35 protein-coding genes are annotated in these 40423 nt (G+C 65.8%); 21 read left to right on the top strand and 14 right to left on the bottom strand.

The window, feature by feature from the left end; translation table 11 throughout:
- Window positions 1-171: 171 nt before the first annotated feature.
- Complete coding sequence (locus AC0L3X_RS13485) at window positions 172-771, top strand: TetR/AcrR family transcriptional regulator (protein WP_063985470.1); 600 nt, start codon at window positions 172-174, stop codon at window positions 769-771.
- Window positions 772-913: 142 nt separating this feature from the next.
- On the opposite strand, the gene AC0L3X_RS13490 is transcribed toward AC0L3X_RS13485, so the two are convergent.
- Together AC0L3X_RS13490 and AC0L3X_RS13495 are read right to left on the bottom strand one after the other, a co-directional pair.
- Window positions 914-1387 carry a hypothetical protein gene (locus AC0L3X_RS13490; RefSeq protein WP_063985469.1) on the bottom strand — a complete coding sequence of 158 codons (474 nt, stop codon included), beginning with the start codon at window positions 1385-1387 and terminating at the stop codon, window positions 914-916.
- Between the two features lie 11 nt (window positions 1388-1398).
- Entirely contained in the window at window positions 1399-1899 is a 501-nt protein-coding gene (locus AC0L3X_RS13495; RefSeq protein WP_063985468.1) for a hypothetical protein, read from the bottom strand.
- Between the two features lie 294 nt (window positions 1900-2193).
- Between AC0L3X_RS13495 and AC0L3X_RS13500 the strand changes: the two genes are divergently transcribed.
- The 3 genes from AC0L3X_RS13500 to AC0L3X_RS13510 all read left to right on the top strand — a co-directional run bounded on the left by AC0L3X_RS13500 (window position 2194) and on the right by AC0L3X_RS13510 (window position 9322).
- Window positions 2194-3876, top strand: coding sequence for a methyl-accepting chemotaxis protein (locus AC0L3X_RS13500; protein ID WP_063985467.1), 1683 nt, complete (start codon window positions 2194-2196; stop codon window positions 3874-3876).
- Between the two features lie 194 nt (window positions 3877-4070).
- A complete protein-coding gene (locus AC0L3X_RS13505; RefSeq protein WP_473316452.1) occupies window positions 4071-7373 on the top strand; it encodes an acetyl-CoA carboxylase family protein in 3303 nt (1100 codons plus the stop codon).
- Between the two features lie 95 nt (window positions 7374-7468).
- On the top strand, window positions 7469-9322 hold the full coding sequence (locus tag AC0L3X_RS13510) for a sigma-54-dependent Fis family transcriptional regulator (protein ID WP_063985465.1): 1854 nt from the start codon (window positions 7469-7471) through the stop codon (window positions 9320-9322).
- Between the two features lie 206 nt (window positions 9323-9528).
- Here the strand turns inward: AC0L3X_RS13510 and AC0L3X_RS13515 are convergent, their stop codons facing one another.
- Window positions 9529-10083, bottom strand: a complete 555-nt coding sequence (locus AC0L3X_RS13515) for a flavin reductase family protein (protein WP_187387815.1) — start codon at window positions 10081-10083, stop codon at window positions 9529-9531.
- Window positions 10084-10140: 57 nt separating this feature from the next.
- On the bottom strand, window positions 10141-11238 hold the full coding sequence (locus AC0L3X_RS13520) for an LLM class flavin-dependent oxidoreductase (RefSeq protein WP_063985464.1): 1098 nt from the start codon (window positions 11236-11238) through the stop codon (window positions 10141-10143).
- 240 nt (window positions 11239-11478) lie between these two features.
- Here AC0L3X_RS13520 and AC0L3X_RS13525 point away from each other — a divergent pair, with 240 nt between their 5' ends.
- The 3 genes from AC0L3X_RS13525 (at window position 11479) to poxB (ending at window position 14856) form a co-directional block, all read left to right on the top strand.
- Window positions 11479-12393 (top strand): 2-dehydro-3-deoxygalactonokinase, encoded by a 915-nt coding sequence (locus AC0L3X_RS13525; RefSeq protein WP_063985463.1) that lies wholly within the window; start codon window positions 11479-11481, stop codon window positions 12391-12393.
- Between the two features lie 13 nt (window positions 12394-12406).
- Window positions 12407-13039 (top strand): 2-dehydro-3-deoxy-6-phosphogalactonate aldolase, encoded by a 633-nt coding sequence (locus tag AC0L3X_RS13530; protein WP_063985462.1) that lies wholly within the window; start codon window positions 12407-12409, stop codon window positions 13037-13039.
- 80 nt (window positions 13040-13119) lie between these two features.
- The gene (gene poxB / locus AC0L3X_RS13535; protein ID WP_063986686.1) at window positions 13120-14856 is read left to right on the top strand and encodes a ubiquinone-dependent pyruvate dehydrogenase; all 1737 of its coding nucleotides are present in this window, start codon (window positions 13120-13122) and stop codon (window positions 14854-14856) included.
- Here the strand turns inward: poxB and AC0L3X_RS13540 are convergent.
- Together AC0L3X_RS13540 and AC0L3X_RS13545 are read right to left on the bottom strand one after the other, a co-directional pair.
- A complete protein-coding gene (locus AC0L3X_RS13540; RefSeq protein ID WP_038942774.1) occupies window positions 14853-15218 on the bottom strand; it encodes a hypothetical protein in 366 nt (121 codons plus the stop codon). The genes poxB and AC0L3X_RS13540 overlap by 4 nt on opposite strands.
- A 68-nt stretch (window positions 15219-15286) precedes the next feature.
- Complete coding sequence (locus AC0L3X_RS13545; protein ID WP_063985461.1) at window positions 15287-16195, bottom strand: PaaI family thioesterase; 909 nt, start codon at window positions 16193-16195, stop codon at window positions 15287-15289.
- Between the two features lie 161 nt (window positions 16196-16356).
- Between AC0L3X_RS13545 and AC0L3X_RS13550 the strand changes: the two genes are divergently transcribed.
- Window positions 16357-16674: a hypothetical protein gene (locus AC0L3X_RS13550; RefSeq protein ID WP_028151536.1), complete on the top strand. Its 318-nt coding sequence runs from the start codon at window positions 16357-16359 to the stop codon at window positions 16672-16674.
- Between the two features lie 38 nt (window positions 16675-16712).
- Here AC0L3X_RS13550 and AC0L3X_RS13555 read toward each other — a convergent pair whose 3' ends face one another.
- Both AC0L3X_RS13555 and atzD read right to left on the bottom strand, forming a co-directional pair.
- A complete protein-coding gene (locus tag AC0L3X_RS13555; protein ID WP_473316453.1) occupies window positions 16713-18182 on the bottom strand; it encodes an amidase in 1470 nt (489 codons plus the stop codon).
- A gap of 112 nt (window positions 18183-18294) precedes the next feature.
- The gene (atzD, locus tag AC0L3X_RS13560) at window positions 18295-19401 is read right to left on the bottom strand and encodes a cyanuric acid amidohydrolase (RefSeq protein WP_166081270.1); all 1107 of its coding nucleotides are present in this window, start codon (window positions 19399-19401) and stop codon (window positions 18295-18297) included.
- Between the two features lie 246 nt (window positions 19402-19647).
- Here atzD and AC0L3X_RS13565 point away from each other — a divergent pair, with 246 nt between their 5' ends.
- From AC0L3X_RS13565 to AC0L3X_RS13580, 4 genes are all read left to right on the top strand, one after another.
- Complete coding sequence (locus tag AC0L3X_RS13565) at window positions 19648-21984, top strand: Tex family protein (protein ID WP_231143621.1); 2337 nt, start codon at window positions 19648-19650, stop codon at window positions 21982-21984.
- A gap of 340 nt (window positions 21985-22324) precedes the next feature.
- Complete coding sequence (locus AC0L3X_RS13570) at window positions 22325-22900, top strand: hypothetical protein (RefSeq protein WP_063985458.1); 576 nt, start codon at window positions 22325-22327, stop codon at window positions 22898-22900.
- A gap of 100 nt (window positions 22901-23000) precedes the next feature.
- A complete protein-coding gene (locus tag AC0L3X_RS13575) occupies window positions 23001-23693 on the top strand; it encodes a response regulator transcription factor (RefSeq protein ID WP_063985457.1) in 693 nt (230 codons plus the stop codon).
- Window positions 23680-24756, top strand: coding sequence for a sensor histidine kinase (locus AC0L3X_RS13580; protein WP_063985456.1), 1077 nt, complete (start codon window positions 23680-23682; stop codon window positions 24754-24756). Before AC0L3X_RS13575 ends, AC0L3X_RS13580 begins: the two co-directional genes overlap by 14 nt.
- Window positions 24757-24768: 12 nt before the next feature.
- Here the strand turns inward: AC0L3X_RS13580 and AC0L3X_RS13585 are convergent, their stop codons facing one another.
- A complete protein-coding gene (locus AC0L3X_RS13585) occupies window positions 24769-25140 on the bottom strand; it encodes a response regulator transcription factor (RefSeq protein WP_063985455.1) in 372 nt (123 codons plus the stop codon).
- The gene (locus tag AC0L3X_RS13590) at window positions 25137-26003 is read right to left on the bottom strand and encodes a S1C family serine protease (protein WP_063985454.1); all 867 of its coding nucleotides are present in this window, start codon (window positions 26001-26003) and stop codon (window positions 25137-25139) included. Before AC0L3X_RS13590 ends, AC0L3X_RS13585 begins: the two co-directional genes overlap by 4 nt.
- A gap of 200 nt (window positions 26004-26203) precedes the next feature.
- On the opposite strand from AC0L3X_RS13590, the gene AC0L3X_RS13595 reads away from it, so the two are divergent.
- The 3 genes from AC0L3X_RS13595 (at window position 26204) to AC0L3X_RS13605 (ending at window position 30664) form a co-directional block, all read left to right on the top strand.
- A complete protein-coding gene (locus AC0L3X_RS13595; RefSeq protein ID WP_063985453.1) occupies window positions 26204-27169 on the top strand; it encodes a VOC family protein in 966 nt (321 codons plus the stop codon).
- A gap of 64 nt (window positions 27170-27233) precedes the next feature.
- Window positions 27234-28112, top strand: coding sequence for a dihydrodipicolinate synthase family protein (locus tag AC0L3X_RS13600; RefSeq protein WP_063985452.1), 879 nt, complete (start codon window positions 27234-27236; stop codon window positions 28110-28112).
- 227 nt (window positions 28113-28339) lie between these two features.
- The gene (locus AC0L3X_RS13605; protein ID WP_063985451.1) at window positions 28340-30664 is read left to right on the top strand and encodes a xanthine dehydrogenase family protein molybdopterin-binding subunit; all 2325 of its coding nucleotides are present in this window, start codon (window positions 28340-28342) and stop codon (window positions 30662-30664) included.
- Between the two features lie 237 nt (window positions 30665-30901).
- Here the strand turns inward: AC0L3X_RS13605 and AC0L3X_RS13610 are convergent, their stop codons facing one another.
- The 3 genes from AC0L3X_RS13610 to AC0L3X_RS13620 are packed head-to-tail and all read right to left on the bottom strand — an operon-like array spanning window position 30902 to window position 34112.
- Window positions 30902-32098, bottom strand: coding sequence for an acyl-CoA dehydrogenase family protein (locus tag AC0L3X_RS13610; protein ID WP_063985450.1), 1197 nt, complete (start codon window positions 32096-32098; stop codon window positions 30902-30904).
- A gap of 15 nt (window positions 32099-32113) precedes the next feature.
- Window positions 32114-33253: an acyl-CoA dehydrogenase family protein gene (locus AC0L3X_RS13615; protein WP_063985449.1), complete on the bottom strand. Its 1140-nt coding sequence runs from the start codon at window positions 33251-33253 to the stop codon at window positions 32114-32116.
- Between the two features lie 4 nt (window positions 33254-33257).
- Window positions 33258-34112 (bottom strand): enoyl-CoA hydratase, encoded by an 855-nt coding sequence (locus AC0L3X_RS13620; protein ID WP_063985448.1) that lies wholly within the window; start codon window positions 34110-34112, stop codon window positions 33258-33260.
- Between the two features lie 171 nt (window positions 34113-34283).
- Here AC0L3X_RS13620 and AC0L3X_RS13625 point away from each other — a divergent pair, with 171 nt between their 5' ends.
- From AC0L3X_RS13625 to AC0L3X_RS13650, 6 genes are all read left to right on the top strand, one after another.
- Complete coding sequence (locus AC0L3X_RS13625) at window positions 34284-34892, top strand: LemA family protein (RefSeq protein WP_063985447.1); 609 nt, start codon at window positions 34284-34286, stop codon at window positions 34890-34892.
- 138 nt (window positions 34893-35030) lie between these two features.
- Complete coding sequence (locus AC0L3X_RS13630) at window positions 35031-35927, top strand: TPM domain-containing protein (RefSeq protein WP_063985446.1); 897 nt, start codon at window positions 35031-35033, stop codon at window positions 35925-35927.
- Between the two features lie 5 nt (window positions 35928-35932).
- Window positions 35933-36430: a TPM domain-containing protein gene (locus AC0L3X_RS13635; RefSeq protein WP_063985445.1), complete on the top strand. Its 498-nt coding sequence runs from the start codon at window positions 35933-35935 to the stop codon at window positions 36428-36430.
- 334 nt (window positions 36431-36764) lie between these two features.
- Window positions 36765-37736, top strand: coding sequence for a hypothetical protein (locus AC0L3X_RS13640; RefSeq protein WP_063985444.1), 972 nt, complete (start codon window positions 36765-36767; stop codon window positions 37734-37736).
- 93 nt (window positions 37737-37829) lie between these two features.
- Entirely contained in the window at window positions 37830-39380 is a 1551-nt protein-coding gene (locus tag AC0L3X_RS13645; protein ID WP_231143620.1) for a hypothetical protein, read from the top strand.
- 80 nt (window positions 39381-39460) lie between these two features.
- Entirely contained in the window at window positions 39461-39628 is a 168-nt protein-coding gene (locus AC0L3X_RS13650; RefSeq protein ID WP_014492272.1) for a hypothetical protein, read from the top strand.
- 11 nt (window positions 39629-39639) lie between these two features.
- Here AC0L3X_RS13650 and AC0L3X_RS13655 read toward each other — a convergent pair whose 3' ends face one another.
- Window positions 39640-40287 (bottom strand): glutathione S-transferase family protein, encoded by a 648-nt coding sequence (locus tag AC0L3X_RS13655; protein WP_063985442.1) that lies wholly within the window; start codon window positions 40285-40287, stop codon window positions 39640-39642.
- Window positions 40288-40423 lie beyond the last annotated feature (136 nt).

Consider the following 40423-nt stretch of genomic DNA (forward strand, 5'->3'; position numbering starts at 1 on the left):
GGGCGGGTCCCTTTTGGCATGCGGGCCCGATCGGCCAGGGCGCACGCAAGCGCCGGCCGTTGGGCCCATTGACGGAACGGGCTATCAATCCCAATTAGTTTTTGACACGATGTCGAGAAAACACGTTATTGACGTCGTGTCAAATACTTTTGCCGGGCAGAGGAGCAGGATTTGAGGCCGCGCGAGTTCGACCACGACGACGTCCTGCGTATCGCGTTCGACCAGTTCTGGCGCAAGGGCGTGCGCGGCACGTCGCTGTCGGACATCGCGCGCGATGCCGGTGTTCAGCGCGGCAGCCTCTACAATGCCTTCGGCAGCAAGGAGGCGCTGTTCCTCCAGGCCTATGAGCGTTATGCGGGCGATTATCTCCTCGCCCTGCAAAAGGCGCTCGGCGCGGGCTCATTGCGAAAACGCCTCACCGCGTTTTTCGACCTGACCATCACCAACTTCCGCTCGGGCTCGCCACCGCGGGGATGTCCGACCACGCGCGGATTGATGGAGCTCGGCGCGGCCGAAGGGGAGGGCTTGGATGAAGACGCGCGTCAGGCCTTTGCGGGCCTCATCTCGCGCATCACCATGCTGGTTCAAGAGACGTTGGCGGCAGGCGCAGAGCGCGGCGAGTTCAATGGCAATCCCGCGGCCGCAGCGCTGCACATCATCACGGTGACGCGCGGCCTTGGCGTGCTCGAACGTGCCTTCGGCGACGAGCCGCAGCTGCGCAAGATCGCGGCTCACACCATCGATCTCGTGCTCGGCAAGAAGGGCGGTTAGGTCAGGCCGCAAAACGACGACCCCAGCGGTGGTGATCCCTGGGGCCGTCTGGAGGTTTTATGGAGGGCATCGAGCACTGCGTCTCCATGAGGACGTTGATAGCGCAAGGTCGCTTGAGATGCGACTAGAACCCATCAAAGCGTCAGCACAAGGCAAGCGCGTTGACGGCCCGCGTTGTCGCGATCTCGTTCTCGTTCCCGACGAACTGGCAAACGATGGATTCGAGTTCGCCCGGCTGGTTGCGGCGCGCGACCGCCAGCAGTCGCATCAATTCCGCCTCGTCCTGCGAGAGGCGCCGGCACGAGGGCGGCATGAAGCACAGTTCGCACGGCCGGCCGCTGCGCAGGATCCTGACGAGCGCAGCAGCACGCGCCACCAGCAGCGGACTGTCGGCGATGCCCGACGCCTCGTCGGCGAAGCGATAGGCCGCTTCCCAGCAATCGGAGGCGCCGGTCGTATAGGCCGCTCCGATGAATCGGAACAGCGACAGCGCAACGCGGGAAAATTCATCGTAGCTCTCGACGCAGGGACGCGCCGCAAGCGCGGCCTGGAGCGGACAGAGCCGCGGCTGGCCGGCTGTTTCGACTGGCGCAGAACCACACGTATCGTGGAGCATGAACGATCCCGTCAGTGCAGCGTGGGACTTCCGACCAGCCAGCTCTTCATCGCCATCGTCCGGTCATGGTCGAAAGACTGAACGTGTCGGTCGGGCAGAATGAGGCCGGCCATGCGGAAGATCGTTGCAAGCCCCTGCACGGGCGCGAGAGCCCAATCGGCACCGACCGGCGGCAGCCAGCTCTCGAACTGCTCGCGCGCGACGTCGATGCGTTCCTGCTGTGCCGCGGCGATCGCCCGCAAGATTCCATGCTCGCTGTCGGACATCTTCGGACAGGTCGGGCAATGAACTTCGATGGCCGTATGCGCCGTGCAAGCGAAGATCTCGATGATGGATTCCAGCGACGGCACGGCGTCGCCGACGCGAAAGTGGTCGTACACTTGCTGGATATCGGCCGCGGTCGGAACGGCGCTTCCGCTGCGTGCCTTGGCCCGAAATCCCCAGATGAAGAGCCGCTCCGCCGCGCACAGCGCGGGAAGGTCGAGGGACTTGCCATATGTCGATTGATGCATTGAGCCTCTGGCCTTTGCAGCTCACGCCACAGCTGGCGCTGATGATCTGCGCCGATCGTTCCGCCAGAGCCGACCGCAAGTCAACGCTTGGAGCGGCGATATCGAGGTCTTCTAGATCTAAAGAGCCGGGATCCCGGATGCAGCCAAGCCTCGCCGGCCTGCCAAGCCGCACGCAGTACGCCGGCGGCCACCGACGCAATTTTGCGGCGATTTGGGGAACCCGAATGCTTAAAGCTTCGCTAAAGGGTGCGGGATAAACTGGCATATCAGACCTTCCAATTCTTGCGAGCACCGATGTTTTTCTCCCGCATCAGTTTCAAGCTGGTCCTGATTGTCGGCATCAGCCTCCTCGGCATGATCGCTCTTGCGCCGATCGCGCTCTCGACCCTGCGCGCGCAGATGATCGCCGACCGCCAGGCCAAGACGCAGCACATGGTCGATGTCGGCTACGGCATCCTGGCGCACTATCAGACGCTCGAGAGCGAGGGGAAGCTGCCGCGCGAGCAGGCGCAGGCCGCCGCGATCGCAACGATCAAGAGCCTGCGTTATGACAAGGTCGAGTATTTCTGGATCAACGACATGGCCCCCAAGATGGTCATGCACCCGATCAAGCCCGAGCTCGACGGCAAGGATCTCTCTGGCATGAAGGACCCTGCCGGCAACGCGCTGTTCATGGGTTTCGTTGACGTCGTCAACAAGCAGGGCGCCGGCTTCTACAGCTATCTCTGGCCGAAGCCGGGCTTCGAGCAGCCGGTCGGAAAAATCTCCTATGTGAAGGGCTTTGCGCCCTGGGGATGGATCATCGGTACCGGCATTTATCTCGACGACGTCGATGCCGTTTTTCGCCAGAATGCGACGACATTCGCCTACATTTGTCTGGCCGTCCTGGTCCTGGTGCTGGCCTGCTCCTTCGTGATCGGCCGCAGCGTGACCCGGCCGCTCGCGAACATCACCGCGCTGACCGAGCGGCTCGCCGCCGGCGACAGCGCGTTCGAGGTGCCCTACACCGGCCGCAGCGACGAGGTCGGCGGGCTCGCCAAGGCGCTTGCCGTGTTCAAGGACAATGCGTCGGCGGTGAGCCGCATGCATGCCGAGCAGCAGGAGACCAAGCAGAGGGCCGACGACGAGAAACGCAAGACGATGGCCGATCTCGCCGGCAAGTTCGAGGCGAGCGTTCAGGCCGTCGTCCGCGACGTCTTCACCGAGGCGCGCGCGATGCAGCAGGCCGCGCAAGGCATGTCGGAGACCGCGAACAAGGCGACAGACCGCGCAAGCTTCGTCGCGACCGCCTGCCAGCAGGCGTCGAGCAATGTGCAGACAGTGGCGTCCGCCGCCGGCCAGCTGTCGTCCTCGATCACCGAGATCAGCCAGCGTGTCGCGCAGGCTGCAAACGTGGCCGACAAGGCGGCCGCGGACGGTCAGCGCACCAACGACACCGTGCAGGGGCTGGCCGTCGCCGCGCACAAGATCGGCGAGGTCATCGACCTCATCAACCAGATCGCCTCGCAGACCAACCTGCTCGCGCTCAACGCCACCATCGAAGCGGCGCGCGCCGGCGAGGCCGGCAGGGGATTTGCCGTGGTCGCGAGCGAGGTGAAATCGCTGGCGAGCCAGACCGCGAAGGCGACCGACGAGATCGGCGCGCAGATCACCGCGATCCAGGCCGAGACCAACCAGGTTGTCGGCAACATCGAGAGCATCCGCAAGACCATCATGGAGGTCAACGAGATCTCCTCGTCGATCGCCGCCGCTGTCGAGGAGCAGGGCGCCGCGACGCAGGCGATCGCCCACAGCGTGCAGGAGGCGGCGTCCGGCACCGACCAGGTCTCGCAGAACATCTCCGGTGTCACCGACGCCACGGCGGAAACGGGCCAGGCCGCGGGCCTCGTGCTGCAATCGAGCGGCCGGCTGTCGCAGAAGCTGCAATCACTGGAGAACGAGGTCAGCACCTTCGTTGCGGGCGTGCGGGCGGCCTGACATCGCGTTCATACTATCTGCCGTGACGCGGACTATCCGCCTCGTCACGGCGCGCGCGGGCAATTGATATTCCGGCCCGCGGGACCGGTCACCGCGACCGGCTTTCCCGCCCTTGACGGCTGCGGTTAAAGTGAAGAAGCAGGATCATCGAACCTGCCGACCCGCGCCTCGGCCCGCGGGCATGGAGACGCCGCATGTCGTTCAAGAAACTCCTGATCGCCAACCGTGGCGAGATCGCCATCCGCATCGCGCGCGCGGCGGCCGATGCCGGCATCGCGACGGTCGCGATCCATCCGGCCGATGACGCGCTGTCGCTGCACGCGCGTGTTGCCGACGAGGCGGTCGAAATCCCCGGCCGCGGCGCACGGGCCTATCTCGATATCGAAGCGGTGGTGAAGGCGGCGAAGAGCGCCGGCTGCGACGCGGTGCATCCCGGTTATGGCTTCCTCAGCGAGAACGCCGCGTTCGCCAAGGCTTGCGCGGATGCGGGCATCGCCTTCGTCGGGCCGAAGCCGGCCGCGCTTGAACTGTTCGGCGACAAGGTCGCGGCGCGGCAACTGGCGAAGCGTTGCGGCGTGCCGATCATCGCCGGCACCAGCGGGCCTCCGTCGCTGGAGGAGATCACGGCATTCTTCGAATCCCTCGGCAAGGGCGCGGCGATCGTGATCAAGGCGATGGCCGGTGGCGGCGGCCGCGGCATGCGTGTCGTGGAGAATGCCGCCGATCTCGCGGCAGCTTATGCGCGCTGCCAATCCGAGGCCAAGGCGGCGTTCGGCTTCGACGGCGTCTATGCCGAGCGCCTGATCCGCCAGGCCCGCCACATCGAGGTGCAGATCATCGGCGATCGCCATGGCGCGATCTCCCATCTCTGGGAGCGCGAATGCACCATCCAGCGCAGGCACCAGAAGCTGATCGAGGTGGCGCCGAGCCCGTCGCTCAGCGACGCCTTGCGCGGCCGCATCATCGAGGCTGCGAGGCAGCTCGCGACCGCGGCGGCTTACGACAATCTCGGCACCTTCGAGTTCCTGGTCGACGGCACGGCCGAGGACAGCTTTGCGTTCATCGAGGCCAATCCGCGGCTTCAGGTCGAGCACACCGTGACGGAGGAAGTGCTCGGTCTCGACCTCGTCCGGGCCCAGCTTGCGGTCGCCGCCGGCGCAACATTGGCCTCCCTTGGTTTGGCACAGGGCTCCATCCCAAAGCCGCGCGGCTACGCCATGCAGCTCCGCGTCAACATGGAGACGCTGGACGAGCTGGGGGCGACGCATCCGACCGGCGGCGTGCTCGCCGTGTTCGAGCCGCCGTCGGGGCCCGGCGTCCGCGTCGATAGTTTTGGTTATGCCAGCTATAAAACCAGCGCGGCGTTCGACTCCCTGCTGGCCAAGGTCATCGTGCACACGCCGGGCGAAGCCTGGCACGACGTCGTGGCAAAAGCCTCGCGCGCCTTGCGCGAGTTCAGGATCGACGGTGTCGTCACTAACATCGCCTTCCTCCAGGCCGTGCTCGCACATCCCGATTTCAGGACCAACCGCATTGCGACCGATTTCATCGATCGCAACATCGCAAAGCTGGTCGAGGCGGCCGATGGCGCGGCAAAGCCGCTCTATTTTGCCGCGACCGAGCGAAGCGGCCATGGCGCCGAGACGCACGTCGTGCAGATCGTGCCCGAAGGCGCGGTGATGGTCGCAGCGCCCTTGCAGGGAACCATCGTCACCATCCAGGTGAAGGAAGGCGAGATCGTGCGCCCGGGCCAGCAGCTCGCCGTGATCGAATCCATGAAGATGGAGCATCTGGTCATGGCCGAGCAGGGCGGCCGCGTCATGAAGCTCGTGGCCGCCGATGGCGTTACCCTGATGCATGGCGAACCGATCATGTATCTGGAGCCGCTCGACGTCGCGGCCGATGCGTCGGCAGCGGAAGCCGATGTCGATCTCGACCACATCCGCCCTGATCTTGCCGAGATGATCGCGCGCCAGGCCAATACGCTCGATGCCAACCGACCGGCCTCGGTCGAGCGCCGCCGCAACACCAACCAGCGCACCGCGCGCGAGAACGTCGCGCAGCTCGTCGACGACGGCTCGTTCATGGAATATGGCAGCCTTGCGATTGCAGCGCAGCGGCGCCGCCGTAAGCTCGACGATCTCATCAAGAGCACACCGGCCGACGGCCTCGTGATGGGTGTTGCGACGGTGAATGCCGACAAGTTCGGCGCCGAGGGCGGCCGCTGCATCGTCGTGGCCTATGACTACACCGTGCTCGCGGGCACACAGGGCCACATGAACCACAAGAAGATCGACCGCATGCTGACGCTTGCGGAAGACTGGCGCGTGCCGCTGGTGTTCTATGCCGAAGGCGGCGGCGGCCGGCCCGGCGACACCGACCGGCTCGGTATGACCGGCCTCGACGGCCCGTCCTTCGTCCAGTTCGCAAGGCTCTCCGGCCTCGTGCCGGTTATCGGCGTGGTCTCCGGCTATTGCTTCGCCGGCAACGCCGCGATGCTCGGCTGCTGCGACGTCATCATTGCCACCAGGAACGCCTCGATCGGCATGGGCGGTCCGGCGATGATCGAAGGCGGCGGTCTCGGCGTCTATCACCCGGCCGAGGTCGGCCCGGTCTCCTTCCAGTCACCGAACGGCGTGATCGACATCCTCGTCGAGGACGAGGAGGAGGCGACGCGGGTGGCGCAAAAATACCTGTCCTATTTCCAGGGCGCGGTGACGGAGTGGCAAGCGGCCGACCAGCGCCTGCTTCGTCGTGCGATCCCGGAGAACCGCCTGCGCGTCTATGACATCCGCAGCGTGATCGATCTCGTCGCCGACAAGGATTCCGTGTTGGAGCTGCGCCGCGACTACGGCGTCGGCATGATCACCGCGCTGATCCGCATCGAGGGCAAGCCGTTCGGTCTGATCGCCAACAATCCACGCCATCTCGGCGGCGCGATCGATGCCGACGCCGGCGACAAGGCCGCGCGCTTCCTCCAGCTCTGCGATGCCTTCGATCTGCCGATCGTCTCGCTCTGCGATACGCCCGGCTTCATGGTCGGCCCGGAGGCCGAGAAGACCGCGATCGTGCGCCACGTCTCGCGCATGTTCGTGACAGGTGCGAGCCTTACCGTACCGCTGTTCGGCATCGTGCTGCGCAAGGGCTATGGTCTCGGCGCGCAGTCGATGATCGGCGGCGGCTTCCACGCCTCCTTCTTCACCGCGGCCTGGCCGACCGGCGAATTCGGCGGCATGGGCCTGGAGGGGTATGTCCGCCTCGGCTTCCGCAAGGAGATGGAGGCGATCGCCGACCCCGAGGAGCGCGAGACCTATTATCGGAACAAGGTCGCCGAGCTCTATGCCAACGGCAAGGCGGTCTCGATCGCCTCGGTGTTCGAGATCGACAACGTCATCGACCCCGCCGAGACGCGGCGCTGGATCATGGCGGGCGTGCGCTCGGTGCCGAGGCCGCCCGCGAGGACGAAGAAGAAGCGACCCTGCATCGATACGTGGTGAGCGCAGTGCAGCAATAGCTGCGTCCCGGTTCCCGATTGACATCCCCGCCTGTGCTGCCAGACTTTGCACAATAATGCAGGGTGGAGACGTCCGCGATGGCCAGCCTTTCGGCCTCGAACCATGTCGCCCGTGTCTTGTCCGTCGCCAACCACGTGGCCGACGTCGATGCCTCGTCGCGGATCGCCAATTCCTGGCGGCGCTGCGTAATCAGCCACAAGCTCGATCCCGCGCGCCAGGGCCCGCCGCAGACGCTGACCGAGGCCGAGATCCGGCACGTCGCCGAACCGATGGAGGAGACGATCCGGCTCGCGATGCCCGAGCTCGACGATCTCGCCCGGGTGCTGCGCGAGGCCGGCTACTGCGTCAATCTGGCTGATACGAACGCGACCATGCTGTTCAGCCGCCTGCCGGGGGAAGCCGACGCAAAGATGTTCTTGGACTGGAAGATCTACACCGGCTCGAATTTCGCCGAGACCTTCGAGGGCACCAACGGGCTCGGCACCGCGCTTGCCGAAGAGAAGCCCATCCTGGTGCATCGCGACGAGCATTTCCGCGCGCAGTGGCACATGTTCTCCTGCGCCGTGGCGCCGTTGTTCGATCAGGCCGGCCGGCTCGCCGGTGCCGTGAACATCACCTCGTGCCGCGAGGATCTCGAACGCGCCGCGCATCAGCTCGCGCTCGCGGTGACGATGGAGGCGACGCGGCGGATGGAGGGCGCGATCTTCCGCGGCTATTTCCGCAACGCCTGGATCGCCACCGTGCCGGGCGACGGCGGCAGCGGCCTGCTCGCCTATGACGACGATCGCCGCATCGTCGGCGCCTGCCGTTCGGCGCGCGCGCTGCTGGGCCTCACAGACGGCTTGATCGCATCGGGCATCGATCTGTCGCGCTATATCAAGTTCGATCATCATGCTGCGCGTGGTGCGGACGAGGTCGTCGAGCTGCGCCGCGCCGACGGCAGCGCGCTCGGGCAGGGACATGTCGCGCCGCCGCTGCGGGCGAGGCCGTCCACTCTGCGTCGTGACGTTCCGGTCGATCGTTTCGATTCGCTGCATCGGCTCGCAGGTCGCGATCCTGGCCTGATCAAGAGCGTCAAACGGCTGCGGAGCATCGGCGACCACAATCTGCCGGTGCTGCTGCATGGCGAGACCGGCGTCGGCAAGGACGTGTTCGCGCGCGCGATTCATGCGGCGAGCAACCGCGCCCGCAACCGTTATGTCGCGCTGAACTGTGCGGCGATGCCGGAGAGCCTGATCGACGCCGAGCTGTTCGGCTATGAGGCCGGCGCCTTCACCGGCGCGCGCCGCGACGGCTCTAAGGGTCTGATCGTGCAGGCCGACGGCGGCACGCTGTTCCTCGACGAGATCGGCGACATGCCGATCGCGCTGCAGACGCGCCTGTTGCGCGTGCTCGAAAACCGCGAGGTCTGGCCGCTCGGCGCGCTCAAGCCGGTGCCGGTCGACATCCGCCTGATCAGCGCGACCCATCGCGATCTCAGCCGCATGGCGGAGGAGGGCGCCTTCCGCGCCGATCTCTACTTCCGCCTGCGCGGCATGGAGGTGCGACTGCCGGCGTTGCGCGAGCGCGCCGACAGAGACGATATCATCCGCCAGATCGCGCGCGAGGAGGCGCCGGATTGCCGCCTGTCGGAGGAGGCCTGGGCGTTGCTCTCGGCCTATCCCTATCCCGGCAACATGCGCCAGCTCCGCCACGTGCTGCGGCTTGCCGGCTGCACGGCCGAGGACGGCGTCATCATGGACGCCGATCTCGATCTGCCTCCGTTCGGTGGGAGGACGGAGCCGGATCTGGTGGCGGCAGAACGGGCGACGATTGTCGAGGCGCTACGCAAGCATGGTGGCCGCGTCACAGAGGCGGCGCGGGCGCTGAAGCTCAGTCGTGCCACGCTGTATCGCAAGATCAAGCAGCTGAAGATCGAGACGGCGCAGTAGCGTTCAGTCGCATGCGGCGTTCTTTCTTCCCCCCTCCCCTTGTGGGAGAGGGTGGATCGCCGCGTAGCGGCGAGACGGGTGAGGGGTCTGCCTCCGCGGATTCACCTCGCCATTTGCGTGCGCGGAAAGATACCCCTCATCCGGCGCGTCGCGCCACCTTCTCCCGCAAGGGGAGAAGGAAGGGGCACCGAGACTAGGGCGCGCTCTTACGAAAAATCGCTCCAGCTCAGATGCCGGGAATCGAGGTCGCCGACTGAAACGGTGCCGCGGATCTCGTGAGGAACGTGGAAGCTGCTACGCAGATACACCAGCGGCGCGGCCTCGTCGGAATGCGAGACGCCGCGCACCTCGCCGACGAAGATCGAATGCGTCTTGGTCTCGAACTCCTGCGCCAGCACGCAGTCGAATGCGGCGACCGCATCCGTCAGCACCGGCGCGCCGGTTGTGCCGCGCGTCCACTGCCCGAAGGCAAATCGGTCGTCGCCGTTGACGCCCTTCTGGCCGCTGAAGGTGAGCGCGAGCAGGGCATGGTCCTCGTGCAAGAAGTTGATCGCGAAGGCGCCTTCCTCGCGGATTCGCGCATGTGCGCTGGCGTTGCGGTTGACGCAGACGATCAGGGACGGCGGATTGTCCGATAGCGAGCAGGCTGATGTCACCGTCAGCCCGGTGCGCTTGCCGTGCTCGGCGCCAACCGTGACCAGCGCAACCGCGCCGGCGCATTGGCGCATTGCAAGTTTGAAATCCTTTGCGTCGACGCTCACGCCGAAATCTCCGAAACGGGGGCGGGTGCGACACGATTGCGCCGCACCCGCCGCGCGTCAAGCGGCCTTCTTCGCGGAGCCGAGATGCTTCAGGCGCGGCATCACCTCTTTGCTGAGCAGCGAGAGCGAATGGCGCCAGGCCTCCGGCTTGTGCTTGTAGTCGAAGCCGAACACCAGCAGCACGCCGAAGCCGCCGACCTCGTCGTAGATCTTCTCGATCTTTTCGGCGACGGTTGCGGGCGAGCCGACGATCCAGTTCCGCTTGGCGCAATATTCGACGGTGACGTCGCTATCGGGCACGTCGGGCGCGTGCTTCAAATAGTCCTTGAAGCCGAAATGGCCGAGCAGGGGCAGGAAGTACTCTCCCATCATCCGGCCCATCATGTCGCCGGTCGAGAGCTTCCAGGCCTCCTCGTCGGTGTCGGCGACGAACACCTCACGTACGAGGCGCCAATCCGCGCGGTTCGGCTTGCGGCCGGTCTTGGCGGCGCCGATCTCGACCGAATCCCAATGGCTGCCGACATAGGCCGGATTGAGGTTGAGGCTCATCGGGATGAAGCCGCGCTCGCCGGCGAGCTTCAGCGTGTCCGAGTTCTTCGAGAGCCCGGCAACGCCGATCGGCGGATGCGGGGCCTGGAGCGGCTTGATGTGGGGCTTGAGGAAGTCGAACATCGTGTCCGGCTTGGTCACCGTCCAGAACTTGCCCTTGTAGGTGAAGGGCGCGGGATCGGACCAAAGCTTCAGGATGATCTCCAGCGCCTCGCGGGTCATGTCGCGGTTCTGCCCGCTCATGCCGTCGACGTTGAACATCGCCCAGTCGCTCGGCAGGCCGCTAGCGGCGACACCGAAATTGAGCCGGCCCTCGGAGAGATGATCGAGCATCGCGACGCGGTTGGCGAGCTCCGCCGGGTGGTGATAGGGCAGCAGGAAGCCGCCCGGCCCGATGCGAATATTCTTGGTCTGCATCAGCGCCTGCGCGATCAGGAGGTCCGGCGTGGGATTGGGTTCCCAGGGTGCGGTGTGGTGCTCGCCGACCCAGGCCTCCTGATAGCCGAGCTCGTCGAGCCAGCGCATGACTTGCAGGTCCCAGTCGTTTCCTTCCTTCAGGCCGCACTCCGGCGGATGCGAAGGCATCGTGAAATAGCCGATCTCCATGGGTTTCCTCATCTGATGTTGACGCGTCTTGTTGCGCGTTCCCGGACTTGAACAGGACAGCTTTAGCAAGCGGTGTGCCACCGCATCGCAAGCCGTGTGCCAGCGCGGCGAGCGCCTCAGATCCGCGAAAAATCGCTGGTTTGAGGCGGCAATAGCCGATATCCCGGGGCGGATTTGCGGGCGTCCGTCTCATTGTCGCGAGACGGCGTCTTGCCGGTGAGACCAAGGATACCCGTTGAGATGACCGAACCCGCCTATGTCGCGGTGGACTGGGGCACCAGTAGCTTCCGCCTCTGGCTGATCGACCGTGCCGGCCAGCTGCTGGCTGAACGTCGCAGCGATGAGGGCATGCTGGCCGCGGCCAAGGCCGGCTTTGCCGGTGTGCTGCAGTCGCATCTCAAGGCTGTCGAGGCCCCGGCCCAGCTGCCGGTGCTTGTCTGCGGTATGGCCGGCGCCAAGACCGGCTGGGTCGAGGCCGGCTATGTTGACACGCCTGCGCCGCTCTCTGCCGTGCTGAAGCAGGCCGCGCTTGTGCCCGGCGAGACGCGCGATATTCGCATCCTGCCCGGGATCGCGCAGCGCGATACCAGGGCGCCGGACGTGATGCGCGGCGAGGAGACGCAGCTGCTCGGCGCACTCGGCCTCGAGGCCGCAGGCGAAGCGCTGGTCTGCATGCCCGGCACGCATTCGAAATGGGTGCGCGTGAAGGACGGCACGGTCGCGCATTTCTCCACCTTCATGACCGGCGAGCTCTTCAGCGTGGTCTCGCGCGAGACGATCTTGTCGCTCGCGGTCGCCGGTGCCGATGATGCCGAGGATGTTGCGAGCTTCAAGGCGGCCGTGAAAGCCGCGTATGAAGCGCCGGCCTTTGCGGCCAACCTTCTGTTCACTGCGCGGTCGCGGCAGCTCCTGTTCGGCGGCACGCCGGCCGCCGCGCGCGAGACGCTGTCGGGCACGTTGATCGGCGTCGAGCTGGCGGCAGGGCTCTCCGGCACGGTGCCGAAAGCGGGCATCACGCTGATTGCCTCCGGGCGGCTCGCGATGCTGTACCGGCTCGCCTTCGATGCGCTGTCGGTCACCGTGCAGCCGATCGATGCCGATGAAGCCGTTCGCCGCGGCCTGTCGATGGCTGCTGCCGCGATCTGGACGAAATGAGAGGAATCTTGAGATGAGCGTTCCCTTTCCGCCGATGAAGCGGCCGCTGGTCGCGATCCTGCGTGGCGTGAAGCCCGAGGAGACCGAGGCGATCGTCGGCGTGCTGATCGAGGCCGGCATGACCGCGATCGAGATTCCCCTGAATTCGCCGGAGCCGTTCCGCTCGATCGCGACTGCCGCGAAGCTCGCGCCGGCCAGCGTCCTGATCGGCGCCGGCACGGTGCTGACCGCCGCAGATGTCGATCGTCTCAATGACGTCGGCGGCAAGTTGATGGTTTCGCCGAATGTGGATACGCAGGTGCTCACGCGTGCACACCAGTACGCCATGGTGACGTTGCCGGGCGTGTTCTCGCCGACCGAGGCGCTGCTCGCGGCGCGCTCCGGAGCATCGGGCCTGAAATTCTTTCCGGCCAGCGTGCTCGGTGCGTCCGGTATTGCCGCGATCCGCGCCGTGCTGCCGGCGGGCGTGATGATCGCCGCCGTCGGCGGCGTCTCCGACCAGAATTTTGCCGAGTACATGAAGGGCGGCGTGACCGCGTTCGGGCTCGGCTCCAGCCTCTACAAGCCCGGCATGACGGCCGCCGATGTCGCCGCTCGCGCAAAGGTGACAATCGCGGCCTATGATCGGGCGATTGTGAAAGACTGACCCAGAAATAAACAAGCCGTGATCCCGTCATAGCCGCGCTTTATCCTATCTTGCTGCACCAGCGAGATCAGGAGACCGACATGGCGATCAACAACGTAGCCGATCTGTTCGTGGCAACGCTCGAGCAGGCCGGCGTCAAGCGCATCTACGGCATCGTCGGCGACAGTCTGAACGGTCTCACCGAGGCGCTGCGCCGCCGCGGCACCATCGAATGGATTCATGTCCGCCACGAGGAGGTGGCGGCCTTCGCGGCTGCCGGCGAAGCCGAGATGACCGGAAGCCTTGCGGTGTGCGCAGGCTCCTGCGGCCCGGGCAATCTGCATCTGATCAACGGGCTGTTCGACGCGCATCGCAGCCGTGTTCCCGTGCTCGCGATCGCCGCGCAGATCCCCTCGGCGGAGATCGGCGGCGGCTATTTCCAGGAAACCCATCCGCAAAACCTGTTTCGGGAATGCAGCCATTATTGCGAGCTGGTCTCGGACCCGAGCCAGCTTCCTTTCGTGCTGGAGAACGCGATCCGCGCGGCCGTGGGCCTGCGCGGCGTTGCCGTGATCGCCATGCCCGGCGATGTCGCGTTCCGCAGCCCGCCCAAGCGCGCGCTATCGATGACGCGCGGGCTCGCGCTGTCGGCGCCGAAGGTCGTGCCGCAGGCCGACGAGCTGAAGGCGCTCGCGGACCTCCTGAACAGCGCCGAGCGCATCACCCTGTTCTGCGGCCGCGGCTGTGCGGGTGCGCACGCGCCGCTGATGCAGCTGGCAGAAGCGCTGAAGAGCCCGATCGTGCATGCGCTCGGCGGCAAGGAGCATGTCGAGTACGATAACCCCTACGACGTCGGCATGACCGGCTTCATCGGTTTCTCCTCAGGCTATGCCGCCATGCACGCCTGCGACGCGCTGGTGATGCTCGGCACCGATTTCCCTTACAAGCAGTTCTTCCCCACCGATGCGCAGGTCGCGCAGATCGACATCCGCCCGGAAAATCTGGGACGGCGCTGCAAGATCGATCTCGGCCTCGTCGGCGACGTCAAGCTGACCATCGAGGCGTTGCTGCCGCTGCTCAAGACCAAGACGCAGCGGAGGCATCTCGACGACGCCATCGCGCATTACAAGAAAGCGCGCGAAGGGCTCGACTCGCTTGCGAAGGGGACACCGGGCAGCAAGCCGATCCATCCGCAATATCTGGCAAAAGTCATCAGCGACCATGCCTCTGATGACGCCGTCTTCACCGCCGATGTCGGTACGCCCACGGTGTGGGCCGCGCGCTATCTCGACATGAACGGCCGCCGCCGGCTGATCGGCTCGTTCGTGCATGGCTCGATGGCCAACGCGATGCCGCAGGCGATCGGCGCGCAGGCCTCGCAGCCCGGCCGCCAGATCATCTCGCTCTCCGGCGACGGCGGCTTCACCATGCTGATGGGTGACCTGATCACGCTGACCCAGATGAAGCTGCCGGTGAAAATCGTCGTCTTCAACAACGGCGTGCTCGGCTTCGTTGCGCTGGAGATGAAGGCGGCCGGGTTCGTCGACACCAATGTCGATCTTGAGAATCCCGATTTCGCGGCGATGGCGCGCGCGATGGGCATTTTCGCCAAACGCGTCGAGGACCCCGGTGAGCTTCCGGGCGCCGTGAAGGAGATGCTCGCCCATGACGGACCCGCGCTGCTCGACGTCGTCACGGCGAAGCAGGAGCTGTCGATGCCGCCGACCATCACGCCCGAGCAGATCAAGGGTTTCAGCCTCTGGGTGCTGCGCGCGGTGATGAACGGGCGTGGCGATGAGGTGCTCGATCTCGCGAAGACCAACCTGTTGCCGCGCTAGCCGCGCTTCACCGAAGGCGCGGGCAGCCGCTCGTGGCGGTGCTGGAAGCGCTGCCAGTGCAGCACGATGCCGATCAGCAGGGCCGGCACGAAGCCGAGTGCGATCAGGAAATACGGCAGCTGCGTCGGCGAGATGAATGCAATGGCGATATCGGAGATCAGCCAGAGCGCTGCGAACATCACCGCGAAATCGGTGCGCGGGCAGCGCAAATAGTAGAACACGGCGGTGATGACGATGGCGGGCCCGATCGCGATGCCGATCATCACCGCGGTCAGCTCCTTCGGCGTCAGCGCGTCGAGCACCATCGACGCCAGCAGCCAGAGCGCGGCGAACATGGCGATGATGTCGAGCGGATGCCGCAATCCAATACCTCTCGCAGGAACCGCGCTATCGTTGTGGCCGGAACTCCGGTCGTCAAGGGAAAATACGCCTATTCCTCGTCACTTCCGGGCGTTGGCCGCAGCATGAAATGGCCGAAAGCGGTAGCGATCGGCTTGTTCGCATCGTCCTGCCAGGCCCGCGCCTCGAAGGCGACGATACGCCGGCCCTGTTTCACGATCGAGACATTGGCGACGGTATCGAGGGCACGTCCGGAACGCAGATAGTTGACGGTGAGTCCGATCGGCTTGGGCAGCGCCGCGATGCCGAGCTCGCGCCTCACGCCGAGGATCGCGGAGGTCTCGAGGAAGGCACCGGTCATGCCGCCATGGATCGCGGGCAGGATCGGATTGCCGATGATCTGCGGCGAGAACGGCATCGTCAGCGTGCCGTCGTCATTGACGCGAATGCCGAGGCAGCGCGCGAACGGGCTGTTGGCGAACGGGCCGTCCGGATCGTCGGGCGCCTCCAGCGTCGGGATGCTGCGCGAATCCATCCTGCGGTCCGCGAGCATGTTGGTGCGGTTGGCGCCGATCATGAAGCAGGCGGTCGCGGTTGCGACCGGATCGTCCTCGGAGTCCTGATAGGCGGTGGAGCGCACGAAGGCGATCGAGCGCGTGGTGCGGTAGCAGACCGAATGCGCCTTGATGTCGAGGCCCGGCGTTGCCGGCTTCTGATAATCGATGCGCAGATCCAGGGTTGCGATCGCGCGCGTGCCGTCGAGCGCAAGTTGCACCGCCATGCCGCAGCTCTCGTCCAGCATCGCGGTGACGACGCCGCCATGCAGCACGCCGGTCTCGGTGTCGCCGACGAAGACCGGACGATAGGGCAGGCTGGACCAGGCCTCGGCGGGGGCGAAGCGGTCGAGCTGGAGCCCGCTGATATGGCCGTAGTCGGAGCGGCGGCCCTTGATCGCCTCGGCGAGTTCTTCGAACGGCAGCGTGGTGGGTGAAGTGGACATGACGACGTTCTAGACCAGTGTCGCTCGCCGCGCAAAACCCCGAAAGGGGCTCATCAGGCAGGTCCGCAGGCAGGTCTGTCTGGGCCGGTTTGGCCTCGACATGGTGTGCCGAAGCAACGATGGTGGGCGCTTCGTCCGTCGACTAGCCCCAAGGAGTGCCCATGGCCGACCCCGAAACACCCGCCACCAATCAGGGGCCCGTGACCATTTCGAGCTCCAGCTCGGAACGGGCACCGATCATCTATTTCGACGGCGCATCCTGCTTCGGACACCACAACGGCGCGATCCAGATCGAGCTCGCCGCGAACCTGCTGATGCCGGTCGGGGCCGCCGTCAGGGTCGACGTGGTCCAGACCGCGCACTTGCGTTGCAGCGTGGCCGCAGCGCTGGCGCTGCGCGAGGCGCTCGACAAGGCGCTGGCAATGTACAGGCAGGGGCAGCAACAGCCGGCGGAGGTGATCCCGACGGTGAAGAATTGAGATCGCGGGCGATCGCTTGTGAATGCGATCGCAATCTCTCAGCCCACATGCACCTTCGGCTTCTTGCCGCCGTTCCACTTGCCGTCGAGAGCGCGCTCGATCTGGGCGGCGAGTTGCAGGAGCAGGCCGTCATTGGCCTGCTTGGCGATGGCCTGGATGCCGAGCGGCAGGCCGTGGTCTTGCTCTGCCATCGGCATCGAGATCGCCGGCATGCCGCAGAGATTGGCCAGCGGCGTAAAGGCGAAGAAGCGCCAGAGATTGCCGAACCAGTCGAGGACGTCAGGGTTGTCGGAGATGGTGAGATATTCCCTGGTGCCGACCTTCGGCGTCGGCAACGCGGTGATCGGCGTCAGGATCACGTCCCACTGCTCGAAGAACGCGCCGAAGCCACGTGTCGTGGTGTTGAACACGCCTTGCATCTTCGCCCGCTCGGCGAAGCTCGTGTGCCGACCGGCTTCCCAGATCCTGATGTTCATGGGCTCGATCAGATCTTCCGGCGGCTTTTCCAGCCCGCGTGCGGCGAGCATGTTGGAGATCACCACGGCAAAATTGCTGATGTAGCAGGTGGTCTGCGCCGCGAACGCGGCGCGGAAGTCGAGTTCGGGCAGCGCGTATTCGACGTGATGGCCGAGGCCTTCGAGGAAGCGGCCGGTTTTCTCCAGCTCGGCGGCGATCTCCGGCGTTGCGGTGTAGTCGCCCCAGGTGTGCGACAGCGCGATGCGAAGCTTTGACGGGTCGCGCTTGATCATCTCGGAATAGGGCTGCGCCGTCGTCCAGAATGGCATGAACTCGCCGGGCGCAGGTCCACGGGCATGATCGACGAAGGCAGCGGTGTCGCGCACCGAGCGCGATTGACAGCCCTGGATCGAGACGAGGCCGGTGAGATCGGACATGTGCGGCGCGAGCGAGAACACGCCGCGCGATACTTTCAAACCGATATTGCCGTTGACGCCGGCGGGAATGCGGATCGAGCCGCCGCCGTCGGTCGCATGCGCGATCGGGACGACGCCGGCCGCGACCATCGCCGCGCTGCCCGCGGACGAGCCGCAGGTGGTGTAGTCGGTATTCCAGGGATTGCGCGTCACGTAGACGGCGGGATTGTCGGCCGAGCTGCACACGCCGAATTCCGGCGTCGTCGTGCGTCCGATCAGGTTGAGGCCTGCCTGACGGAATTTACCGGTGAGAAACGTATCGGCCGCGGCGCGATTGCCGCGCATCAGCAGCGAGCCCATCTCCTGCAGCCGGCCCTTCATGGTCGGTCCGAGGTCCTTCATCAGGAAGGGCAGGCCGGCGAACGGGCCGGCAAGATTGGCGCCGTCCTTGGCCGGATCGGCGATCACGTCCTCGAACAGCTCGACCACGCCCGACAGTGCCGGATTGACCTTGGCGACGCCCGCAGCCGCCTGGCGCGCCAGCTCCTTCGCCGTCAGCTCGCCCTTGCGGACGCGCGCCGCCAGTCCGACGCCATCGTGCTGCGCCCATTCGTTCCAGCTCATCGGCAAAGTCATGAAGTCCAAATCCCCGTGGGTAGCGGCGTCACCTTTTTCGCAAGGGCCCGCGTGAATCAACTGAGCCGGCGCGAAGGGCAGGGTTGCGCCGGGCGGAGAGGTCGCAGCGTCATTAAGACAGCCGTGCGATCACCGCAACCGGGCCGCCGCCCGCCGGCCCCTGATGCTCGGCACCGCCGGAGACATAGACCGCGCCGGTGCCGGCGAGGCCGGCGATCAGGCCGCCGACGGCTGCGCGGGCATGGCGCGTCGAGCTGATGTCGGTATCCTCCAGCATGGTGTGGCGGAAGCCGCGCACTCTGCCATCAGGCGAGGCCTCGGCCTTGGCGAAGATATTGACGAGCTCGCGGCCCTCGGTGGCTAGCGGCGCGACGCCAAGGCCAACGCTTTTCAGCGCCGAAACCACCGCCGGGACATCGATCGCATCGTTCATCACGGCGTGGCCGATCTCGAACTCGCTCGCTGAAGACGCCGAGTTGCCGAGCACGATGATGACGTTGTGCATCAGCTCGATCCCTGACGAGGTGGACGCAACCGACGAGAACAGATCGTAGCGCCGCAGCACGTCGTCGTCGCTGATATCGGAAGCGATCTCGCCGAGCGCGACCGCGACCCCAAGCGCGGAGGCGCCGCGCGAATAGGCCATCGAGCTGTAGGCGCTGGTCGTGGCCGTCGTGTTGCCGCGCGCGTTTGCCGCTTCGACGCGGTCGCTGGTAAGCAGCGGGCATTTGATCTGCACGAAATGGACGTCGGCGGGATCGGTGATGCTGGCATCCGCCATCGCGGCAGTCACCGCCTTGGCCGTTTCCACGATCTGTGCGGAGCGGCCGATCTCTTCGGGGAGGAAGTCCCGCGTGTGCGCCATGCCGATGCTCAAGCGCTTGCCGGACATGCCTGCCGGGCGCTCAGCCTCGCGCCGCGTGAACACCGTGATATGCGGGCTGAGGACGCCTTCGGTGCCACCCGACATCACGAAGGCGATGCGCTGCTCGACCGCCTCTGGCGAAAGGCCGAGTTCTGGCGCCAGCGCGGTGCACAACGCAGCAACGGCATATTCCCGCGTAAAATCGTTGACGCCGCCATTGCCTTCGGTCTTGCCGAGGATGGCCAAAATCGTTGTCGGGTCGATCGCGCCGGAGCCGATCATGGCCATGAGGCCGGAGACGTCGCCGGGGCCGGTGGTGGCGACCCTGAAGACGCCGACCGATGCTGTCCGCATTGCAGTCCTCGTGTGGAGTTCGGTGGTCCGGCGGATGAACCAGCCGTGGAACGGACGCGCATGTCAAGGCACAAGCAGGGCGCAGGCACCCACGAATGTGGCGAGATCGCATCCGGTTCAACAAAAAAATCCTCTGTCGACGGTTGCGCGCCGCACCTTGATGAATCAACCTCGGTTGGTCCATAAGCGGCGTCCCGCTGCCGGTGGTTCGCCCCCGCGTCGCGTGCTTGATAGAGGGATTCTCGCGTGGCAAATATCAACCAGAAAATTGCGCAGGAGCTTGGGGTACGGGCGGAGCAGGTCGAGGCGACGGTGACGTTGCTCGACGGCGGCGCCACGGTTCCCTTCATCGCCCGCTACCGCAAGGAAGCGACCGGTGCGCTCGACGACGCGCAATTGCGCACCCTGGAGGAGCGCCTGGGCTATTTGCGCGAGCTCGAAGACCGCCGCAAGGCGATCCTCGAATCGGTCCGCGAGCAGGGCAAGCTCGATGCCGCGCTCGAAGCCTCCATTCTCGCCGCCGACAGCAAGGCGCGCCTCGAAGACATCTACCTGCCGTTCAAGCCGAAGCGCCGCACCAAGGCCGAGATCGCCAAGGAAGCCGGGCTCGAGCCGCTCGCCAATCAGCTGATGGCGGAGCCGGGCAACGATCCGAAGGTCGTGGCCGAAACCTTCATCAACGCCGAGAAGGGCGTGGCCGATGCCGCTGCCGCGCTCGATGGCGCCCGCGCCATCCTGGTCGAGCGCTTCGACGAGGACGCCGACCTGATCGGTGCTTTGCGCGAGGAGGTGTGGACCAACGCGCGCATGGCCTCCAAGGTGCGCGACGGCAAGAAGACCGAGGGCGAGAAGTTCGCCGATTATTTCGAGTTCTCCGAGCCGCTGACGAAGCTCCCGTCGCACCGCATCCTCGCGATGTTCCGCGGCGAGAAGGAAGAGGTCCTCGATCTCCAGATCCAGGCCGAAGCCGAAGCGTCGCCGCCGGGCGTGCCGAGCGCTTATGAATTGAAGATCATGAAGCGGTTCGGCATCGCCGACCTCAAGCGCGCCGGCGACCGCTGGCTGATCGACACCGTGCGCTGGGCCTGGCGCACCAAGATCCAGGTGCATCTCAACATCGACCTGCGCATGCGGCTGTGGAACGCCGCCGAGACCGAGGCCGTGCGCGTGTTCGCCTCCAATTTGCGCGACCTGCTGCTCGCGGCACCCGCCGGCACCCGCGTCACCATGGGGCTCGATCCCGGCTACCGCACCGGCGTCAAGGTCGCCGTCACCGACGCGACCGGCAAGGTGGTCGATACCGCCGTGATCTATCCGCACGAGCCGCAGCGGCAGTGGAACGAGGCGCTTGCGATCATCGGCAAGCTTGCGCTGAAGCATCGCGTCGAGCTGATCGCGATCGGCAACGGCACCGCCTCGCGCGAGACCGACAAGCTCGCAGGCGATCTCGTCAAGGGCCTGGCCGAGCTGAAGATGACCAAGATCGTGGTGTCGGAAGCCGGCGCGTCGGTCTATTCGGCCTCGGCCTTCGCCTCGGAGGAGTTGCCGGGTCTCGACGTCACCCTGCGCGGCGCGGTCTCGATCGCGCGGCGGCTCCAGGATCCGCTCGCCGAGCTCGTCAAGATCGAGCCCAAGGCAATCGGCGTCGGCCAGTATCAGCACGACCTCGGCCAGGCCAAGCTCGCCAAATCGCTCGATGCCGTGGTCGAAGACTGCGTGAACGCGGTCGGCGTCGACGTCAACACCGCCTCGGCGCCGCTGCTGGCCCGCGTGTCGGGCGTCGGCTCCGGCCTTGCCTCGAGCATCGTGGCACACCGCGACGCCAACGGCCCGTTCAAGTCGCGCAAGGCGCTCAAGGACGTGCCGCGGCTCGGGCCGAAGGCGTTCGAGCAGTGTGCCGGCTTCCTGCGCATCCTCGGCGGCGAAGATCCGCTCGACGCCTCCGGCGTGCATCCGGAAGCCTATCCCGTTGTGCGCCGGATTCTCAGCGCCACCAAGAGCGACATCAAGGCGCTGATCGGCAGCAGCGAGATCGTCCGCACATTGAAGCCGAAGGATTTCGTCGACGAGACCTTTGGTCTGCCGACCGTCACCGACATCCTGCGCGAGCTCGAGAAGCCCGGCCGCGACCCGCGTCCGGCGTTCAAGGCCGCGGTGTTCAAGGAGGGCGTCGAGGAGATCAAGCATCTCCAGAAAGGCATGATCCTCGAGGGGACCGTGACCAACGTTGCCGCCTTCGGCGCCTTCGTCGATATCGGCGTGCATCAGGACGGCCTGGTTCACATCTCGGCGATGTCCAGGAACTACATCAAGGATCCGCGCGAGGTGGTGAAGCCCGGCGACATCGTCAAGGTGAAAGTGCTGGACTTCGAAGTCGCCCGCAAGCGCATCTCGCTGACATTGCGCCTCGACGACGAGGTCGGCGCCAAGAAGGATGCGCCCGGCATGCAGCGGGACAACAGCTCGCGAAACCCCGCGCGCATGACGTCGTCGGCCCCGCGCAACCAGGAATCCTCCGGCGGCGGTGCCCTCGCGGAGGCCATGCGCCGGGCGGCCGAGAAGAACGGCGGCAAGCGGGCGTGATACTTTAACCTCTCCCCGCTCTTGCGGGGAGAGGTCGGATCGCGCTAGCGATCCGGGTGAGGCAAGGCATGCGGCTGACCAGATCAAAGGTCTCTCCGGCTCGTAACTTGACGGTGCACGGGACAAGCGTTGCGATCACTTTTTAGATCGCCTCGGCGGGACGCAGCCTCTCACCCCACCCTCTCCCCGTCAGAACGGGGTGAGGGAGCGAAAGAGCGTTCGTCCCTAACACCTGCGTCAGAATCTGGCGCGTTTGTAAGTTGAAGGTGCCTGTCCCTTCCTCTCATCTGATCCTCCTCGCGCGGCAGAAAGATCGCCGCGCAGCACGGAGGATGCTTCGATGGACAACAGGCTTCTCAAAGGCGTCACTGCGGTGACGCTCGCCGCAATGATGGCGCTCGCTTCACCTGTGCTTGCCCGTGGCGGCGGCGGCGGTGGCGGTGGCGGAGGCCACGGCGGTGGCGGCTTCGGCGGTGGCGGACATGGCGGCTTTGGCGGTGGTGGACACTTCGGTGGCGGCGGAATGCATGCGGGTGGCTTCGGCGGCGGTATGCACGTCGGCGGTATGGGTGGCGGCGGCATGCGATTTGGCGGCATCGGCGGTGCTCGTTTCGGTGGCGCCCGCTTCGTCGGCTCGCCAATGAATGCCCGCGCCGCCATCGGGCCGCGCTTTGCCGGTGCACCATTAGCGACCCGCGCCGCTTTCGGCCCGCGGTTTGCTGGCCCGGGCTGGCACGGCAGGCCGTTCATTGGCCGCCATGCCTTCTTCCACCGTCACCGCTTCAACCGGTTCGCTTTCGTCGGCGCGCCGTTCTTCTATGCCAACTATGCCAACTATTACGACGATGGTTGCTGGCGCAGGAGCTTGACGCCCTATGGATGGCAATGGGTCAATGTGTGCGGAGACTATTGGTAGTCGCATCGCGGTACCGCACCATTGTCGCGATCGCCACCGGGCGGTTCCGCTCAGCCCCGGAACGGGATAGTCTGGTGGCGATCGTCGCGCGGAGTTTTGCATGACCGGAGGTCACCGCCGCATTCTGGTCGTCGAGGACGATCCGGAAACCGCAGGCCAGCTCGTCGAGGAGCTCACCACCTCGGGCTACGACGTCGATCTTGCCGCGACGGGTCGTGAAGCCCTGAGCCACGGCGTCGCCCGCGACTATGCCGTGATCACCATCGACCGCATGCTGCCCGACATCGATGGCATCGCCGTGATGCGCCAGTTGCGCGACGACGGCATCGCCGCACCCTTCCTGATCATCTCCGCGCTCGGCGAGGTCGACGACCGCGTGCGCGGTTTGCGCGCCGGCGGCGATGACTATCTCGTCAAGCCGTTCTCCTTCGTCGAGCTGCTGGCGCGCCTCGAGGCGCTCGGCCGCCGCAGCGAGACCGTCGCCAAGGAAACCATCCTGCGGGTCGGCGATCTCGCCATCGACCTGATCGCGCGCAACGCCAGCCGGCGCGGCCGGAAAATTCCGCTGCTGCCGCGCGAGTTCCAGCTGCTCGAATATCTCGTCCGCAACGAAGGCCGCGTCGTCTCCCGGGCGATGCTGCTCCAGCATGTCTGGGATCTGCACTTCGATCCCTCCACCAACATCATCGACGTCTATGTCGGGCGGGTCCGCCGCAAGGTCGACGATGCCCAGGCCTATCCGCTGATCCATACGATCCGCGGCATCGGATATTGCATCCGTGCTCCTGGCTAAGACGCTCCGCTCCTCCACCTTCCGTCTGGCACTGATCGCGATCGCGGCGTTCGGCCTGATCGTCGCGGCGATCATGGCCTATGTCTATTTCGGCACGATCGCCTATGTGCAGGGCCGGGTCGGCGACGCCGGCGATCACAGCGGCTTCACCGCGATGATCGAGCTCGCGATGGTCGCCGTCGCCGTGCTGCTGGCCGTGCTGGCCGGGGTCGCGGCCGTGCTGGTGACGCGGCGCACGGTCGGACGGATCGAGGAGATCAATGCGACCAGTCGCGCCATCATGCTGTCGGGGCTCGACCGGCGCATTCCCTTGCGCGGCAGTCACGACGAGTGGGACCGCGTCGCCGAAAATCTCAACCAGATGCTCGACCGCATCGAGACGCTGATGGGCGAGGTCAAGCAGGTCAGCGACAACGTCGCCCACGATCTGCGCACGCCGCTGACACGCATGCGCGGCCGGCTGGAAAAGGCCTATCACACCCCGCGCAATGGCGAGGCCGATGCGACGCTGATTGGCGATACCATCGCCGATCTCGACGCCGTGCTCGGCATGTTCGCTTCCATCACCCGGATCTCGGAGATCGAGACCCGCGCCCGCCGGAGCGCGTTTCGCACGCTGAGCCTCACCGAGATTGCCGGCGAGGTCGTCGAGCTCTACGACGCCGCGGCCGAGCAGGTCGCGACCCGCCTCAGCCTTGACGGCGACCGCGAGGTTGCGATTACGGGGGACCGCGACCTGCTGTTCGACGCCATCGCCAATCTCGTCGACAACGCGATCAAGCACGGCCGCGCGGGCGGGCAGGTCACCGTGACCTGTCGCAGTGCCGGCGGCGGAGCGGTGATCGCGATCGCCGACGATGGTCCGGGCATTCCCACCGAAGAGCGCGATCACGTGTTCAAGCGCTTCTACCGGCTCGAACAGAGTCGTTACACGCCGGGCAACGGTCTGGGCTTGAGCCTGGTCGCGGCCGTTGCCGGTCTCCATGGCGCCGAGATTGCACTGCACGACAATGCGCCGGGCCTCACGGTCCGGCTCAGCTTCCCGGCGACACCAGCGCGATAGGAGCTGACGGCGTCATAGCTCGATCACGCCGCGGCGTGCCGCATGCGCGACCGCGTCGGTGCGGCCGGTGGCATCCAGCTTATCGAGCAGCGAACCGACGTGGAATTTGACCGTGTGCACGGAAATGCCGAGCTGGCGCGCGATCAGCTTGTTGGACGCGCCTTCCGCCATCAGCGCCAGGACATCGAGCTCGCGCTGCGTCAGCGCGATGTCGTCCGGCATGCTGCGCGGATCGCGGGCCATGACCGTCGCCGTGGCGGCCTCGCCGGGCGCGGCGAGCCGAAGCCCGGCGATGTTGCCGAGCAAGACCGCCAGGCGATCGGCGAGGGCGGGATCGTCGATCTCCAGGGCGAGCACGATCTCGGGCGCGTTGTCCTCGCTCACGCCTCCGGCCTCTCGCCGATCGTGACCTTGAAGCTGACTGGCTCGCCGCCGCGGCGCACCGCGACATCGACCACCGTGCCGACGCTCGCAGGTCCCAGCGTCCGCGACAGCGCACGCACGCCGGAGAGCTTCTGGCCGTTGACCGCCACGATGACGTCGCCCTGGCGGATGCCGGCCGCAGCCGAAGGACCGGCCTTGTCGACATTCATCACCATCGCACCGATGCCATCGTCGAGCCGCACCGGCTGGAGCCCGAGGCCGAGATATCCGCGGGCGATGCGACCGCGCGCCTCGAGCTGTGCCGCGACCCGCTCGATTGTCGCCGTCGGGATCACCAGGACCCGCCGCGGCCCGAGCACGGCCATGCCGAAGGCGTCGCCTGTTGCGTCGAGTGCGAGCCCGCCTTGCTGCGCGAAGCGCAGGCGCACGTCGAGCTCGATACGCGCATCGATGTCGCCGCCGCGCAAGGAGCGCCAGCTCTTGCCGGACAGTGATACCATGCCGAGCGCCGCGCTCGGCGCATCGCGATCGGTGGCGACGACGACCGACAGCGTGCCGAGGGGCGGAACGGTCGCGGCCAGCTTGACCGGCGCAAGACTGGCATCGGTGCGCAACAGCGCGATGTCGGTCGTATGGTCGCGGCCGACGATTGTGGCGGCAGCATTGCTGCCGTCGGGGAGGCTGATCTGGATATCGCCCTCGTCGGCCAGCGCTTCGTCGGCAGTGACGATCAAGCCGGGTTTCCAGACGAAGCCGGTGGCGCGGGAGCGATGCGAATGCACGGCGACGACGGACGGCGCGGTGCGCGCCACGACATCCGCGAGCGCGGACGAAAGGGACGACAGAGGAGTGGGGTCGGTCATGGAAGGCTCCTGTAGATTATCCTCAATCTGGGATGTCGCGGGCGATTGCGAAACTGGCCGGGTGGCCAGGACAGACGGGGCGGACCGGCCTCCGCAGGGCCGCGGCCGACGAACATGTGATTGGGACGCCTTCACGGGAACGTGTAGCAATCCAGGAATTGCACTGTACGACCTCCAGCGTTTCCAGCGAGCCCCGACCGATGACCGTCGACCTCACCCGCCGCACCCTGCTTCAACTCGCCGGTGCGACCTCGCTCGCGATGGCGGCCGCCGCCGCCGCTCGGGCCGAGGGCATGCCGCAAGGCGGCGGGCCGACCTATGCCAGCCGCACGCCGATGCGGGTGGGCATGGTGACGCTCCGGGTCAAGAACCTCGACAAGGTCGCGGACTACTATCGCGACGTGATCGGGCTCACCGTGATGGAGCGCTCCGCGACCGCCGCGACGCTCGGCACGGCCGGCATCACGCTGCTCGTGCTGGAAGCCCGTCCCGAGGCCGCGATCGAGCCGCGCAACGCCGCGGGCCTCTACCACACCGCCTTCCTGATGCCGTCGCGCAAAGATCTCGCGCGCTGGCTGGTGCACGCCGCCTCGCATCGCGTGAAGCTGTCGGGCTTTGCCGATCATCTCGTCAGTGAATCCGTCTATCTCGACGACCCCGAAGGCAACGGCATCGAGGTCTATGCCGACCGCGATCCCTCGCAATGGCAGTGGAGCGAGGGCAGCGTGAAGATGGCGAGCGACGAGCTCAACATCCCTGACCTCTTGTCGCTGACCAACACGCGCGTGGCAGACTACGCCAAGGCGCCGGACGGTCTGCGCGTCGGCCACATGCATCTGCGTGTCGGCGATCTCGCCGAGGCCGAACGGTTCTATCACGGCACGGTCGGCCTCGATCCGACCCGCCGCCGTGGCGGCGCCGCGTTCCTGTCGTCGGGCCGCTATCACCATCACCTCGGCATGAACGTCTGGCAGAGCCAGGGGGCCGGCCAACGTGACGATCAGACGACGGGGCTTGCCTGGTTCTCGCTGGTGATGGCGAAGCAGGACATTCTCGCCGCGCAGGAGGAACGCCTGCGCAAAGGCGGTGCGCAGGTCACAGCGCTCGCCAACGGTCTGGAGGCCGTCGATCCCTGGGGCACGCGGGTGCGCCTGATCAGGGTTTGATCGCTAGCGCGGGCATTGCTATGACCGGTCAGGCGCTAGCCAATTTTCCGGGGTTCAGCCTGACATGCCCGATTTTCACGGCGTCTTTCCCTATCTCGTTTCGCCCGTCGATGCCGATGGCACGGTGCGCACCGAAGTCCTCGGCAAGCTCTGCGACGATTTGATCGGCGCAGGCGTGCACGGGCTGACGCCGCTGGGTTCGACTGGCGAGTTCGCCTATCTCAATGCCGCGCAACGCACCGCGATCGTGCAGACCACCATCGAGGCCGCGAAGGGCCGCGTGCCGGTTGTGGCCGGCGTCGCCTCCACCGCGACGGCGGACGCAGTGGCGCAGGCGAGGGCCTATCAGAGGCTCGGCGCCAACGGCATCCTGGCGATCCTGGAAGCGTACTTTCCGCTCGCCGACGCCCAGGTCGAATCCTACTTCCGCAGCATCGCGGATGCCGTCGACATCCCCGTCGTCATCTACACCAATCCGCAATTCCAGCGCTCCGACCTCACCCTCGACATCATCGCGCGCCTCGCTGAACATCCGCGCATCGGCTACATCAAGGACGCCTCGACCAATACCGGCCGGCTGCTCTCGATCATGAACCGCTGCGGCGATGCCTTGCGCGTGTTCTCGGCTTCCGCCCATATCCCGGCGGCGGTGATGCTGATCGGCGGGCTCGGCTGGATGGCGGGACCGGCCTGCATCATCCCGCGCCAGAGCGTCGCGCTCTACGACCTCTGCAAGGCCGGCCGCTGGGACGAGGCCATGGCGCTCCAGCGCAGACTGTGGCGGATCAACGAGGCTTTCGCCCGCTTCAACCTCGCCGCCTGCATCAAGGCGGGCTTGGCGATCCAGGGCTACGACGTCGGCGATCCCGTCCCGCCGCAGGCCGCGCTGACCGTGGAGGCGCGCAAGGTCGTGGAAGCGGCGTTGAGGGAGCTTTCTCCGTAGCAGTGCCTTTGGGTGGGCAAAGCGTAGCGTGCCCACCATCCCGATCATCCGTTGAGAGATGGTGGGCACGGCGCAAGCGCGCCTTTGCCCACCCTACGGAATCGCGGATTTGCGAGACGGCATGCCGAAATCGTGGATATCCCGCCCAAAACCGCGGCTGGTATGCCTCCGATCGATCCGCTAAAAGGCTGCCCGCAGTTTCGAAAAGACCCTGAGGACCCCACGGAATGAACATTCTTCCCGGCAATTTGCGTTTCGGAGCGGGCCAGCCCGTCAAGCGTTTGGAAGACCAGCGGCTGCTCACCGGGAAGGGGCAGTTCATCGACGACAAGCCGGAGGAAGGCGCGCTGTGGTTGCATGTGCTGCGCTCGCCGCATGCCCACGCGAAGATCGTCTCGATCGACACCGGCGCTGCGGCATCGATGCCGGGCGTCACCGCGATCTACACCGGCGCTGACCTCGTCAAGGACGATATCGGCACCATTCCGACCCTGAGCATCTTCAAGCGCCCCGACGGCAAGCCGATGACGGTGCCGCCGCGCCGCCTGCTCGCCCATGAGATCGTCCGCTACGCCGGCGAAGCGATTGCGGCGGTGGTGGCCGCCTCTCGTGCGGAAGCGCAAAGCGCGGCCGAAGCGATCGTGATCGAATACGACGTGCAGCCCGCGGTGGTCGATCCTGTCGAGGCGGTCAAGCCCGGCGCGCCCGTGGTATGGCCCGAGGCGCCCGACAACATCGTCGGCGCGATGAGCTATGGCGATGCCGCCAAGGCGGACGAAGCGTTTGCCAAGGCTGCGCATACGGTCGAGCTCGACATCGTCAGCCAGCGTCTGGTGCCCTCCGCGATGGAGCCGCGCTCGACCATTGCCGAGATTGACAAGAAGACCGGCCGCCTCCTCCTGCATGTGCAGTCGCAGACGCCGGCCTCGACCCGCGACGTGCTGGCGGAAGCCGTGCTCAAGCGCCCCAAGGACAGCGTCCGCGTGCTGGTCGGCGACATCGGCGGCGGCTTTGGCCAGAAGACCAACCTCTATCCCGAGGATGGCATCGTCGCCTATGCCGCAACCAAGCTGAACAGGAAGATCCGCTGGCGCGGCGACCGCACCGACGAATTCGTCGGCGGCACCCATGGCCGCGATCTCACCTCGACGGCCTCCTTCGCGCTCGACGAGAAGGGCAAGGTGCTGGCCTATCGCGTCAAGTCGATCGGCTGCACCGGCGCGTACTCCTCGGGCGCGGCGAACATCATCCCTCTGGTGCTCGGGCCGTTCGTGCAGACCGGCGTCTACGATTTGCCGCTGGTGCATTTCGAGGTGCAGTCGGTGATGACCCACACCGCGCCGGTCGGCGCCTATCGCGGCGCGGGCCGGCCTGAAGCGGTGTTCATCGTCGAGCGTCTGTTCGACGCCGCCGCGCGAAAGATCGGCATGGATCCGCGTGCGATCCGTAAGGCGAACTACATCAAGCCGACGCAGCTGCCCTACACCAACGCTGCGGGCCAGGTTTACGATTCCGGCGCCTTCGCGCACATGCTCGATCGCGCCGTGAAGCTTGCGGATTGGGACGGCTTTGCCGCGCGCAAGAAGGCGGCGAAGAAGAAGGGCCTGCTCTACGGCCGCGGGCTCACGTCCTACATCGAATGGACCGGCGGCCGCGCCCACACCGAGAAGGTCAGCCTGCATGCGACGTCGCAGGGCCGCGTCGTGCTGCATTCCGGCACCATGGCGATGGGGCAGGGGCTGCAGACCACCTATACCCAGATGATCTCCGACACGCTCGGCATTGCCATGGACAAGATCGACGTCGTCCAGGGTGACACTGATCTTGCGATGGGCTTCGGCAGCGTCGGCTCGCGCTCGCTGTTCGTCGGCGGCACGGCCGTGGCAGTTTCCTCCAACGACCTGATTCAGAAGGCGCGCGAGAAGGCGGCCAACGTGCTCGAGACCTCGGTCGAGGATATCGAATATCAGGGCGGCATGCTCACCGTGGTCGGCACCGACCGCCGCATCAGCCTGTTCGATCTCGCCGAGAAGGAGGGCGGCGCCAAGCTCAGCGTCGATTCCGAAGGTGAGGTCGATGGCCCAAGCTGGCCGAACGGCACGCATATCTGCGAGGTCGAGATCGACCCGGAGACCGGCGTGTCCAAGGTCGTGCGCTACACCACCGTCGACGACGTCGGTGTCGCCGTGAACCCGATGCTGGTCACCGGCCAGATCCATGGCGGCGTCGCGCAGGGCATTGGACAAGCGCTGTACGAGGGCGTGTCCTACGATGAGGACGGCCAGCTCCTCACCGCGAGCTACCAGGACTATTGCATCCCCCGTGCTGACGACGTTCCGCCGATCGAGGTCACGCTCGACGACTCCGCGCCCTGCCGCACCAATCCGCTCGGCGCCAAGGGCTGCGGCGAATCCGGCGCCATCGGCGGCCCGCCCTGCGTCACCAACGGCGTGATGGACGCACTCGCCGAGCTCGGCATCACCCAGCTCAACACGCCGCTGACGCCGCAGAAGATCTGGAAGGCGATCCGGGACGCGAAGGTGGCGGGTTAGCGGAAGGCGTTGTTGCGCTAGCTGCCGCCTCATACCCAACTGTCGTCCCGGGGCGCGCAACGCGCGAACCCGGGACCCATAACCACAGGACGTTGTTTGACGAAGACTCGTGGTGACCAGCTCGCGCCATAACCTCACCCCGTGGTTATGGGTCCCGGATCTGCGCTTCGCTTCGCTGCGCTTGTCCGGGACGACAGCGGAGAATGCCGCGCCAGCTCTGGCTAAATCCCCACGCCCTCAAATCCCCAGCATCATCTTCGCGATGATGTCGCGCTGGATCTCCGAGGTGCCGCCGAAGATCGTGTAGGCGCGGCCGTTGAGATATTCCGGCACCACCGTCAGCATCTCCTCAGGCGTCGCCGGCGCGTGGTTGAGCTTGTAGAGCGGGCGCATCGGCTCGACCGCGAGGGCGTCGTGGCCGATCACGTCGGCCCCCAGCCGCGTCACGGCCTGCCGGATCTCGCTGTTGCGCAGCTTCAGGATCGACGACACCGCGCCGGGATTTTGCCCGGTCTGAAGTGCGGAGAGCACGCGCAGCTCGGTCATCTCCAGCGCGTCGATGTCGATTTCGACCTCGGAGATGCGCACGGCGATATCCGGGCTGTCGATCGCGCGGCCGGTCAGGTCCGACTCGGCCAGCTCCGCGATCGCCTTCAGTCCCTCGCGCAGCTTCGCTGACGCAATGCCGGAGCCCCGCTCGAACTCGAGCAGATACTTGCCGTAGGTCCAGCCCTTGCCTTCCTCGCCGACGCGATTGGCCACGGGCACACGCACGTCGTCGAAGAACACCTGGTTGACCTCGTGGTCGCCGCCGATGGTCAGGATCGGGCGCGTGGTGATGCCCGGCGTTGTCATGTCGATGAGAATAAAACTGATGCCGTCCTGCTGCCGCGGTCCGTCGCTGGTGCGCACCAGCGCGAACATGCGGTTGGCGTGGTGGGCATGCGTGGTCCAGATTTTCGTGCCGTTGATGATGTAGTCGTCGCCGTCGCGCACCGCGCGCGTCTTCAGCGACGAGAGATCGGAGCCGGAGCCCGGCTCGGAATAGCCCTGGCACCAATAATCCTCGCCGGAGAGAATGCGCGGTAGATAAAAGTTCTTCTGCTCGGGCGAACCGAAGCCGATGATAACAGGCCCGACCATCTTCACGCCCATCACGTTGACATTGGGCACGCCGGCCCGAGCGCTTTCGGTCTCGAAAATCCAGCGCTGCGCCGGCGTCCAGTCCGGACCGCCATATTCGACCGGCCAGCCCGGTGCGCCCCAGCCCTGCCGGTGCAGCGCGCGCTGCCAGGCCATGCCGATATCAGGATCGGAGAACACCGACGGCGTCAGCGCGGTTGCGCGCTTCATCTCCTCGGTGAGATTCTTGGCGATGAAGCCGCGCACCTCGTCCTGGAAAGCGCGCTCCTCGGTGTTGAACGAGAGGTCCATGATGCGCTCCTTGTGTCAGGCCGTGCGGCCAAGCTGGGCGTGGCGGCTGTAATGGTGCGCGCTGCCGCCGAACAGCGTGTCGAAGGCGACCAGCCGCTTGAAATAGGCGCCGACCTCGAGCTCCTCGGTGACGCCCATGCCGCCATGAAGCTGGATCGACTGCTCGCCGACGAAGCGCGCGCATTTGCCGATCTTCGCTTTCGCACCGGAGGCGGCCCGCGCGCGCTCGATCGGCGGGCTGTCCACCTTCAGCGCGGCGCGCAGCGCCATCGAGCGCGCCTCGTCGACCTGCATTGCCATGTCGGCGAGGCGGTGGCGGATCACCTGGTTGGCTGAGAGCGGCCGGCCGAACTGCTTTCGGATCTTGGTGTATTCCAGCGTGGTGTCGAGCAGCGTCTGCATGAGGCCGACGGCTTCGGCACCTAACGCAGCCATGGCGCGATCGATGGCCCATTCGATCGCGGGCAGGGCGTCATGTCCGTCGCCGAGCAGGGCATCCTCCGGCAGCTCGACGCCGGACAGCTCGATATTGCAGGCCCGTCCGCCGCCGAGACGCTCGTAGTCGCTGATGGCGAGGCTCGGTGTCTTTGCCGGCACCAGGAACAGGCCGATCCGCCCCGACGGTCCCTGATGGTCGTGGACATGCGCGGATACGATGATCTCGTCGGCGGCGTGGCCCTCGAGCACCGCGATCTTGCTGCCGGCAAGACGCCAGCCTTGCGCCGTCTTGTGGGCGACGGTCGCGACTTTTGCGAGATCGAACCGCGCCGTGCGCTCGGAATGGGCAAAGGCGAGCTTCAGCGATCCATCCGCGACCTTCGGCAGCCTCGCCTGCTTCTGCGCGGTGCTGCCGCATTTGTCGATGAGCGAGGCTCCAAGCACCACCGTTGCAACATACGGTTCCGACACCAACCCGCGGCCGAAGGCTTCCATCAGAATGCCGATCTCGACCGCGCCGCCACCGAGCCCGTCAAACTCTTCCGCGATCGGCAGTGCCAGCCAACCAAGCTCGGCGAACTGCTTCCACACCGCAGGGCTGAAGCCGGACGGATCGTTCGCCATTTTGCGGCGATGATCGGCGTCGTAGCTCTCGGCCACGAAGCGTTCCGCGCTTTCGCGCAGCAGCCGTTGCTCGTCACTCAGATTGAGGTCCATGTCGTTACTCCGCGGCCGCCGGCGGCTTGCGCACGGAGGGATGCAGTCCGGATGGATCGACCACCATGCCGAACTCCTGAAGGTTATGGGCGTGACAGAGCTGATGCAGCGCAAAGGCCTGGTCGATCGCGGCGGGCTGGCCCATCACATCGACCGAGCGGTTCACGGCTTCCTTGGTCAGCTTCAGCGCGAAGGACGGCTTTGATGCGATCCGGCGCGCCAGCTCCAGCACCGACGCTGAAAGCTCCGCGCGCGGCACGACCCGGTTGACCATGCCGAGCTGATGCGCCTCCTGCGCACTCCATGCGTCGGCCGTGAACAAAAACTCCTTGGCCTTGCGCGGTCCGAGCTCCCAGGGATGCACGAACCATTCGACCCCACAGACGCCCATGGTCACCACGGGATCGCAGAACTGCGCATCGTCGCTGGCGACGATGAGGTCACAGGCCCAGGCCAGCATCAGCCCGCCGGCAATGCACTTGCCGTGCACCTCGGCAATGGTCGGCTTGGCGAGGTTGCGCCAACGCCGCGTGATCTGGAGATAGATTTCCTGTTCGCGCGCGAAGCGGCCATGCGCGTTCGCCTCCGCGAAGCCGCCCCAATTTCCGATCGGCGGAAAATCGACACCTGCGGCGTTCTTGCCGCCGGGGCGCAGATCGTGGCCCGATGAGAAATGCGGCCCGTTGCCGGCGAGGATGATCACCTTGACCGCGTCGTCCTGCACCGCCTCGTCGAAGGCGGCGTTGAGGTCGTAGGTCATCTGCAGGTTCTGCGCGTTGCGCGCCTCGGGCCGGTTCATCACGATCCGGGCAATCGCCGGCTCGGGCCTCTCCACGAGGATGGTCTCGAACGAGCTCATCGCGTTCCCCTTGGCGTTTCCGTTCTTGTTTTGCTCAAGTTGACTATGTCGGCCAGGGATAGGCAAGGGGCTTGCGTCAGTCGGTTGCTTTTCGCGCCGCCGGCACAAGATGTCTGGCACCCCGCGCGTTCAATCTGATAGTTTACGCCAGATTTCACCGGGAGGAATTTGATGCGCAAGATCCTGACCGTGCTGGCGGCTCTGGCCTCGCTGAGCCTGACCAACTGCGGCTACAACGCCATCCAGAGCGAGGACGAGCAGATCAAGGGCAACTGGTCCGAGGTCGTGAACCAGTATCAGCGCCGAGCCGATCTCGTGCCCAATCTCGTCAACTCGGTGAAGGGTTTTGCGCAGCAGGAGAAGGACGTGCTGCTCGGCGTCACCAATGCGCGCGCCAAGGTCGGCAGCATCCAGGCGACGCCTGAGGTGCTGAACGACCCCGCCGCCTTCCAGAAGTTCCAGGCCGCCCAGGGCGAGCTCTCCAGCGCGCTGTCACGTCTCTTGGTCGTCACCGAGAACTATCCGCAGCTCAAGTCCGATGCGCTGTTCAAGGATTTGATGTCGCAGCTCGAAGGCACCGAGAACCGCATCACGGTCGCGCGCAACCGCTACATCAAGGCGGTGCAGGACTATAACGTCACCATTCGCTCCTTCCCGAGCAACCTCACCGCGATGATGTTCGGCTACAAGGAGAAGCCGAATTTCGCGGTCGAGAACGAAAAGGAGATCTCGACCGCGCCGAAGGTCGATTTCAACCCGGCGCCCGCGCCGTCGAAGTAGCTGCGCGCCGTTTTGCGAATGCGCCCAGCCCCACCCACCGCCGTCATTCCCCGCGAAGGCGGGGAATCCAGTACGCCGCAGCTTCTCCGTAATCCGCCGGCGTCTCTGGAATACTGGATCGCCCGGTCAAGCCGGGCGATGACAGCGAGGTTGTGGCAAGCGATAGCCGTATTCGTACTCCTCCTCGCCTTCAATTTCCCCGCCTTGGCCGATGTCGCCGTGCCGCAACTCACAGGTCGCGTGGTCGACCAGACCGGCACGCTCTCCAGCGCCGACGTCGCCGCGCTGTCGCAAAAGCTGCGAGACTTCGAGACTCGAAAAGGCAGCCAGGTCGCCGTCCTGATCGTGCCGACCACGCAGCCGGAGACGATCGAGCAGTTTTCCATCCGCGTTGCCGACGCCTGGAAGGTCGGCCGCAAGAAGGTGGACGACGGCGCGATCCTCGTCGTCGCCAAGAACGACCGGCATTTGCGCATCGAGGTCGGCTACGGCCTCGAGGGCGCGCTCACCGACGTCACCTCGCGGCGGATCATCGACGAGATCATCACGCCGAAATTCAGGACGGGCGATTTCGGCGGCGGCATCTCGGATGGTGTCGATCGCATGATCCGCGTGATCGACGGGGAGCCGCTGCCAGTACCTTCGCCGACTGTGAATTTCGGTAATCTGGATGATATCGCGCCGCTGTTCATCGTGACGCTGTTCGCCTCGATCGGGGTCGGCGGCTTCTTCCGGGCCATGCTGGGGCGGCTGCTTGGCTCCTTGGCGACCGGCGGCATCATCGCGGCGCTGACCTGGCTCATTCTCGGGTCCTTTGCAATCGCGCTCGCGCTCGGAGCGCTGGGCTTCGTCATCGGCTTCATCGCCGATCTGTTTGCGGCGATGGCGCCAGCCACGAGATCGTCGCGCGGCGGCTCGTGGTCGAGCGGCTCTTCGGGAGGCGGCTGGAGCAGCGGATCGTCGTCCAGCGACGGCGGCAGCTTCAGCGGCGGTGGCGGCAGTTTTGGCGGCGGCGGCGCCTCGGGGAGCTGGTAGCGGTCATGAGCATGAAGCGCATTGCCAGACATCTCGTGCAGCATCATTGGCGGGCGAAGCAAATCTTCCCGCCAAAGGTGCTCGCCCGCATCGAGCAGGCGATCAAGCAGGGTGAGAGCACACATTCCGGCCAGGTCCGCTTCGTCGTCGAAGGCGCGCTCGACGGGCGACCGCTGTTCCGCAACCAGCCGGCCCGTGAGCGTGCGCTCGACGTGTTCTCTCACTTGCGCATCTGGGATACCGCGCACAACAACGGCGTCCTGATCTATCTCCTGCTCGCCGATCGCGACGTCGAGATCGTTGCCGACCGCGGCATTCACGCGAAGGTCGGTGCCGAGGGCTGGGAGAACATCTGCCGCGCGATGGAGGCCGAGTTCGCCTCCGGCCAGTTCGAGCGCGGCGTGATCGGCGGCATCGCGGCGGTGTCGCGCGAGCTGTCGCGACATTTCCCGCCGCAGGGCCCGCATGCGAACGAGCTGCCGGATGCGCCGGTCGTGATGTGACGGATAGTGATTGGGAGCCGGCGGGTGCGGCGCGCTCCGTCATTGCGAGGAGCTCTCGCGACGAAGCAATCCAGACGGCGGCTTTGGAAAGATTCTGGATTGCTTCGCTGTGCTCGCAATGACGGTGTGGAGGCACCCATTCCGCGGCCGTTCATCTTCCCCGGCTTACAATTTGTTTCACGCCCGCCACACCGGTTCCACGTTCCCGGCCCAATTCGGCCCCGGATGACTTCCTAAAATTTCGGTAAGCGGGTCCCGAAGTAAGGATTTCGCAAGCAATGAAAGTTACCAAAAGGTCAATCCAGAGTGGAGTATTCGAACTGTGAGCGAACCAATGGCTGAGCAGGCTGCCCAGGATACGAGCGTCGAAGCCGCGGTGACCGCGCCGCAGGCCGTCGAGGCTGCCGGCATCGAGGCTCCCTCGATTGCGCCCGACCATGAAGCGCCGCCCAAAGCTGATCCGGTGAAGGCTGAAGCCCCCAAGGTCGAGCCGCCCAAGGTCGAGGTGCCGAAGTTCGAAACCAGGGCCGAGACCAAGCCCGAGCCAAAGCCCGGCAAGCTCATCGTCATGGCACCGTCGGAGCGCTCCTGGGAGCGCGAAGAGTTTGCCCCGCATGTGAAGGCGGACGAGCCGCGCGAGACCGGCGGCAAGCGCCGCCTGTCGGCGATGGCCGCGGTGGTGGCGATTGCGGCCAGCGTCGGCGCCATCAGCGGCGCGCTCGCGACTGCGGGCATGATGCACTTCGCGGCCCCGGCCCCCGCGCCGGTGCAGGTCGCCGACACCAGCGCGCTGGAATCCTCGGTTGCCCGGATCGATGCCGATGTCGTCGCACTGAAGGCGAATGTCGAGCACACCTCCAAGACTGGCCTCAGCCAGTTCAACCGGTCCAATGACCGCCTCGACAAGCTCGAGAAGGCCCAGGCCGAGCCGATGGCCAAAATCGCAAAGCTGTCCGAGACCGTCGACAAGCTCCGCGCCACGCCGCCCGCGGCCCCCGCGCAGGCCGCGGCTGCCGCCGCGAAGGAGACCACCGGCTCGATCGCGCCGACCCAGGTTGCGACCGCAGCCGCTGCACCGGTTCCGGCCCCTGCCGCGCCCAAGACCGAGGTCGGCCGGTTGCCGACGATCGACGGCTGGGTTCTGCGGGACGTTGCCAATGGCGGCGCGCTGATCGAGGGCCGCGGCGGCCTCTACGAGGTCTATGCCGGTGACCCCATCCCCGGAATTGGCCGCGTCGATGCGATCCGCCGTCAGGACGGCCGCTGGGTCGTCGTCACCAGCAAGGGCCTGATCGTCGCACGCTGAGCGTTCGATCTCCGCTCTTCAAAGAGGCGCTTCACCACCATGTGAGGCGCCTTTTGACTTGAATAGGCCGGCTTACGCGGTGTTACTGAAGGCATGAGCCGCGCGTTGCGAATTCTCGTTGCTGCCGCCGTCTTGCTTGGCGGGACTGCTTCGCTTTTCGCAGCGGAGAACGCGCCGTTGACGCGCGGCACGGCGATCATCGATCCCGATCTGCTCCGCAAGCTCGACCAGAACGATTCGCTCACGATCTCGCGCCTGCTATGGCCGGAGCGGAACGCAAACGTTCCGCTGACGACCGATTTGCTGTTCTCGTCGCTGTCGCAGCTCAAGGGAATTCCACCCGCGATCGACGCGGAGTTCGACCGCTACATCATCAGGCAGAAGGCGGCGTACCCGACCGAGACCATCGGCGTCGGTGAAGGCTTTGACGTGCAGCTGTTCGATCGGGCCAATCTCAAATCGCGCGACACCCGCTTCGTGCTGGCCGGCATCGTCAATCGCATGGACCGCGCCTATGTCTCGGAGGAGGCGTGCGGCGAGATCAGGCTGATCTATCGGCTGGTGCGTTTCGAGAGTAAGCCGGAAGGTGGCAAGACCGCAACGCGTCTGCCGATGACGTTCAATCTGGTGATGAAGGCACGCGATGCGCGCCAGACCGATGCGAGCGGCAAGCCTGTTACCTGCGCCGAGGTCGCGCGGCGCTGGCTCGACAATGGCGACTGGCAGGGGCTGATCGGCAGCGGCATCTCCCCTTCCGACGCCATGCTCGACCGCATCGAGACCAATATCCAGATCTCCATCGCGCCGAAATCGGCACTGCACGATTTCCGCTCCGACTATCTGCTCAAGGTGTTCAAGTATAACGCCGCGACGAAGACGTTCGAGGAATCGACGCTGGAGAACCAGATCGATCGCGACCGCATCCTCGCCGACGACGATCTTCGACGTGACTTCAAGGCCTGGCTGCTTGCGCCGGAAAATCTCCGCGAGTTCGATCGCGGCACGGTGCTGATCCCCGAGAAATTCCTGGCCAAGGCCGCGGTGGTGCCGACGCCGGCGGGCCTCGATGCTTCGCCGTTGCAGCCGGAGTTCGGCATGGTGCAAGGGGAGGACAGGGACAGCAACAAGGGCGAGCCCGTCTTCAACGACAACGACGTGGTCGGCGCGCTGAAGCAGGCGGCGGCGCGTGGCATCGACATGCAGAACATCCGCTCGGTCGCGGGCTTCCAGCGCCGCCTCAACGACGTCACCTGCGGCGGCTGCCACCAGACCCGCGGCATCGGCGGCTTCCATTTCCCCGGCGTCGACTGGCTGGCGGACAAGCCGTCGAACTCCACCATCGTGCCGGCCTCGCCGCACTTCTTCGGCGACCAGGTCCGCCGCCGCGACATCCTCACCGCATTCGCCGCGGGAAAACGCCCTGATTTCTCACGCGGATTTGCCAGCCGGCCGCAGACCCGCGGCAGCGGCGAGCTGGCCGGCACCGAATATCAGGATGGCTGGGGTGCCCATTGTTCCCTGCAAAATGCGGGATCGGGAGCGTCGGATAAGAGTTTTACGTCATGGAGCTGTGCTAAAGGTCTCACCTGTCAGGCTGCCGCGGCATCGAGCCGCATCGGCATGTGCTTCATCAAGACGCGTTAGCGCGTGATCCGAAACAGCGTGTAGCGGTTTTTCGAAAGGATCACGCGCCAGATAAAGCCCGCAACCGATTTGGATGACCCATGACTGAGACCAGCGACGCCGATAAGGAGCGCAATCGCGAGATCGCGCGCAATGAGGAAGCCAAGCAGGTCACCGGCAGCATCCGCGTCAGCACCTGGGCGGTCGCGGTGGTCGTCATCGTCGGCGGGATTCTGTTCACGCTGGGCTGGCTGGCACTGCGGGGTTAGTGCCAGCGCCCTCACTTCGCGTAATTCGTCATCCGCTTGCCGGGCAATAGCTCATAGGCCGGCTTCCAGCCGGGCAGCGCGGCCATGCGGCCGAGCCAGGCGTGAATGGCAGGGTGGCTCGCCGCGAAATCAAAGCCGTGCTCGTCGCTCGGATAGTGCAGGTAGGCCATCATCGAGATATCGGCGATCGTCGGCTTCGCCCCGATCGCAAAGGCATTATGCTGGAGATGTCCGTCGAGAATGCCGAGGAAGTCCTCGAGCCGCCGGCGAAAATGCTTCAGCACCTGCGGATCGTTTTTCTCAGTGAACGCCCGCATGAAGCGATAGGTCGCCATGTAGCCGGTGAGCTTGTGGTTGTCCCAGAACAGCCAGCGCAGCAGCTCGAACTTTTCCTCCTCGGTCTCCGCGCCGAAACGGCCGTACTGCTCGGCAAGCTTGAGCAGGAGCGGTGCGGTCTGCGTCATCTTCACGCCGTCGACCTCGAGCACGGGAATCTCGCCCATCGCGTTCACGGCCTTGCGCCATTCCGCCGTGCGCGTGACGCCGCCGCCAAAATCGGTCCACACCGGCTCGAACGTCTCGCCGCAAAGCGTCAGCATCAACGCCAGCTTGTAGCTGTTGCCGGATTCCGGGAAGTAGTGCAGGCGGTAGCTGGGCATGGGACCTCGCGGCGCGGGAGCTTTGCCGATCGTTATACCGGGATGCTTCCACGCCGTCATTGCGAGCGCAGCCAAGCAATCCAACCAAAAAAAAGGCCAGGGGGTTTGGTTTTGTTTTTGGGGGGGGGCGAGAGAG

This window comes from Bradyrhizobium sp. MI1.7 (genome assembly GCF_055811795.1).

Coding starts and splice junctions, on each gene's coding strand:
- AC0L3X_RS13500 (WP_063985467.1), top strand. CDS start 2,194: ATGTTTTTCTCCCGCATCAGTTTCAAGCTGGTCCTGATTGTCGGCATC.
- AC0L3X_RS13620 (WP_063985448.1), bottom strand. CDS start 34,112: ATGAGCTCGTTCGAGACCATCCTCGTGGAGAGGCCCGAGCCGGCGATT.
- AC0L3X_RS13595 (WP_063985453.1), top strand. CDS start 26,204: ATGACCGTCGACCTCACCCGCCGCACCCTGCTTCAACTCGCCGGTGCG.
- AC0L3X_RS13530 (WP_063985462.1), top strand. CDS start 12,407: ATGAGCGTTCCCTTTCCGCCGATGAAGCGGCCGCTGGTCGCGATCCTG.
- AC0L3X_RS13605 (WP_063985451.1), top strand. CDS start 28,340: ATGAACATTCTTCCCGGCAATTTGCGTTTCGGAGCGGGCCAGCCCGTC.
- AC0L3X_RS13645 (WP_231143620.1), top strand. CDS start 37,830: ATGAGCCGCGCGTTGCGAATTCTCGTTGCTGCCGCCGTCTTGCTTGGC.
- AC0L3X_RS13630 (WP_063985446.1), top strand. CDS start 35,031: ATGACAGCGAGGTTGTGGCAAGCGATAGCCGTATTCGTACTCCTCCTC.
- AC0L3X_RS13635 (WP_063985445.1), top strand. CDS start 35,933: ATGAGCATGAAGCGCATTGCCAGACATCTCGTGCAGCATCATTGGCGG.
- AC0L3X_RS13650 (WP_014492272.1), top strand. CDS start 39,461: ATGACTGAGACCAGCGACGCCGATAAGGAGCGCAATCGCGAGATCGCG.
- AC0L3X_RS13525 (WP_063985463.1), top strand. CDS start 11,479: ATGACCGAACCCGCCTATGTCGCGGTGGACTGGGGCACCAGTAGCTTC.
- AC0L3X_RS13590 (WP_063985454.1), bottom strand. CDS start 26,003: ATGACCGACCCCACTCCTCTGTCGTCCCTTTCGTCCGCGCTCGCGGAT.
- AC0L3X_RS13520 (WP_063985464.1), bottom strand. CDS start 11,238: ATGGAGATCGGCTATTTCACGATGCCTTCGCATCCGCCGGAGTGCGGC.
- atzD (WP_166081270.1), bottom strand. CDS start 19,401: ATGCGGACAGCATCGGTCGGCGTCTTCAGGGTCGCCACCACCGGCCCC.
- AC0L3X_RS13575 (WP_063985457.1), top strand. CDS start 23,001: ATGACCGGAGGTCACCGCCGCATTCTGGTCGTCGAGGACGATCCGGAA.
- AC0L3X_RS13655 (WP_063985442.1), bottom strand. CDS start 40,287: ATGCCCAGCTACCGCCTGCACTACTTCCCGGAATCCGGCAACAGCTAC.
- AC0L3X_RS13550 (WP_028151536.1), top strand. CDS start 16,357: ATGGCCGACCCCGAAACACCCGCCACCAATCAGGGGCCCGTGACCATT.
- AC0L3X_RS13510 (WP_063985465.1), top strand. CDS start 7,469: ATGGCCAGCCTTTCGGCCTCGAACCATGTCGCCCGTGTCTTGTCCGTC.
- AC0L3X_RS13555 (WP_473316453.1), bottom strand. CDS start 18,182: ATGACTTTGCCGATGAGCTGGAACGAATGGGCGCAGCACGATGGCGTC.
- AC0L3X_RS13570 (WP_063985458.1), top strand. CDS start 22,325: ATGGACAACAGGCTTCTCAAAGGCGTCACTGCGGTGACGCTCGCCGCA.
- AC0L3X_RS13615 (WP_063985449.1), bottom strand. CDS start 33,253: ATGGACCTCAATCTGAGTGACGAGCAACGGCTGCTGCGCGAAAGCGCG.
- poxB (WP_063986686.1), top strand. CDS start 13,120: ATGGCGATCAACAACGTAGCCGATCTGTTCGTGGCAACGCTCGAGCAG.
- AC0L3X_RS13610 (WP_063985450.1), bottom strand. CDS start 32,098: ATGGACCTCTCGTTCAACACCGAGGAGCGCGCTTTCCAGGACGAGGTG.
- AC0L3X_RS13505 (WP_473316452.1), top strand. CDS start 4,071: ATGTCGTTCAAGAAACTCCTGATCGCCAACCGTGGCGAGATCGCCATC.
- AC0L3X_RS13600 (WP_063985452.1), top strand. CDS start 27,234: ATGCCCGATTTTCACGGCGTCTTTCCCTATCTCGTTTCGCCCGTCGAT.
- AC0L3X_RS13545 (WP_063985461.1), bottom strand. CDS start 16,195: ATGTCCACTTCACCCACCACGCTGCCGTTCGAAGAACTCGCCGAGGCG.
- AC0L3X_RS13490 (WP_063985469.1), bottom strand. CDS start 1,387: ATGCTCCACGATACGTGTGGTTCTGCGCCAGTCGAAACAGCCGGCCAG.
- AC0L3X_RS13640 (WP_063985444.1), top strand. CDS start 36,765: ATGGCTGAGCAGGCTGCCCAGGATACGAGCGTCGAAGCCGCGGTGACC.
- AC0L3X_RS13495 (WP_063985468.1), bottom strand. CDS start 1,899: ATGCATCAATCGACATATGGCAAGTCCCTCGACCTTCCCGCGCTGTGC.
- AC0L3X_RS13625 (WP_063985447.1), top strand. CDS start 34,284: ATGCGCAAGATCCTGACCGTGCTGGCGGCTCTGGCCTCGCTGAGCCTG.